Below are 55,516 nucleotides of genomic sequence, written 5' to 3'. Positions count from 1 at the left end.
CGACCTGGGACAGGTCGGACGTGGTGGGCGGCGTGGGGGTGGCGGCCGGGCCGATCGGGATCAGGTACTCCCGGGGGCCACGGACCCGCACGAAGTAGATCAACGCGCCAAGGAAGACCAGGGCGGCCGTCCAGACGTTGAGCCGTACGCCGAAGATCTGGTTCGCCTCGTCGCTGCGCATCAGCTCGATCCAGAACCGGCCGGCGGTGTAACCCATCACGTACAGCGCGAACGCCCGGCCCCGCCCGAGCCGCAACCGCCGGTCCAGGATGAGGACCAGCGCGACCACGCCCAGGTTCCACAGCGCCTCGTAGAGGAACGTCGGGTGGTAGAGGCCGGGTTCGAGGATCGGCTGCCCGGCGTCGTCCCGCAGCGCGTGCCCCGGGTTGTCCGGGTCCATCCGGTGGATCTCCAGGCCCCACGGCAGCGTCGTGCGGCCACCGAACAGCTCGTTGTTGAACCAGTTGCCGAGCCGCCCGACGGCCTGGGCCAGCGGCAGCCCGGGCGCGAGCGCGTCGGCCACCACGCTGAACGGGATGCCCAGCTGGCGGGCGGCGATCCACGCGCCGATCGCCCCACCGGCGACGGCGCCCCAGATGCCGAGACCGCCCTCCCAGATGGCGAACGCCTTAAGCGGCTCACCACCGGCGCCGAAGTACTTCTCCGGGGAGGTGATCACGTGGTAGATCCGGGCGCCGATGATGCCGGTCGGCACCGCCCAGACGGCGATGTCGAGCACCGCGCCGGGCGCGACGCCGCGCTGACGCAGACGGCGTTCGGTCACCCAGCAGGCCAGCACGATGCCGGCGATGATGCACAGCGCGTACGCCCGGATCGGGACCGGCCCGAGCTGCCATACCGCGGTGCTGGGACTGGGCAAGGCTGCCTGGGGGGACAGCGAGGCGATGGTCACGGGTGCACACGCTACCGCTGCGCACCCCCGCAGCGGCACCCCGGGCCGCCGTGCGCGGATCCCGATGACTTCTGGTTTGCGCCGCCGTACGCTCTTTGTCCATGAGCGCGCTCACCTGGGCGGTCGCCGCGGTCGTCACCGACGCCGCCGGCCGGGTGCTGCTCTGCCGCCAGGGCCGAGGCCAGCGCCGGTACGCGTTGCCCGGCGGCCGGCTGCGCCCGGCGGAGAGCCCGGTACGGGCGGCGCTGCGCGACATCCGCGCCGAGACCGGCTGGGAGATCGACCTGGTCGACCTGGTGGGCGTCTACCACCTTGACGGCCCGACGACGCACTCGCGAGCCGGGCGGGCCGGCCCGCTGCCGGACATCCTGGTGCACGTGTTCCGCGCGCGTGTCGTCGAGGGCCGGCCGAGCGCCGACCCGCCGCCGGGCTGCCGGCTGTCCTGGCACGCCTCCGGGGCGCTACCCGAGGCCGTCACCCCGCTCACCCGGGCGGCCGTCACCGACGGGCTCGCCGGCCGCTCCGGCGTCCTGCGCCGCGTCTCCTGGGCGCTCGACACCGTCACCCCCACGCCGCCGGGCCGCCCCACCGGGGAGGACCGGCCTGCCGCGCCGGACCGGCCTGCCGCCGCCCAGGACCAGCCCACTGCCGAGAACCAACCCGTGCAGGCCCGGCCGATCGCGGATCGCGATGAGCGGTCGGGGGCCGGTCAGCCGCCGGAGCAACGCGGCGAGCCGGCAGCGGACCCGTCCCTTCTGCCCTGACTCCGCACTCGCGCCGGCCCGGACCAGCGGGGGGTCGCGAATCGTTGATGCCTGCGCCTCGGGGAGCACACCTGCCGAAGAGCCGTATACCTGTGAGTCATAAAAATGACTCACAGGTATACGGCTCTTCAGCGAAAGGCAGGCCCGGCGCTCATGCCGTCCGTTGCACCGGCCAGCCGAACGGGGGCCAGCGGTACAGCGCCGCGCGGTCGAAGGGCCGGCGTTCGGGCCCGGGGCCGAGTTCAGCGGGCGGGGTTGCGGACGCCCTCGGCGAGTTCGGCGCTGAGGGTGCGCAGCGCGGCCAGCCCTTCGGCCTCGGAGGAGGCGTCCAGCACACAACGGACGAGCGCGCTGCCGACGATCACCCCGTCGGCGTACCCGGCGACGGTGCTGGCCTGCGCTCCGGTGCCCACGCCCAGCCCGACACCGACCGGCAGGTCGGTGACCGCGCGAACCCGCGAGACCAACGTGGGGGCGGCGTCGGACGTCCGCGCCCGAGCGCCGGTCACCCCCATCACGGCGGTGGCGTAGACGAAGCCCCGGCAGTTGTCCACGGTCATCGCCACCCGGGCGTCGGTGGACGACGGCGACACCAGGAAGGTGCGGTCCAGGCCGTGCGCGTCCGAGGCGGCCAGCCACTCGGCAGCCTCGTCGGGGATGAGGTCCGGCGTGATCAGGCCGCTGCCCCCGGCGGCGGCGAGGTCGCGGGCGAACACGTCCACGCCGTACCGCTCGATGGGGTTCCAGTAGGTCATCGTGACGACTGGCGCGCCGGTCGCCGCGACCGCCTCGATGATGCGCAGCGTGTCGGACGTCCGGACGCCGCCGGCCAGCGCGATGTCGCTGGCCTTCTGGATGACCGGGCCGTCCATCACCGGATCCGAGTACGGGATCTCCACCTCGATGACGTCGACGCCGGCCTCGACCATCGCCGTCATGGCCGCGATGCTGCCCTCGACGGTCGGGAACCCGGCCGGCATGCAGCCGACCAGCACGGCCCGCCCGTCGGCCCGGGCCTTGTCGAAGGCCACCCCGATGCGGCTCATCTCAGTGCTCCTTGTCGAGGATGCCGAAGTAGTCCCCGGCGGTGTGCACGTCCTTGTCGCCCCGGCCGGAGAGGTTGACCACGATGGTGGGCTCCCGGCCCAGCTCGGCGGCCAGCTTCGGAGCCAGCGTGACGGTGCCGGCGAGGGCGTGCGCGCTCTCGATCGCCGGGATGATCCCCTCGGTGCGGCAGAGCAGCTCGAACGCGGCCATCGCCTCGGCGTCGGTGACCGGCAGGTAGCTGGCGCGGCCGGTGTCGTGCAGCCAGGCGTGCTCGGGCCCGACGCCCGGGTAGTCCAGGCCCGCGGAGATCGAGTGCGACTCCAGCGTCTGCCCGTCGGCATCCTGGAGCACGTACGTGCGGGCGCCGTGCAGCACGCCCGCCGACCCACCGGTGATGCTGGCGGCGTGCCGACTGGTGGTCACCCCGTCGCCGCCGGCCTCGAAGCCGTAGAGCCGCACGTCCTCGTCGGGGACGAAGGCGTGGAAGATGCCCAGCGCGTTGGAGCCGCCGCCGACGCAGGCGGTGACGGCGTCCGGCAGCGCGCCGGTCAGGTCGAGGCACTGCTGGCGGGCCTCGTCACCGATGCCCCGGACGAAGTCACGGACCATCGCCGGGAAGGGGTGCGGCCCGGCGGCGGTGCCGATCAGGTAATGGGTCTCGTCGACGTTCGCCACCCAGTCCCGCATCGCCTCGTTCATCGCGTCCTTGAGCGTGCGCGAGCCGGTGGTGACCGGGACGACAGTGGCGCCGAGCATCCGCATCCGGGCCACGTTGAGCGCCTGCCGCTCGGTGTCGACCTCGCCCATGTAGACCACGCACTCGAGGTCGAACAGGGCGGCGGCGGTCGCGGTGGCGACGCCGTGCTGGCCCGCCCCGGTCTCGGCGATCACCCGGGTCTTGCCCATCCGCTTGGTGAGCAGTGCCTGGCCGAGCACGTTGCGGACCTTGTGGGCGCCGGTGTGGTTGAGGTCCTCACGCTTGAGCAGCACCCGCGCGCCGACCTTCGCGGAGAACCGCCGGGCCTCGTAGAGCAGCGACGGCGTGCCCGCGTAGTCGCGCAGCAGCGCCCCGAACTCGGCCCGGAACGACTCGTCCGCGATCGCCGTACGCCACGCCCCGTCGAGCTCGTCGAGCGCGGCCACCAGGGCCTCGGGCACGAACCGACCGCCGAAGCGGCCGAAGTGGCCGGCGGAGTCGGGCTGCGAGCCGGCCACCGGGGCCAGCGCATCGGCGCTCATCGGAAATCCTCTCGGTGGGGCGTCACACCGGCGCGGGTCAGCGCACCGGCCGGGGCGTCGCCGGGTGGTTGCCGGCGTTGACCAGTTCGGCCACCGCCTCGCGTGGGCTCTTCTGCGTGACCAGGCCCTCGCCGACGAGAACCGCGTCCGCACCCGCGGAGGCGTACCGGATCAGGTCGTGCGGTCCGCGGACGCCGGACTCGGCGATCTTGACGACGCTGCTCGGCAGGCCCGGCGCGATCCGCTCGAACACCGACCGATCCACCTGAAGGGTACGCAGGTCACGGGCGTTGACCCCGATCACCTGGGCACCGGCCTCCAGGGCGCGGTCGGCCTCCTCCTCGTCGTGGACCTCGACGAGCGCGGTCATGCCGAGCGACTCGATCCGCTCCAGCAGGCCCATCAGCACGTTCTGCTCAAGGGCGGCCACGATCAACAGGACCAGGTCGGCGCCGTGCGCGCGCGCCTCGTGCACCTGGTAGCTGGAGACCACGAAGTCCTTGCGCAGCACGGGCACGGTGACCGCGGCCCGGACGGCGGCCAGGTCGTCCAGCGACCCGCCGAACCAGCGCCCCTCGGTCAGCACGCTGATGGCCCGCGCCCCGCCCGCCGCGTAGTCGACGGCGAGATCGGCCGGATCGGCGATCTCGGCCAGCCGGCCCTTCGACGGCGAGGAGCGCTTGACCTCGGCGATGACCGCCACGCCGGGCTTACGCAACGCCGCGTACGCGTCCAGCGGCGGCGGCGCCGCCGCGGCCAGCTCACGGATCCGTTCCAACGGAACCTGCTCCTGGCGACGGGCGACGTCCTCGCGCACGCCAGCCAGGATCTCGTCGAGCACGCTTACGGACGCTGCCTGACCGGCCTCGTCCCCCTCCGCGTGCGCATGCTCAGCAGTCACCAACGGACTCCCCTCTCCGGGTGTCATGGGCCGATGCTAGGGGCAGCCGACCGACGCCGGGAGCCGGGGGTATGGCGCTGCTCACGAAAAGGGCTGCGGCATAATGGCCGACTTGCCGTGAACGGGATGTCACGCAGCGCCACCTCCCGGTATCGACCGCCGTCGTACGACGGGGCCCGGCGGCCCCGGTCGAACCGGGCCGACCCATCGATCATGCCACCGCTTCCGGTCCACCGCCCGACGACAACGACACCGGTCGATGCTGTGAGCAAGCTCAAGGCCGAACGGCCGGTGCCAGATCGCGGGCCTGGCGGGACAGTTGACCGGGCGGTCACCCCGGCGAAACGTCAGCCGGCCAGCATCGTCCTCGGGCAGACTCGATGACGCGCCTGCCCGACCGTCGCCAACTCCTCGTGCGGGGTGACCAATGAGCATTGCCGAGTCGAACCCGAGCATCGGACTGACCACCATCTCCCGGACCGTGGCGTCCCTCGCCGTCGGCGTGGTGCACACCCTGGAGCGAGCCGTCGTCGGCGAGAGCCGGATGCGCACCGCACGCGGCAACGCCTGGGAGGCGGTCTGCGCCGACCGGGCCCGCGCCGACCGACGCGCCGAACTGGACCGCCTGGTGGCCGAACTGACCGCCGCCCGCGCCGCCGCCGCCCGAACGCAGCGGGAGCGTCAGCCGGTCGGCTGATCAGCCGGCCGTCGGGTCCTCGCCCCGGTCCAACGCGTCCCAGGCCTCGGTGGTCCGCCGCCCGGCCATCCGGCCCGGTGGGGCGACCGTCGTGGGCGCACTCTCCGTTACGGTCCGCGTCGGCCGCTCATACCGGGCGCCCATCGCCGGCCACACGCCGCCCCGCAGCGCCGTCCACCCGCCGCCCACGGCGGCGAGCAGACCGCCGAGCAGGCAGAGCGCCGGCCACTGCCGGCTCACCACGCCGTCGAGATCGGCGACCAACCCGTAACCACCACCGGCCGCCACCGCCAGGCCCAGAACGCCCAGCAGCACACCCAGCAGCCGCCGCACCCGGCCCCGGGTGGCCAGCACCGCGCCACCGCCGGCCAGCGTGACCAGCGCCAGCGCCGGCAGCCACGGCAGCAGGGCGGCCCCGCTGCGGGCCTCGCGCACCGGCGGCAGCGGCGCCGGCCGCTCGGTCACCTCGACCGACCAGCCCCGGGTCGCCGCCCACAGCGCCAGGGCCGCGCCCGCCAGGCAGAGCAGCATGGCGTACGTCAACTGACGCCGACCCCCCACGCTCACCGGACCGACCTTTCGTTCGCGACTGCGGGGCTCCGCTGCGCTGCACTCCTCGCGCTCACCGGGCCGCCCTCAGCGTTTCCGCCGCGGCGATCGCGGCCAGCACGGCGGCGGCCTTGTCGCGGGTCTCCTGCTCCTCGGCGGCCGGATCCGAGTCGGCGACCACCCCCGCGCCGGCCTGCACGTAGGCGCGGCCGGCACGGATCAGCGCGGTCCGGATGGCGATCGCCATGTCCAGGTCGCCGCCGAACCCGAAGTAGCCGACCGTGCCGCCGTAGAGACCGCGGCGTACCGGCTCCAACTCCTCGATGATCTCCATGGCCCGCACCTTGGGCGCCCCGGAGAGCGTCCCGGCCGGGAAGGTCGCGGCGAGCGCGTCGAACGCGGAACAGTCGTCACGCAGCGTGCCGGTCACGGTGGAGACGATGTGCATCACGTGGCTGTACCGCTCGATGGTCGCGAACTCGGGCACCTGGACGCTGCCCGGCTCGCAGACCCGGCCCAGGTCGTTGCGGCCCAGGTCGACGAGCATCACGTGCTCGGCGCGCTCCTTGGGGTCGGCGAGCAGCTCGGCGGCGAGCCCCGCGTCCGCCGTCGAGGTGGCACCGCGTGGCCGGGTGCCCGCGATCGGATGCAGCAGCGCCCGACGCCGCCCGTCCGCACCGGCGGTGACCTTCAGGTGCGCCTCCGGCGACGAGCCGACGATGTCGAACCCGTCGAAGCGCAGCAGGTACATGTAAGGGCTGGGGTTACTGGTGCGCAGCACCCGGTAGACGTCCAGCGGATCGGCGTGCGTCACCCGCTCGAAGCGCTGGGACAGCACGATCTGGAAGCACTCGCCCGCCCGGATCGCCTCCTTGGCGGCCTCCACCGCCTTGACGTAGCCACCCTCGGGCGTACGACAGAGGACCTCGTCGGCCGGCGGACGCTCGACCGTGGAGATCATCGGTGGGATGGGTCGGGACAGCGCCGTGGTCATCGCGTCGAGGCGGCCCACCGCGTGGTGGTACGCGGCGGTGACCTGCGCGTCGCGGCCCGGGGTGTCCAGCGGCGGCAGCACCGCGTTGGCGACCAGGATCGCCGAGCCGTCGTAGTGGTCGAGGACCACCAGGTCGGTGGCGAGCATCATGCCCAGCTCCGGCACGCCCAGGTCGTTCTCGGTCAGCTCGGGCAGCCGCTCGAAGCGGCGGACGAGGTCGTAGCCGAGGTAGCCGACCATGCCCCCGGTCAGCGGGGGCAGACCGTCGGACGGGTCCCCGAGTGGGCCGGCGAGCGCCGCGACGGTGTCCCGCAGCACCCGCACCGGGTCGCCGTCGGTGGGCAGCCCGGCCGGCGGCTGGCCGAGCCAGGTCGCCACCCCGTCCCGCTCGATGAGGGTGGCGCTGCTGCGCACGCCGATGAACGAGTACCGCGACCAGGCCATGCCCGCCGAGCCGACGCCCTGTTCGGCCGACTCGAGCAGGAACGTGCCGGGGCCGCCGGCGAGCTTGCGGTAGACACCCACCGGGGTCTCGGCGTCGGCCAGCAGGCGTCGGGTGACCGGCACGACGCGCCAGCGGGCAGCCACGTCGGTGAAGGTGGCCAGGTCGGGGCTCACCGCGCCGTCGGTCATGTGCCGGCCCCTGTCACCGGCAGCTCGGTGAAGAAGCAGGTCCGGTGCCCGGTGTGGCAGGCCACGCCGACCTGGTCGACGCTGACCAGCAGCGCGTCGCCGTCGCAGTCCAGCGCGACCGAACGCACGTACTGGTGGTGGCCGGAGGTGGCGCCCTTGACCCAGTACTCGCGGCGGCTGCGCGACCAGTAGGTGGCCCGGCCGGTGGTGAGGGTGCGGTGCAGCGCCTCGTCGTCCATCCAGGCGACCATCAGCACCTCGCCGGAGTCGTGGGCGCGGACCACGGCGGCGACCAGACCGTCGGCGGTGCGGCGCAGCCGGGCCGCGATGGCCGGATCGAGCTGGGACGGACGGACCGGCGCCGACGCCGCCGGGCCGCTCGGATCGCTGGGGACGCCGGTCACCGGCGCGTCAGGTACGGGCACAGTTACCCATTGTCCTGCACGCGGCGCGGGCACCGGCGACGACTCCCGCCGAGCGTGCGGCGGGTGACCCACGGGCCGGGCGAGCTGGGCCACGTAGCGGTCCAGCCGGCCGTCGACCAGGGCGTCGGCCAGGTCGGCGCCGGCCGCGTCGGCGATCTCCCCGGCGTACGGGCGGATCAACGGCAGGATCCCGGCGACCAGCCGTACGGCGGCGGCCCAGAGCTGCCCGGTGCCGCCCGGACGCAGCCCGAGGCAGAGCAGCATGTCGTCCCGGTAGCCGGCGGGGGCGACCGGCAGTTCCAGGGCCGCCGCGAACGCCGCCCGCCGGGAGGACACCCGTACCGACGGGTTCGCCGGGCGCAGCACCGACGGGCAGAGCCGGGCGAGGTCCGCCACGGCCAGCCGGACCCCGAGGCGGTCGGCAGCGGCCCGGGCGGCGGCGGCCTTGCCGAGCATGGCGATCAGCTCCTCCAGCCGGGGTGGCTCGGCGGGCTGGCAGAGCACCGGCAGGTCGATCCGGGGCCGCCAGTGCGGGTCGGCCCAGAGCAGCCGGGCCGGCGCGGTGACCGGCAGCCCGAACGCCCAGTCGGCCGGTTCACCGAGCCGGTGCACCCAGGAGCGGACGTCGCGGGCGGCCACCGAGACGTGGGTGACCCGGCCGGCGGTCTCGGCCAGGTACGCGCGGCGGGCGGCGTACGGGGAGCCGCCGACCAGCACGTCGAGGTCGACGTCGCTGTGCGCGGTGGCGGCCCGTCGGGCGTGACTGCCGCGCAGCAGGATGCCGACGACCGGCCGCTCAGCGGCGTCCCGCAACCGCGCGGCCCAGTCCTCAAGAAATCCGCTGTGCGGTAACGGAGCGTGACCCACGGCGTCATCGTGCCGTACGCCCGATCGGTACGCAATGCCCGTTGCCGGACCTGCTGTCCGGTCCGAAGCCTACTGCCCGTTGTGATGCTGGGCGCGACGGCGGGCGGTGTCGGGGAAGCGGGCTGTTGCGCGGACGGAGTTATCTCATCTAGCGTTGAGTTCAACAGACGATGAGTTTTCGGAGGTGCGTGATGGACGACGCGATAACCGTCCGCGACCTGGTGGTCGACCGGGGCGGACGGCGGGTGCTGGACGGCATCAGCTGCGCCGTTCCGCGCGGCGCCGTCACCGGCCTGCTGGGCCCCAGCGGCAGCGGCAAGACCACGTTCATGCGCGCGGTGGTCGGCGTGCAGGTGGTCAGCGCGGGGACGGTCACCGTGCTGGGCCAGCCGGCGGGCACCCCGGCGCTGCGCAACCGGGTGGGCTACCTCACCCAGGCGCCGAGCGTCTACGCCGACCTGACCGTCCGGGAGAACGCCCGGTACTTCGCGGCCCTCTACGGCCGTGGTCGTGCCGAGGCCGACGAGGCGGTCAGCGCGGTCGGGCTGGCCGAGGCGGCCGGCCAACTGGTCGCCACCCTCTCCGGTGGTCAGCGCAGCCGCGCCTCGCTGGCCTGCGCCCTGGTCGGCGACCCGGAGCTGGTCATCCTCGACGAGCCGACCGTCGGTCAGGACCCGGTGCTGCGCGCCGACCTGTGGGCCCGGTTCCACGCCATGGCCGCCGCCGGCACCACCCTGCTGGTGTCCAGTCACGTCATGGACGAGGCGGCCCGCTGCGACCGGCTGCTGCTGATCCGCCAGGGGCGGCTGATCGCCGACGACAGCCCGGCCGCGATCCGCGCCGCCGCCGGCGTGGACGACCTCGACGAGGCGTTCCTGCGACTGATCAAGGCCGGCGCGGCGGACGCGCCGGCCGGACGGGAGGCATCGTGAACCCGCGGATCCTGGCGGCCACCACCGGCCGCATCCTGCGTCAGCTCCGGCACGACCGGCGCACCATCGCGCTGCTCGTGCTGGTGCCGGCCGTCCTGCTCACCCTGGTCTACTTCATGTACGTCGACCAGCCGACCCCGCCGGGGCAACCGTCGACGTTCGACCGCGTCGCGCTGGTGATGCTGGGCATCTTCCCCTTCGTGATCATGTTCCTCGTCACCAGCATCGCGATGCTGCGGGAACGCACCTCCGGCACCCTGGAACGGCTGCTCACCACCCCGCTGGGCAAGCTCGACCTGCTCTTCGGGTACGGCATCGCGTTCGGGCTGGCCGCCGCCGTGCAGGCCGCGGTGGCCGCCGGTGTGGCGTACTGGATCTTCGATCTCCGCACCGTCGGAAGCAGCGGTCTGGTGATCGGGATCGCGGTGCTCGACGCGGTGCTCGGCGTCGCCCTCGGCCTGCTGTGCAGCGCCTTCGCCCGCACCGAGTTCCAGGCAGTACAGTTTCTGCCGGTCGTGGTGGTCCCTCAGCTGCTGCTCTGTGGACTGTTCGTGGCCCGCGACCAGATGGCCGGCTGGCTCCAGGCGCTCAGTGACGCCTTCCCCCTGTCGTACGCCATCGAGGCGTTGCAGGAGGTCGGCGCCAACGCCGAGCCGACCGGCACGATGTGGCGGGACGTGGGCGTGGTGCTCGGCGCGGTGGTGCTGGCGCTGGTGCTCGCGGCGGCGACCCTGCGCCGGCGCACCGGCTGACCGACCGGCGGCGACCCGCGCCCCGCGGGTTGCCGCCAGCCGTCGGGCGACCGGCGGCGTCAGCGGACGAAACGAAGGGCGGCGATGACGCGGCGGACCGGCCGGCGACCCGGCAATCCGGACACCCGGGAGGCGATCCTCGACGCGGCGCGGGCGGCGTTCGCCGAGCGCGGCTTCGACGCCGCCTCGATCCGCGGCATCGCCGCCACCGCCGGGGTGGACCCGGCGCTGGTGCACCACTACTTCGGCAGCAAGGACCAGCTCTTCCTGGCCGCGATGCAGTTTCCGGTCGATCCCGGCGAGGTGCTACCGACGGTGCTCGCCGGCGACCGGAACGCCATCGGCGAGCGACTGGTGCGGGCGTTCCTCGGCATCTGGGACTCCCCGGCCGGCAGTGCGGGTGTGGCGCTGATGCGTTCCGCCGTGAGCAACGAGTGGACGGCCCGCCTGCTGCGCGAGTTCATCACCACGCAGGTGCTGCGTCGGGTCCTCGACCAGCTCGACGTCGATCCGGCCGAGCTGCCGTTGCGCGGTTCGCTGGTCGCCACCCAGCTGATCGGGCTGGCCATGATGCGGCACGTGGTACGGCTGGAGCCGGTCACCTCGGCGGACCGGGAGACGCTGGTCGCCATGATCGGCCCGACCATTCAGCGCTACCTCACCGGGCAGTTGCCGACCTAGAGCGTCCTTCAGCGGGGCGGGTGGGCGTCGGCCGGGCGACGCAGCGGCGGCAGGAGGCGGCTCAGCTCGTCGGGCTCGGCCAGCGGGCACGGGAACGCCAGCCGGACGCGCCGCCGCGCGCCGGGCCGCCCGAGGGCGACCACCAGGCCGTAACGGTCGATGCGGACCACGCGCGGCGGCCCGTCCGGGGTCTGCTCGGTCAACCCGAGTTGCCGGCGCAGGTAGTTGGTCACCTGGTCGGCGTCGCGCTCGGCGAGGTCGGCCAGCAGCAGCGCCTCGAACGGGTGCACCGGGTCCGGCTCGGCCTCGGCGTACTCCCCCGGGTCGATCCGGTGCACGACGCCGGCCCGCTCCCAGCGCACCTCGGCCACCTCGAAGCGGAACAGCCGGAACCGGACGCCCACGTCGAGCAGGTCGCCGGTCGGCTCGACCGCGGCGAAGTCGAGCGCCGCGCGGCGTGCCTCCTCGTCGTGCAGTTCGGCGGCCCAGCCGGAGACCCAGGCCCGCCCCAGCCCGGGAGCGCCGGCCGCGGGCGGCAGGTCGAGGACGTCCAGAACCACGGCGACGTCGGCGCCCCCGGCCACCGGCCGCAGCGCGGCGCCCAGGTGGCTGGCCACCGGCACCAGCAGCAGCACCCGGCCGTCAGGATCGGTCACGTGCCGGGCGTGGTGCGGGCCAGGCCGGCGGGCCAGGTGGACGAGACCGGGCAGCCGACCGGCGACGAGGGTACGAACGATCTCGGCGGGGCTGGGCCGCATGGCGCGACCTCCTTAAGAGGTTAGGCTTACCTAACCCGGAGCGTAGAGCACCCGTTCCACGGCGTCCAGCAGCCTGGCACTTCGTTACCGGGTCTGCTCCAACCAGGAGGCGTACAGCAGGCCGTAGACCGAGTCGGCGTCGTGCACCAGCTCGTCGTGCGGGCCGCGCTGCACGATGCGACCCCGGTCCACCACGATCACCTCGTCGGCAGCCTGCGCGGTGGAGAGCCGGTGCGCGATGGCGAGCGTCGTGCGACCCCGCGTAACGGCGTCCAGGGTGCGTTGCAGCCGCACCTCGGTAGCCGGGTCCACCGCGCTGGTCGCCTCGTCCAGCACCAGCAGGTCCGGATCGGCCACGTACGCGCGAGCCAGCGCGACAAGCTGCCGCTCCCCGACGCTCAACGCCTCGCCACGCTCCCCGACGGGCGTGTCCAGGCCGGCGGGCAGACCGTCCAACCAGTCCGCCAGGCCCAACTCCGTGAACGCGGCGCCGAGCTGCTCGTCGGTCAGCTCCGGCCGGGCGAACCGGACGTTGTCCCCCACCGTCGCGTCGAAGAGGAACCCGTCCTGCGGCACCATCACCACCCGGGAGCGCAGCGAGTCGAACCGCACCTGCGCCAACGGCACCCCGGACAGCAGCACCGCCCCCGCGGACGGGTCCATCAGGCGGGTGAGCAGCTTCGCGAAGGTCGTCTTGCCGCTGCCCGTCTCGCCGACCACCGCCACCCGGCTCTTCGCCGGGATCTCCAGGTCGATGTCGTGCAGCACCGGCGGGCCACCCGGATAGGCGAACCGCACCCCGGCGAACCGGATGTCCAACGGACCGGCCGGCAGGTCCCGTCCCTGCTCCCCCGGGTCCGCCACATCCGGGGCCACGTCGAGTACGTCCAGCACCCGCCGCCAGCCCGCGATCGCGTTCTGCGCCTCGTTGAGCACCTCGGTGGCGATCTGCACCGGCTGGATGAACAGCGTCACCAGGAAGAGGAAGGCGGTCAGCTGGCCGATCGACAGCGTGCCGTCCACCCCCAACGTCACCCCGAGCACCACCACGCCCGCCAGCGCCAACCCGGCCGCGAGCTCGCCGACCGAACTGCCCACGATGCTGATCCGGATCGCCCGCTGCTGCGCCAGGCGCTGATTGTCGATGGCGTCGTCCAACCGCCGGGCGGTGCGCCCCGCGATGCCGTAAGCCCGGATCACCGGCGCGCCCACCACGCTCTCGCCGATCGCGCCCAGCAGCGTGCCGGTGCGCTGACGCACCGTCGCGTACGCCGCGCCGAGGCGACGCTGCAACTGGCGGATGACGAGCACCGCCGGCAGGAACGCCACAAGCACCACCAGGGTCAGCTGCCAGGAGTACGCCAGCATGACTGCCGTCGTCACCACCAGCTGACCCAGGTTGACCAGCAGGATCACCCCACCCCACTGAAGGAACTGGGTGATCTGGTCGACGTCGCTGGTCACCCGCGAGACCAGCGACCCACGCCGCTCCGACTGCTGGTGCAACATCGACAGGTCGTGCACGTGCCGGAACGCCCGCGTCCGCACATTCGCCAACGCCGTCTCGCTGACCGTGAACAACCGGCGCATCATCAGATAGCCGCAGGCCGTGGTGACCACGAGGATCGCCGCGGTGACCGCCACCACCGACCAGACCACGTCGAGGTCCAGACCACCGACGATGCCGCGGTCGATGCCCTGCTGCACCGCGACCGGAACGGCCACCCGGCCCACCATGTAGACCAGGGCCAGGCCCAGCGTGGCGGCCAGGCCGGTCCGCAGCTCCGGGGAGAGCGCCAACCCCCGCCGCAGGGTCTGCCAGGTCGTCTCCGTCCGCGCGTCCCGCTCGTCGTTCGTCACCGTCGTACTCAATGGTCCACCTCGATCTCCAGGCCCGACGGCAGCTGCGCCACCTCGTCGTCGTACGCGCGCTCCTGCGCGCGGTCGACCTCCGCCTGCTCGTACGCGGTGACCAGGTCCACGTAACCGGGAACGGTGGCCAGCAGCTCGGTGTGCGTGCCCCGGGCGATCACCCGGCCCTGCTCCACGTAGACGACCTCGTCGGCGAGGGCGATGGTCGCCCGGCGATACGCCACCACCAGGATCGACGCGGCCGGCACTCCCGGCTCACCCGCCGACGCCCGCAGACCGGCGAGGATGGCCGCCTCCACGCGGGGATCCACGGCGCTCGTCGCGTCGTCGAGCACCAGCAGGCGTGGCCGCCCGGCCAGCGCGCGGGCCAGCGTGAGTCGCTGCCGCTGGCCGCCGGAGAGCGAGGTGCCCCGCTCGCCGACCATCGTGTCCAGTCCCTCCGGCAGCGCGGCGACGAACCCGTCCGCCTCGGCCAGGCGCAGCGCCGCCCAGACGTCCTCGTCGTCGATGCCCGCCCGGTCCAGGGCGACGTTGGCCCGCACGGTGTCGTCGAAGACGAACGGCACCTGCGCGACAAGCGCGACAGTGCCGGCCAGCGACGCGGCGGTCAGGTCGCGCACATTCACGCCGTCCAGCTCGACGACGCCCGAGTCCGGGTCGACCAGGCGTACGGCCAGCGAGGCGATGGTGGACTTCCCGGCGCCGGTCGGCCCGACCAGCGCGACCGTCCGGCCGGCCGGCACGGTGAAGCTGACCTCGCCGAGCACCTGCGCGCCGGGCTCGTGCGCCTCGGCGGGCGGGTAGGAGAAGTGCACGTCGGTGAACGTGAGCGTGGCCGGCCCCGGGGTGGCCGGGTCGAGCACGTGCTGCCCGTACGGCATCTCGCCGGTGGCGTCGAGCACCCGGCGCACCCGGTCCCAGCCGGCGACGCTGCGCGGCAGCTCGGCCAGCACCCAGCCGATGGCCCGCACCGGGAAGGCCAGCACGGTGAAGAGGAAGGCGACGCTGACCAGCTCGGTGACGCTGATCGCGCCCTGGCGCAGGCGGAACGCCCCGACCACCAGCACCGCGAGGGTGCCGAGGCTGGGCAGCGTCTCCAGCAGCGGGTCGAAGACGCCCCGCAGCCGGCCGACCGCGATCAACGCGTCGCGCAGCTCGCCGGCGCGACCGGCGAACCGGGCCGTCTCCTGCGCCTCGCGGCCCATTGTCTTGACCACCAACGCGCCGTCGAAGCTCTCGTGCGCGATGCCACTGACCTCGGCGCGCAACCGCTGCGCCCGGGCCTGCCGGGGCGCCATCCGGCGCGAGTAGACCACGTTGAGCGCGAACAGCGCGGGAAAGACCGCGAGGCCGACCAGGGCGAGGGCCCAGTCGGTGGCGAACAGCGAGACGATCGCGCCGACCAGCATCACCAGCGTGCCCACCGCGAAGGGCAGCGGAGCGATCGGATACCAGGCCGCCTCCACGTCGGAGTTGGCGTTGGAGAGCAGCGTGCCGGTGGCGTTGCGATGGTGCCACGACAGCGGCAGGTCCAGGTAGCGGCGGGTGACCCGGCGGCGGTAGGCGGCCTGGAGCCGGTACTGCATGTAGCCCGCGCCGAGCCGGCGGCCGAAGATGCCCACCACCCGCAGCACGCTGATCCCGAACAGGGCGATCGCCGCCAGCGCCAGGGTGCCGACGCCCACCTCGCCCCGCGCGATGGCCGGCACCACCACGTCACCGACCACCGCGCCCACCACGTACGCGCTGACGATGACCATCGAGCCGAACAGCACACTGCCGATCACGGCAACCGCGAAGATCCGCGGCTGCTCCCGGATGGCCTGCCGCAGAACCCCCAGCCCCCTGCCGAGCACGTCCCGACTTGTCCTGCTCGCCACGCTCTCCCCCGCCGTAAGCCACAATTATCTCCCTCATCCTTACCGCTGCGGGCCGGCACCGCCGACCCGGACGGGATATGTCGACCGTCACGTACCGGACGTACGGGCCCAGGGGCGCGACCGGGCGTTCGCCGGCGCGCGGCGGCGGGTCGGCGGGCCTACGATCGGGCCATGTCGCGGTACGCCCGAGCCGAGCGCGAGGCGCTGGCCGATCTCTTCCTGGCCCTCGGGCCCGACGCGCCGACGATCAACGAGGGCTGGGCGACCCGTGACCTCGCCGCGCACCTGGTGTTGCGCGAGCGCCGTCCGGACGCGGCCGGCGGGATCCTGCTGGCGCCGCTGCGGGGGCACGCCGAACGGGTCCGCCGACGGCTCGCCGCCGGGCCCTACCCCGAGCTGGTGGCGCAGGTGCGCCGGCCGCCGGTGTGGAGCCCGATCAGCAACCCGCTGACCGATGAGCTGGTCAACACGGTGGAGTTCTTCATCCACCACGAGGACGTGCGGCGGGCCGTCCCGGGGTGGCAGCCGCGCGAGCTGTCCCGCGGTTTGCAGGCCACCCTGTGGAAGCGGGTCGCCCCGCTCGCCCGGCTGACGCTGCGCCGCTTCCCGGCGGACCTCTACGTGCAGGCGCCCGGTCACGGCGAGGTCTCCGTCGGCCGTGGTGGCGAGCGGCTGCGACTGGTGGGCGCCCCGGCGGAGTTGACCCTGTTCCTCTCCGGCCGGCAGCGGGTGGCCCGGGTTCAACTGGACGGTTCGGCGACGTCCGCGCGGCAGCTCCGCAACGCCAGCCTGGGCATGTGACTTTCTGCGCTTAATCGGTCACCTAGGGGCTGGACAACTGCCGCAGTCCTAGCGATGCGCGCCGATACCTCCTCCCGTACGCTTCACCGCGCCGTTCCGCGCCGGGGCGGCACGATGTGGGGGCACACGATGCGGAGCTTCGCGATCTCGGCGCTACGGGAACCCTCCTTTACGGCGGGGCGCCACAAGTCCACGGATCGGGTGGCCAGCGAGAGCGTCGAGTGGGCGCGCGCTCTCGGGTTGGTCAATTCCGGTCATCAAGTTCATCGACTACAACGGGCGGACGCCGCCGGCCTGGCCGGCCGGGCCTGCCCGCAAGGGCCGACGCAGGGGCTGCGGCTCCTCACCGACCTGATCTCCTGGCTCTTCGTCATGGACGACACCTGCGACGAGGACGGCCTCGGGGCCGACCCGGGCCGGCTGGCGCCGGTCATCGCCGCGCTGCTCGACGTGCTGGACCGGTGCGGCGACCCGCTCGCGGAACTGCCGCCGGACGCCGGCCCGCTGGGCGCCGCGCTGCACGACCTGTGCCGCCGGATCCGGGCCGAGGGTCGGGCGCCGATGCTGCTGCGGTTCGTCAGTCAGGTGCGCCAGTATCTGCTGGCGCTGCTCTGGGAGGCCGCCAACCGGGAACGCCGGCGGGTGCCGGGGTTGACGGAGTACGTCCAACTGCGTCGGCACATCGGCGGCGTGCACCCCTGTCTCACCCTGACCGACCTGGCGTCGGAGCAGCCACCCGAGCCGGTCCGGCGTGCCGATCCGGCGCTGGCCGCCCTGGACCTGCTGGCGGTGGACCTGGTCTGCTGGTGCAACGACCTCTTCTCGTACGGCAAGGAGAGCCGGACCGACCCGGACGCGCACAACCTGGTGACGGTCATCGCCCAGGAGGGCGGTCTGGCCGAGGCGGACGCGTTACGGGCGGCCGCCGACCGTTTCAACCGGGGGTTGGCGGCGTACCTGGCGGCGGAGGAGAGGTTGCTGGCCAGCGGTGTCGAGGCGTTGCACTCGCCGCTGGCCACGCGGCGCAACTGGGTCCGGGCGACCTACGACTGGTCACTCGTGGCGGCCCGCTACGCCTGATCCGAGGTGTCGGCCGGCGGGCCAGGGCAGCCAGCCGATCACTGGCACTAGCCGACGCCCGGTGCCAGGCAATACTCTTCGGTAACCACTATGACGTGACGACCGTCACGCCACCACCCCCGAAGGCGGCTACAGCGATGGCTCTCGATGTACCGTACCGTTCCATCCCGGACATGTTCCTCAAGCGCGTGGCGGCCACCCCCGACCGGCATGCGTTCGCGTCCCCGACCCCCGACGACTCGGGCCCCGACTGGCTGACCTGGGAGCAGGTCGGCCAGCGCGCCAAGGCCGTCGCCGCCGGCCTGCACGCGCTCGGCGTCGGCCAGGAGAATCCCGTCGCCATCCTCGCCAACACCCGGCTCGACTGGGTGGTCGCCGACCTCGGCATCATGTGCGCCGGCGGGGCGACCACCACCGTCTACCCGACCACCGAGCCGGCGGACGCGACATTCATCATCGCTGACTCCGCCTCGCGGGTGCTCTTCGCGGAGAACCCGGCGCAGGCCACCAAGATCGCCGGAGCGGCCCTGCCGGCGCTGACCCACGTGGTGCTCTTCGACGGCACCCCGGACCCGAACGCCGCGGTTCCCCAGCTCACCCTGGCCGACCTGGAGGAGCAGGGCACCCGCGCGCTGGCCGCCGAGCCCGATCTGATCGACATGCTGGTGGCCGGCATCGGCCCGGACCACCTGGCCACGCTGATCTACACCTCCGGCACCACGGGCCAGCCCAAGGGTGTCGAGCTGCTGCACGGCGGCTGGTGCTGGGAGGCCGTGGCGCAGGCCGAGGTCGGGCTGCTGCGCGACGACGACCTGCAGTACCTGTGGCTGCCGCTGGCCCACTCGTTCGGCAAGACGTTGCTGTGCGGCGCGATCCACGTCGGTCTGCCCACCTACGTCGACGGGCGGGTGGACAAGCTGGTCGACCTGCTCGCGGTGATCCGGCCGACCCTGATGTGCGGCGCTCCCCGGGTCTTCGAGAAGGTCTACAACCGGGCGGTGACCACCGCGCAGGGCGCCGGCGGCGCGAAGGCGAAGATCTTCGCCTGGGGTGTCCAGGTCGGCAAGGAGAAGGTCGCTCTGGAGCAGGCCGGCAAGCCGGTGCCGGCCGGGTTGAAGCTGCGCTACGGGCTGGCCGAGAAGCTGGTGTTCAGCAAGCTCCAGGCCCGCCTGGGCGGCCGGATGCGGGTGCTGGTCTCCGGCGCCGCTCCGCTGAGCCCCGAGATCGCCACCTTCTTCGCCGCCGCCAACCTGCCGATCTCCGAGGGCTACGGCCTCACCGAGACCAGCGCCGGCAACTTCGTGAACCCGCCCTCCGGGCTGCGGATCGGCACGGTCGGGCAGGCGATGGGCGACCTGGAGTGCCGGATCGACACCGATGGCGAGATCCTGGTCCGTGGCCGGCCCGTGATGCGCGGCTACCACAACCTGCCGGAGGAGACCGCCGCCGCGTTCACCGAGGACGGCTTCTTCCGCACCGGTGACATCGGCAGCCTGGACGAGCAGGGCTACCTGCGGATCACCGACCGCAAGAAGGACCTGGTCAAGACCTCGGGCGGCAAGTACATCGCGCCGTCGCACATCGAGGGGATGTTCAAGGCGATCTGCCCGTACACCTCGCAGGCGGTCGTGGTCGGTCAGGCCCGCAACTTCTGCACGATGCTCGTCACGCTGGACCCGGACGCGATCCGGGGCTGGGTGGCCGGCGGCCCGCTGGAGGGCCGCGACTATGCCGAGATCGTCGCCTCGCCGGAGGCGCTGGCGATGGTCGAGGAGTACGTCGCCCAGCTCAACGCCAAGCTCAACCGCTGGGAGACGATCAAGAAGGTGGCGATCCTGCCGCGCGACCTGACGATCGAGGACGGCGAGATCACCCCGTCGTTGAAGATCAAGCGACGGGGCGTGGAGAGCAACTTCGCCGCCGAGATCGACAAGATGTACGCGGGCACCCTCGCCGAGCTGTAGAAACGGTCCGCCGGTGGCCCCGCACCCGCTCGGGTGTGGGGCCACCGGCGCGTCGACCGGGGGTCGGCCGGGCTCAGGCGATGACGGACGGCTCCCGCCACCGCTGCCGGCCGGTCCGGTCCAGGTCGTAGCGGACCGTGGCGATCCGCTCCACGGCCTCCACCAGGTCGGCGGCCGGCAGGGTGAACGGCAGCCGCAGGAAGCGTTCCAGGGTCCCGTCCAGACCGAACCGGGGGCCGGGCGCGAGCCGGACGCCGACCTCCTCGGCGGCGCGGGCGAGCGCGCTGGAGACCGGGCCGTCCAGTTCGGCCCAGAGGGTCACGCCGCCGCGCGGCACGGTCACCCGCCAGTCCGGAAGTCGGTGCGCCAGCGCGGCCAGCAACGCGTCGCGCTGGGCGGTGAGCTGGGCCCGGCGGGCGGCGACGATGGCCGCCGCGTCGTTGAGCAGGTGCACCGCGACCAACTGGTCCAGCACCGGGCTGGACATGTCCACACCGACCCGGACGGCGGCCAGCCGCTGCACCTGCGGGGCGGAGGCGCGTACCCAGCCGATGCGCAGGCCACCCCAGTACGGCTTGCTCATTCCCCCGATGCTCACCACCCGGGAGTGCCTGTCGAACGTGGCCGTGGGCGGGGGCAGCTCGGTGTCGTCCAGCGGCAGGTCCACGAAGGACTCGTCGATGATCAGGTCGGTGCCGACGGCGTGGGCGGCGGCGACCACCTGCTCGCGCAACGCGGACGGCATCAGGTGCCCGGTCGGGTTCTGGAACTCCGGAATCAGGTACGCCAGCTTGGGCCGGGTCTGCCGCAGGCTGCCCAGCAGCAGGTCGGGTTCCCAGCCACCGGCGTCGGAGGACAGCCCGTGTGTCGTGATCCGGGCCCGCCGGCTGGCCAGCGCGGCGAGCGCGTTGGGGTAGGTCGGGGATTCGACGAGCACGCTCCCGCCGGGCGCCAGGGCGAGGCGCAGCACCAGGTCCAGGGCGTGCTGGGTGCCACTGGTGACCATGATCTGGTCGGCCGAGGTGGGCAACCCCCGCGCGGTGTAGCCGGCGGCCACCGCCGCGCGCAGCTCGCCGATCCCGGTCGGGTGGTAGCCGGCCCCGCCCAGGTAGCGGGGCAGATCCTCGGCGGCGGCCCGCGCGGCGGCGAGCAGCTGCGGCGGGGCCGCCAGCGCGGCGACGCCGAGGTCGATCATCTCCCGGTCGTCCAGCGGGGTCCACAGCCCGGTGCTGGCGACCCGGTGGTTGCCGGGCAGCATCGTCCAGCTGCCGGCGCCCCGGCGGCTGGCCAGATGCCCGGTCTCGCGCAGCTCCCGGTACGCGGCGGTGACCGTGGTGCGGCTGATCCGCAGGGCCTCGGCCAGCTCGCGTTCCGCCGGAAGGCGCACGCCCAGCGGGAGCCGGGCGTCGGCGAGCAGGCCGCGCACCGCGCCGGCCAGGGCGGCGTAGTCGGGACTGCGACGACGGCCCGGCAGGGCGTGCCACTGCCCCAGCAACCGGGCCAATTGGACGCCTCGCACCTGAGCTGTCATGGCCACTCCTCGGATATTGGCCTCTTCCTCCGGGAGGATTGGCACCTAGGGTGGCATGCATGGCACTGATTGGCAATCTGCGGCAGCGGCCGGTGCGACGGCTCACCCAGCTCTACGCCGGGCTCGTCCTCTACGGGGTCAGCATGGCCCTGATGATCCGCTCCGACCTGGGCCTCGACCCGTGGGACGTCTTCCACCAGGGGTTGTCCAAGCTGACCGGGCTCTCCTTCGGCACGGTCACCATCGGCGTCGGCGCCCTGGTGCTGCTGCTGTGGATCCCGCTGCGCCAGCGGCCCGGCCTCGGCACCGTCAGCAACGTGGTGGTGATCGGCCTGGTGGTGGACGCCACCCTGGCCCTGCTGCCCACCGGCGGCCCCCTCGGCGTCCGCATCGCTCTGCTGATCACCGGGATCGTCGCCAACGGCGCGGCCACCGCGCTCTATCTCGGCGCCCAGCTGGGTCCGGGTCCACGCGACGGGCTGATGACCGGCTTCGTCGCCCGCCGACCCGGGCGCTCGATCCGCCTGGTGCGCACGGTCATCGAGGTCACCGTGCTCGCGCTGGGCTGGCTGCTCGGCGGCACGGTCGGCCTCGGCACCATCGCGTACGCGCTGACCATCGGCCCACTGGCGCAGTTCTTCATCCCGCTTGTCGCGGTGCCCGCGCTGGACGCGACCCCTGGCCACCCGTCGGGCGCCACCGCGGGCGACCCACCGGGCGCCGCTCCCGCCCCGGCCGCCTGAGCGCTCACCGACCGTCCACGGGCCGGCACGCACGATGGTGGAAACGGGCTCGTTGGAGGGTGGGTGTTCCCTTCCGCGACGCTCGCCGTCATCATCACTGCATGGGGGAGAACGGTTGGCGCTGGAGCGACGCCTGGATCTTCGTGTCGTTGGTGATCGCGAGCGGGGCCGGGCGGCACCGACGGTCCGCGACGAGTCGTCGGCCGGAGGGCGTACGCCTGACCGACGTGCTGTCCACCGCCGATCACCTCAACCAGGCGATTCCGCAGCGGCACGAGGTGGAGGCCGCGGTGCAGCGGCTGGTCGGCGCGGGTCTGGTCACCGTCGCCGACGGCTGGTTCCGCATCACCACCGAGGGTGAGCAGCTCTGGCGCACCCGGCCGCGCGCCGGGGTGGCGACGATGGTGGACACCGTGCAGGGCGTGCTGAGCCGCCGGCACGCGCCGGGCCGCGCCGACTGGATCCTGGACGAGGCCGAGCACGCGGCGGCCGTGCAGGAGTACGCGGTCCGGTCGATCCCCACCCCCCGCCGGTCACCCGAGGGCCACTCCGGCAGCCACTGACGCACAACGAGATCTTGGACAGTTTCCGTTGTCCGCTAACGGAAACTGTCCAAGATTGCCAAGGTGAACGCCGCGCCGACGGGCACGGCCGGGGGTCAGCGACGCCGGACCGGCGCGACGGGTAGCCGTAGGACGAGCAGGTGCATGGGCGTGCCGTCGGGCATCGCCGATCCGCCGACCCACTGCCACCCTGCCCGCTGGTAGATGGCGCGGGCGGGTGCGGCCGGGTTGGCCGCGAGGGTCGCCCACGGCTCGGACCGCCCGTCAAGGAGCCGGCGCATAAGTTCCGCGCCGATACCCGTGCCGCGCCGATCGGGATGCACCACCCACTCCATCACCGCGAACTTGTCGGCGGCCCGCAGGTCGTCGGGAGGCTCGACGTCGGCGCGCGTCCACCACCGTCCGGCGGGCATCGTCCACCCGTACGCCGCCCCCACCAGCACGCCCGCGTCTTCGGCGGCCACGAGGGTGAATCCTGGGCGTCGCGTCTCGCCGGGCAGAGCCGCGGCGAAGCCGGCCACCTGCTCCGGTCCCTCCGTGTAAGGCGGCTCCGCGTAGACGACCGCGTACAGGCGGACCAGCGCCGGGAACACGGCCGCGGCCGATTCGGCGGTGTGCACGGTGTACGTCACCGGCATAGCGGATGAGCCTAAGCCCGAACCCGGTCGGCGAGATCAACGAACGCGGGCCGCGACCGCTCAATTGTGGGTACGACATCCGTGACCTGCGCGGCCACTGACCGCAGCACGTGGTTGTGCAGATGGACTGGCAACGCATCGAGGGTGTCGGCGGCGTACCGCAACCCGTCGGGGATGTGCCCGCCCCGAATCAGCCGGGCAGCCTGATGCAGTTGCACCTGCGCGCGTAGCCGCGCCTGCGACGCCGGATACAGGTCGAGGGCCCGCTTCTGCGTTGCCTCAGCGTCGACCAACCGGCCGGCGTACGTGAACACCCACGATTCGGTGTGGTGAATCCGATGCTCCGGCCACCCCCAGAGCGACTCCACGTCGCCCACGATCGAGGCCGGCAACCGCTCGGTGAGGTCGGCGAGCTGCCGCACCGTCGCCACCGCCTCCGCATGCCGCCCGGCCAACGACAGGGCTTGGGCCCGGCCGGCGAGCAGCCCACACGCCGCCGACGTGGCCTGTCGGCCTAGCAGGGGCAGCATCTCGTCCGACAGGGCAACGACAGCCGACGGGGGGCGTCCGTCGTAGCAGCCGTTCACCACATCCCACGCCCGCACCAAGACCCGGGTCTCGGTGTCCCCGGATTCGTCGGCGACCCGTTGGGCGGTCTGCCACCAGCGGCGACCCAGCACGGTCTGCCCCGAGGCGACAAGGCTCAACGCGACGATGACGGACAGGCGCGCGGCAGCCCGAAGGAGCCCCGGGCGGCGCGCACCGGTCTCAGCGGCGATTTGGTGTTGCAGCACGGTCAGGTCAGCAGCCAGTTGGGCCATCAGCGCGGGATGGGCTTGCCGGTAGTAGCCGTGGCCGTAGTCGGCCGCGATCTGCTCCCACTCATCGTGGTCGGGGGTCACCGCGTCGCCGAGGCCGTGGCGCAGGGCTTCCAACCCGGCCAGGGGCGCGACGGCGGGGGCGGCGGCCAAGGCGGTCATGGCACGCAGCATGGTGCGTCTGTGCATGTCGGTGGCACCTGCGCGCTCGTTTCGGTACGCCTCGATGAGCGCGCCGTCAGCGCCCAAGTCCCGATCGCAGGCCGTGGCCAGCGCCTGGGTGGGGCGGCGTTCACCGCGCTCTACCTGAGAGATGTGGCTGTACTGGAAATGGACGAGCGAACCGAGCTGCCGCAGGGACAGCCCGGCGCTCTCGCGATGCCGTCTGAGTAGCTGCCCGAAGGTGTCCATTCCCGACCCCCAGCGTGTGCAGGAGCGTGTGCACACCGCGCACGCCTGCCGTAGGCCCAGCTTAAAGGCCACGCTCGACATGTCAGTCCATCTGGCACAGCAGCTTCCGGCGGAACTGACGGGAGCTGTCGCTGCTGTTTCCGATGATGCCTACCCCTTGCCCTCGGAGCCGAGCATGACCGACATCCTTCATGTGCCTGCGGGCACCCTGCTGCACCTGCTGGCATGGGAGATCAGCCCGAATCCCACCAACCGCGACGAACTGGTGTGGGCGGTGATTGTGGACCAGCAGCCGGTCGCCGGGATGGTGCGAATGCGAGGGCACACGTGTGCCGGACCCGTACCGGATTGTGCCGGCGGGTGGTGCTTCGAGGCGCAGGTGTCGGTCGCGGCGATCCGCGCGAACATGGATGGAGCCCGGTGAGTGCGCCCAGCCCGAAGCAACTGGCCCGGTGGTGGCGGGTTCTGGCCGAGCATGAGCCGCGACACGGGCGATGCCCGGTTTGCGGCACGTGCGCTCGGTGCTGGGCATGGGCGGGAGCGTTCGCGGATCTGATCGCGCACGACGCGTACCACCTGGGGCCCGGCGCGGACGGCGGCCCGGCGCGGCTAGCGCACCGGGTGACCGCTGCGGCGCAGGGCGTCCTTGACCTCGCCCACCGTCAGCTCGCCGAAGTGAAAGACGCTGGCGGCGAGGACCGCGTCGGCGCCGGCCCCGATCGCCGGCGGGAAGTGCGCCACCTCGCCGGCCCCACCGCTGGCCACGACCGGCACGTCCACCACGGCCCGGACCGCGCCGATCAGCTCCAGATCGAAGCCCGCCTTGGTGCCGTCGGCGTCCATCGAGTTGAGCAGGATCTCCCCCGCGCCCAGCTCGGCCACCTGCCGCGCCCAGCGCACCGCGTCGAGGCCGGTGCCGCGCCGGCCACCGTGGGTGGTGACCTCGAACCCGCTGGGCGTCACCCCGGCCGGGGCACGGCGTACGTCGAGGGAGAGCACGAGCACCTGCCGGCCGAACCGGTCGGCGATCTCGGCGATCAGCTCCGGCCGCGCGATGGCGGCGGTGTTCACACCGACCTTGTCCGCGCCCGCGCGTAGCAGCGTGTCGACGTCGCCGACCTGCCGGACCCCACCCCCGACCGTCAGCGGGATGAAGACCGACTCGGCGGTGCGGCGCACCACGTCGAGCATGGTGCCCCGGTCGTTGGAGGACGCGGTGACGTCGAGGAAGGTCAGCTCGTCAGCGCCGGCCCGGTCGTACGCGGCGGCCAGCTCCACCGGGTCGCCGGCGTCCCGCAGGTCGAGGAAGTTGACCCCCTTGACCACGCGCCCGGCGTCCACGTCGAGACAGGGGATCACGCGCACCGCCACCGTCATGCCGCCAGCCTATCCTCCGCGCATGGCACGACGGCCGACCCGACCGGGCCGACCGCCGTGCGCCACGTGCGGGTGCTCACACCTGGACGAGCATCTTGCCCAAGTTCTCGCCGCGCAGCAGGCCGAGGAACGCCGCCGGGGCGTTCTCGATGCCGTCGACGACCGTCTCGTCGTAGGAGAGCTTGCCCTCGCGCAGCCAGCCCGCGACGTCGCGGACGAACGCGTCCCGCAGGTGGTTGTGGTCGCGGACCAGGAAGCCGCGCAGCGTCAGCCGCTTGCCGATGACCAGCGACAGGTTGCGCGGCGCAGCCGGCGGCTCGGTGTCGTTGTACTGGGCGATCATGCCGCAGATGGCGGCCCGGCCGTGCAGGTTCATGGCCGAGATCGCCGCCTCCAGGTGGTCTCCGCCGACGTTGTCGAAGTAGACGTCGACGCCGTCCGGGGCGGCGGCCCGCAGCGATTCGCGGACCGGCCCGTCGTGGTAGTCGAACGCGGCGTCGAAGCCCAGCGCCCGCAGCCGCTCGACCTTGGCGGCCGAGCCGGCGCTGCCGATGACCCGGCCGGCGCCCTTGAGCTTGGCGATCTGGCCGACCAGGCTGCCGACCGAGCCGGCCGCGGCCGAGACGAAGACCGTCTCGCCGGGCTTCATCGCGGCGACCTCCAGCAGACCGGCGTACGCCGTCAAGCCGGTCATGCCGAGCACGCTCAGGTACGCGCTGGCCGGGGCGACGCTCGGGTCGACCGGGCGGGCGGCGGTGGCGTCGAGCAGCGCGTACTCCCGCCAGCCGAGCCCGTGCAGGACGGTCGCCCCGACGGCGATGTCCGCCGACTCGCTGGCCACCACCTCGCCGATCGCGGCCCCGTCGAGCGGCGCGTCGAGCGCGAACGGCGGCACGTACGACTTGACGTCGTTCATCCGTCCCCGCATGTACGGGTCGACGGACATGAACTGGTTGCGGACCACGATCTGGCCCGGTCCGGGCGTCGGGACGTCGGTCTCGACGAGCCGGAAGGTGTCCTCGGTGGGCCAGCCCTCGGGGCGGCTGGCCAGGTGGATCTCACGGTTGCTGGTCATCGGGTGGTCGTCCTCTCGTCGGCGGGTGGGGTCTGGGTCCGCGACGTCAGGCGGCCAGGGTCTCGCGGACGGTCAGCGCGACGTCGATGTTGCCGCGGGTCGCGTTCGAGTACGGGCAGACCTGGTGGGCCTGCTCGACGAGCTGCTCGGCGGCGTCGCGGGCGACGGCGGGCAGGTCGACGACGAGCCGCACGGTGAGCCCGAAGCCACCGCTGCCGTTCGGGCCGATGCCGACCTCGGCGGCGACCACGGAGCCGGTCACGTCGGCCTTGGCACGCCGGGCCACCACGCGCAGGGCGCTGTGGAAGCAGGCCGCGTAGCCGGCGGCGAAGAGCTGCTCGGGGTTGGCGGCGCCACCCGCGCCACCCATCTCCTTCGGCACCGCCAGGTCGAACGCGAGGGTGCCGTCGGAGGTCTCGACGTGGCCGTCCCGGCCATCGCCGGTGGCGGTCGCGGACGCGGTGTAGAGAACCTGCATGAGAGTCACTGCTCCTTCTGTCGGTGGATGGTCTCGGTGACCCGGGTGAGGGTGTCGCGCAGCGCGACGAGCTCGGCGATGCCCAGCCCGGTGGCCTGCGCGATCCGCAGCGGGACGTCGCAGAGCTGCTCACGCAGCGCCCGGCCCTGCTCGGTGAGGCCCACCTCGACCCGCCGCTCGTCGCGCGACGACCGCCGCCGCACCACCAGGCCCGCCCCCTCCAGCCGCTTGAGCAGCGGGGAGAGCGTGCCGGAGTCCAACCGCAGCTCGGCGCCCAGCTCGGACACCGTCGGCGCGTCGTCGGGGCGTTCCCAGAGCACCAGCAGCACCAGGTACTGCGGATAGGTCAGCCCGAACTCGTCGAGGATCGGCCGGTACACGTCGGTGAGGGCGCGCGACGCGGCGTAGAGCGCGAAGCACACCTGCCGGCGCAGCACCAGGTCATCGGTCACCCGTGAACCGTAGCCCGCAATTAAGTTGCGCACAACCGATCAGGCCGGACCGCGGCCGTGACGAGGGCCACCGGCACCTCAGCGGTCGCCGACGTACGCCTCCAACTCCACCTCGACCAGATGCTCCGGGTCGAGCAGACCCGCCACCACCACAAGCGTCGCCACCGGGCGGACCGCCCCGAAGACCGCGTTGTGCGCCCGGCCCACCTCGTCGGCGTGCAGCCGGTCGGTCACGTACATCCGGGTCCGGACGACGTCACCCGGCTGCACGCCCACCTCGGCGAGCGCCGCCAACCCGATCCGCAACGCCTGCGCGGTCTGCGCGGCGGCGTCCCCGACGTGCGCCACCCGACCGTCGACGGTGGCCGTACAGCCAGCCGTCCAGGCCAGGTCACCGGCCCGGACCACCCGGGAGTAGCCGTAGCTCTGCTCCCACGGCCCTCCCGAGCCCAGCCGGGTGACCGTCACGCCTCGGCCAGGGTGCGCAGCGCCTCGGCCACCGTGAACGCGCCCGCGTACAGCGCCTTGCCGGCGATCACGCCCTCCACGCCCAGCGGCTCCAGCGTGGCCAGCGCCCGCAGGTCGTCCAGGGTGGACACGCCACCCGAGGCGATCACCGGCCGGTCGGTACGCGCGCACACCTCGCGCAGCAGATCCAGGTTCGGGCCGCGCATCGTGCCGTCCTTGGTGATGTCGGTGACCACGTACCGCGTGGCGCCCGCCTTGTCCAGGCGCTCCAGCACCTCGTACAGGTCACCGCCGTCACGAGTCCACCCCCGCGCGGACAGGGTCTGACCGCGTACGTCCAGCCCGATGGCGACCCGGTCGCCGTACTCCCCGACGACCCGGTCGCACCACACCGGGTCCTCCAGCGCGGCGGTGCCGATGTTCACCCGGCTCGCCCCGGTGCCCAGCGCCGCGCGCAGCGACTCGTCGTCACGGATGCCGCCGGACAACTCCACCTGCACGTCCAACTGGCGCACCACCTCGGCGAGCAGGTGCGCGTTGGTGCCCCGGCCGAACGCCGCGTCCAGGTCGACCAGGTGGATCCACTCCGCGCCGTCGCGCTGCCAGGCCAACGCGGCGTCCAACGGGTCGCCGTAGACGCTCTCGCTGCCGGCGGCGCCCTGCACGAGCCGGACAGCCCGGCCGTCGGCGACATCCACGGCGGGTAACAGGGTGAGACTCAACGTCTTCTCCTCGATCAGGTACGACGGTCCAGAGCGATCACCACGATCGCCGGGAGTACGAGCAGCAACAGCACGATCAGCGCGACACGCAACGCCAGATCGTCGACGAACGTCCAGATCAGAATCATCGCCGCTGCGGTGAGCAGCACGATCGCCGCCCGCTCACCCCGCGTGTGCCGAGCCAGCCGGCCCGTGCGGCCCCGGCGCAGCTGCGGCGTCAACCGGCGGACGACCGCGCGACGGCGCTGCCGACGCGCCACCCGGCGCTGCCGGGCCGCGCGCTCCCGCGCCAGGTCGGCCTCACGTTCGGCCCGTCGACGGGCCCGCTCCCGGCTCACCGCGACGCCCGCCCGCCGGACGCCGGGCGGTGCCGGCGCTCAGTCACCGGCGGGCAGGGTGGCGAGCCAGTTGCGCAGCAACGCGGCTCCGGTGTCGGCGGACTTCTCCGGGTGGAACTGCGCCGCCGACAGCGGCCCACGCTCCACCGCGGCCACGAAGTCGGTGTCGTGGTGGGCCGTGGTCACCACGGCCCCCGCGGCCGCCAACGCCGCCGGGTCACCCATCGCGTACGAGTGCACGAAGTAGAACCGGCTCTGCGTCGGCAACCCGGCGAACAGCACCGACCCCCGGGGCGCGCGAACCGTGTTCCAGCCCATGTGCGGCAGGCGGTGCGCCGCCAAGCGGGTCACCCCGCCGGGCAGCAGCCCGAGGCCCTTCGTCACCACCCCGTGCTCCTCGCCGTGCTCGAAGAGCACCTGCATGCCCACGCAGATGCCGAGCACCGGGCGGCCCGCAGCCACCCGCTCCGCGATCACCGGCCCGGCGCCGAGCGCCTCGATACCCGCCATGCACGCCGCGTAGGCGCCCACACCCGGCACCACCAGACCGTCCGCGTCGGCCGCCGCGGCGAGGTCGTCGGTCACCCGGACGGTCGCGCCCGCCGCGGCCAGCGCCCGCTCCGCCGAGCGCAGGTTGCCCGATCCGTAGTCGAGCACCACCACGTCGGCGGTCACGACCCCGACTCCGGAATCAGCCGGAGCACCCCGGCGGCCGTGGCGAGCAGCGCGAGCAGCGCGGTGATCACCACGGCGCCCCTCGGCGCGCCCTGGCGGTGCAGCGACCACGCGCCGCCCACCAGCACCCCGGCCAGGATCAGCAGCAACGTCGGCAAGGCGGCACCCATCAGAGCGCCCCCTTCGTGCTCGGGATCGCGCCCGCCGTCCGCGGGTCGATCGCGGTGGCCTCGCGCAGCGCCCGGGACACCGCCTTGAACTGGGCCTCCACCACGTGGTGCGCGTCCGGGTGCCCACCCGGACGAGCCGCCCGCAGCACGTCGACGTGCAGGGTGATCCGGGCCGCCTGGCCGAACGACTCCCAGATGTGCCGGGTCATGCTGGTCGGATACACCGGCCCGATGTACGGGGCCAGCACCGGCTCGTCGTGCACCACGTACGGCCGGCCGGACAGGTCCACCGCGGCCCGGACCAGCACCTCGTCCATCGGGACGGTCGCCGAGCCGTACCGCCGGATGCCGGCCTTGTCGCCCAGCGCCTCGTCGAACGCGGCGCCCAGCGCGAGCGCGGTGTCCTCCATCGTGTGGTGGGCGTCGATCTCCAGGTCGCCCACGGTGCGCACGGTCAGGTCGTAGCCGCCGTGGCGGGCGATCTGGTTCAGCATGTGGTCGTAGAAGCCCACGCCGGTGCTGATCTCGGCGGCGCCGGTGCCGTCGAGGTCGATCTCGACGAGGACCTTGGTCTCCTTGGTGATCCGCTCCACCCGGGCGGTCCGGCTCATTGCATACCTTTCGGTCGCGACTGTGGGGCTCGCAAGCTCACTCCTCGCGCTCCCATCGCACAGTCTCCATTGCAGCTAGGAAGGCGTCGGTCTCGGCGGGAGTGCCGGCGGTCACCCGCAGCCAGCCGGGCAGGCCGACGTCGCGGACCAGCACCCCCTGCGCCAGCAGCGCCTGCCAGGCGGCGGCCTGGTCGCCGCCGGACTCGAACAGCACGAAGTTGGCGTCGCTGTCGGCCACCCGCAGGCCGCGTTCGCGCAGCGTCGCGACGATCCGGTCCCGCTGTGCCATGATCGCGCTCACCGTACCCAGCAGGGCGTCGCGGTGGGCCAGCGCCGCGCGGGCGGCGGCCTGGGTCAGCGCGGACAGGTGGTACGGCAGACGGACCAGCTGCACCGCCCGCACCACCGCCGGGTCGGCGGCCAGGTAGCCCAGCCGGCCACCGGCGAAGCCGAACGCCTTGCTCATCGTGCGGGTGACCACGAGCCGCGGGTGCCCGGGCAGCACCGCGAGGGCGCTGACCGTGCCCGGCCGGGCGAACTCGGCGTACGCCTCGTCGACGACCACCATGCCGGGCGCGACGTCGAGCACCGCGGCGACCACCGCCGGATCCAGCGCGGTGCCGGTGGGGTTGTTCGGCGAGCAGAGGAAGACCACGTCGGGCCGGTGCTCGCGGACCTGGGCCACCGCCTCGTCGGCGGTCAGCCCGAAGTCGACGCCGCGCTCGGCGGGCACCCACCGGGTGCCGGTGCCGAGGGCCAGCAGCGGGTGCATCGAGTACGCCGGCACGAAACCCATCGCGGTGCGCCCCGGCCCACCGAACGCCTGCAACAACTGCTGCTGGATCTCGTTCGAGCCGTTTGCCGCCCAGACGTGCTCGACGGTCAGGCCGTGCCCGAGATATTCGGCCAGGTCGGCGCGCAGCGCCACCGCGTCCCGGTCCGGATAGCGGTTCAGGTCGCGCAACTCGGCCGCGAGCGCCTTGCCGATCGCGTCGACGACCGGCTCCGGCACCGGGTAGGAGTTCTCGTTGGTGTTGAGCCGCACCGCCACGTCGAGCTGCGGCGCCCCGTACGGCGACAGCCCGCGCAGGTCGTCGCGGATCGGCAGATCATCGAGCGAGGTCACGCCACCCCTTTCGGGAAACGGGCCTGCACGGCCTGGCCGTGCGCCGGCAGGTCCTCCACGTTGGCCAGGGCGACCACGTGCGGGGCCACCTCGCGCAGCGCGGCCTCGGTGTACTCGATCAGGTGCACGCCGCGCAGGAACGACTGCACCGACAGCCCGGACGAGTGCCGGGCGCAGCCGCCGGTGGGCAGCACGTGGTTGGAGCCGGCGCAGTAGTCGCCGAGCGACACCGGCGACCAGGCGCCCACGAAGATCGCCCCGGCGTTGCGTACCCGCAGCGCCCACTCCCGGGCGTCGACCGTCTGGATCTCCAGGTGCTCGGCCGCGTACGCGTCGACCACCCGCAACCCCGCCTCGAGGTCGTCGACCAGGACCACGCCGCTCTGCTCGCCGGTCAGCGCCGTGGTCACCCGCTCGGCGTGCTTGGTGGAGGGCACCTGCCGGGCCAGCTCCCGCTCGACCGCCTCGACGAGCGCCACCGACGGGGTGACCAGCACGCTCGCCGCGAGCGGGTCGTGCTCGGCCTGACTGATCAGGTCGGCGGCGACATGCGCCGGGTCGGCGCTGTCGTCGGCCAGGATCGCGATCTCGGTCGGGCCGGCCTCGGCGTCGATGCCGACGACGCCCCGCAGCAGCCGCTTGGCGGCGGTCACCCAGATGTTGCCCGGGCCGGTGACCAGGTCGACGGGCTCGCACCGCAGCGCGCCCGCCGGGTCGACGGCGGACCCGTACGCCAGCATCGCCACCGCCTGGGCGCCGCCCACGGCGTAGACCTCGTCGACGCCGAGCAGCGCGCACGCGGCCAGCACCCGGGGGTCGGGCAGGCCGCCGTTGTCCTTCTGCGGCGGGCTGACCACCACCAGGGAGCGCACCCCGGCCGCCTGGGCCGGCACCACGTTCATCACCACTGTCGACGGGTACATCGCCAGGCCGCCGGGGACGTAGAGGCCCACCCGGTCGACGGGCAGCCACCGCTCGGTGACCGTGCCGCCGGGCACCACGCGGGTCGTGTGGTCGGTGCGCCGCTGGTCGTCGTGCACCCTGCGGGCCCGGGCGATCGACTCCAGCAGCGCGGCACGCACGGCCGGGTCGAGCACACCCTCGGCCTCGGCGATCGCCTCCACCGGCACCCGCAGCACCTCCGGTGAGATGCCGTCGAACCGCTCACTGGCCTCCCGGATCGCCGGGTACCCATGCTCCCGGACCGCCTCGACGAGCGGCTTGATCCGCTCGACGGCCACCGACACGTCGAGCTGGGCACGGGGCAGCAGGCGGCGCGGGTCCACGAGACCGTCGCGCAGGTCGATCCGATTCAGCACCCTTGCGAGTCTAGGCGGCCCGCCCGGAGCTCACCCCAGTCGCCCGCTCGGCGGGACGGTGAGCCGGGCCACGCCGCCGCGGACGCGATTGGTTAGGCTCGACCACGTGACCGCACGGCTGCCGGTGTTCCCGCTCGCAACGGTGCTCTTTCCCGGGTTGGTGCTGCCGCTGCACATCTTCGAGGAGCGCTACCGGGCCCTGGTCCGGCACCTTGTCGACCTGCCCGAGGGCGCGTCCCGCGAGTTCGGGGTGGTGGCCATCCAGGCCGGCTGGGAGGTCGCGCCCGCCGGGCCCGGCGCCCGCGCGAGCGCCGGTGTCGGCGACGTCACCCTGCACGAGGTGGGCTGCACCGCCGAGCTGCGCCAGGTCACCGAGCTGGCCGACGGCGGCTTCGACATCGTCACTGTCGGCCGCCGTCGCTTCCGGATCGCCGACGTCGACGACACGTCCGCGCCCTACCTGACGGCTGCGGTGGAATGGCTGCCCGAGGCCACCGGGCCGGACGAGGTGGCCGACCTGCTGGCCGCCCGGGTGATCGCCGTGTTCCGGCAGTACCTGGGGCTGATCCGCCCCGACCCGGAGGAGATCTCCGAGCAGCTGCCGGAGGATCCGACGGTGCTGTCGCACCTGGTGGCGGCCACCGCCGCGCTGACCGTCGACGACCGGCAACGGCTGCTCGCGATCGACGACACCGCCGCCCGGCTCCGCGCCGAGCTGCGACTGCTCAACCGCGAGGCGGCTCTGCTGCGCCAGGTGCGGGCGGTTCCGGTGCCGCTGTCGGAGCTGGCGTCCCCGCCGACACCCAACTGAGGGCCGCCGGGTCCGGCTCCGGCCGCAGGCCCGGCCAGCGCGACCAACCGGCCAGCAGGGTGTACGTGACGGCGGCGCCGAACGCCGGCAGCAGCAGGTTGCCGTGCGGCACCGGCAGCACGCCGAAAAGCCAGTCGATTCCGCCGGCGCGCAGGTCGGCGGGTTTGGTGAACGCCTGCCCGGCCGGGGCGGTGTCCAGCAGCCGGTCGAAGGTCGCCAGCCCGACCCGGCGCCCCACCTGCCAGGCCACCGGGGCGGCGGCCAGCGTGCCCAGCACCACGGCGAGCAGCCCGACCGGGCCGCGCTGCCGGCGCAGCAGGAACCACAGGGCCAGCGCCGCGAGCACCCCGAAGGCCAGCCCGAGCAGGCTGAACCAGCCGTCCGCGGCGATCGGCTGCTCCGGCTGGGGATCGGCGTAGATCGCGCCCTCGGCGGTCTTGAGCACCGGGGTGTCCGGCGCGAGCACGGCCCAGAGCAGCCCGAGCGGCCCGCCCAGCACGGCCAGGGCGAGCACGACGCCGAGCACCGTCGCCACGGTCCGCAGCGGCCGGCGCGGCTCGTCGAAGGTCAGCTCCAGCTCGCTCTGGTACGCCGTCGAGGCGGGACCCGCACCGAAGTCGAACCCCGGCGGTGGCGCGGCGGGTGGCGGCACGGCCGACTCGCTTTCCGCGGGCGCCGCACCCGACGGTGGGGGTGGGGCGGGCCGGTCGGCGTCGTCGACGTGCCGCTCAGGGTCGGGGTTGTCCGGGCTCACCCGATGATCCTCTCAGGCCCCGAGACGGACCGGGGCGCCGGTGGCGGCGAACCAACTCACCGGGCGAACGGCTCCGCCATGGCCGCGGCGGCGCGCAGCCACGCCTGCCGGGTCTCCGGCTGGAGCTGGTGGTACTCGATCGACGAGCCGGTCTCCAACGCCGGGTCGTACGGCACCACGGCCACCGCGCGGGTACGCGTGGCGAAGTGCCGCTCCAGGTCGTCCTGCAGGGGCGAGCGGCCGGGGGTGGGGCAGGAGATGAGGGTGACCGCGTTGTCGGCCAGCTCGCCCATGCCCTCCTCGTGCAGCAGGTCGAGCATCCAGTCGGCGCTGAACGCCGCGTCCTCCCGGGGCACGGTGGTCACCACCAGTTGGTCGGCGGCCTGCATCACGGTGCGCCAGTTGGCGCTCTCCACGTTGTTGCCGGTGTCCACGCAGACCACGTCATGCGTACGCCGCAGCAGCTCGAGCACCCGCTTGACGGTGAACTGGTCGAGCCGCTGGGCGAAGCGCGGGCTCTCCTCGCCGGCCAGCACGTCGTACGAGCCGTCGGAGGCGTGCCGCAGGTAGTCGTCCAGCCGCTCCAGCAGGGTCGCGCCCTCCAGGATCTCGATCTGGGCCAGGTCACCGATCAGGTGCCGGATGGTGCGCGCGTGGCGGGCGCTGCCGGCGCGCAGCCCCAGGGTGCCGCGCAGCTCGTTGTCGTCCCACGCCAGCACGCCCCGCCCCCGGACGCTGCCGACGGTGGCGGCGGCGAGCACCGTTGCGGTGGTCTTGTGCACCCCGCCCTTGGGGTTGGCGAACGCGAACACACGGGGTGTGCCCAGATCGCGGCGGAGCACGCCGGTGGCGCGTTCCAGCTCCTGGTCGACGCCCTGCGGCCGCCACTCGATCCGGGCGGGGTAGCCGCGCTCGGCGATTGCCGAGCCCGGCGGCGGGGTGACCGGCGCGGCGGGCGGCGGAGTGACCGGCGGGGCGGGCGGCGGAGTGACCGGTGGCGGCGCGACCGCCGGGACCGGCGGGGTCACCGGCGGCGCGGCGCTCGGGTAGCCGGTCTCCGGCTGGTAACCGGTTTCCAGCAGCGCGTAGCGGGACTCCCCCGCCGGGTTGCCCGGCCGGTAGCCGTTGTCCAGGAGGGCGTAGCGCGACTCGGGCTCGGCCCGGCGCGGCGGCGGCTCGGGCTCGGCCTGGTAGCTCGGGTCGGCGCGGTACGTCGGCTCGGCCCGGTAGCCCGGGTCGGCACGGTACGTCGGCTCGGCCCGGTAACCGGGGTCCGCGCGGTACGTCGGCTCGGCGCGATAGTCCGGCTCGGCCCGGTACGCGGGCTCTGCCCGATAGTCCGGCTCCGCCCGGTACGCGGGCTCGGCCCGATAGTCCGGCTCCGCCCGGTACGCGGGCTCGGCCCGATAGTCCGGCTCGGCCCGATACGCGGGCTCCGCCCGGTAGTCCGGCTCGGCCCGGTACCCAGGCTCGGCCCGGTAGGCGGGATCGACCCGGTAGGTCGCCTCGGCCCGGTAACCGGGCTCCTGGCCGTACGACAGATCGGCCGGATGCCCGATGGCCGACGCCCGCCCCGCGTAGCCGTTGGGGGCCGCGCGCCGCGGCAGTGGGTCCGGCGGCGCCTCGTCGGCCCGGCGCTCGGGCTCGGGCTGCTCAGCGGCCCGACCGCCCAGCCGGGCGCGGTCCAGCAATGCCCGCCACCTCGGCGCTGGTTCGGCCGGCCGGCCCCAGCCGGTCTCACTGCCCTCCACGGCCCGCCCTCCCAGCACCATCGATCTCTGTCTGACAGGCTACGAACCAAACCCTATTCGGACCACACCTGAGCACGCACACCACCCGGCGCAGATCACGACGGGGAGGGCGTCAGCAGCCCCTCGTCGATCGCGTCCGGGGAGGTGGCGACACCCGGCGGGGCCGCCTCGGTGGGTTCGGCCGAGGGCGACGCGGGTGACGGAATCGTTACGAGCGGTGCGGGTTCCGACGATTCGCCCATCGGCACCGGCGGCATGGGCGTGCTCGACGTCGGCCCGCCACTCGCCAGCGTCGTCGGCTCCGGGCTCGGCCCGGTGTCGGCCGGCGGGCGGACCACGTCGCGCTGCTCGGGCAGCGGCGGCGTGAAGACCGTACGGTCGAGTCGGTACACCTCGGGCGCCGGATCGACGGCCCGCACGTCAGGGCGGGAGGCCACGCCCCGCAGCACCTCCGGCGCCGCGCGCACCACCGCCGCGTAGACGCAGGCGCAGCCGGTGCGGTACGCCGCCGCCTCGGCGCTCGCCACGTCTGCCCCGATGACGTACCGCTGGCGCAACTCGCGCTCGGCGGCGCCGTCGCCGCGCACCTCGGCGGCCCTGGCCCGGTAGTCGGCGGCCTCGCCGTCCTTGCGGGCGGCCACCTGCGCCATCTGAGCGACCACGTCGTCCGGCATTCGCGACGCGGGGATGCGGACGATCTCGGTCTGCCGCCCGGGCAGCGGCACCCGGCCGAAGACCGTCGACACCGACACGTCACCGAGCACCGCGGCCAGCCGCTGCGGCGGCAGGTACGCGTCGAGCATCACCAGGGCGTACGTCCCGTCCCCGGTGGCCGGGGCCGTCGGGCTCAGCGCGGCCAGATCGGCCGCGGCCGAACGCAGGTAGCCGGGGACCCAGTCGCCGTCGGCCACCCCGACGCGGGTCACCTCGCCGACCGTCCGGTCGCCCACCGGAGCATCGTCGGCGGCCCACACGGCGGTGCCCAGCACTGCCGCCACGGAGAGCACGGCGGCCCAGGTGAGCACCCCGGACCGCCCCGACCGGTCACCGAGACGGGCCACCGCCCGGGTCAGCGGCGGCAGCAGCCGTTGGTCCAGCTGCCGCAGCAGGTCGCCGGCGCGCACAGGCGGGATCCCCTCGTCGGATCGATGTCGGGTGGTCGCCGCTCAGTCACGCAGGATCTCAAGCGCACGTTCCAGGTCGTCAGGGTAGTCGCTGACGAACCGGACCTCGTCCCCCGAACGGGGGTGCAAAAAGCTCAGTTCGCGGGCGTGCAGCCACTGTCGGGCCAGGCCGAGACGGGCCGAGAGGGTGGGATCGGCGCCATAGGTGAGGTCACCGACACAGGGGTGCCGCAGCGTGGAGAAGTGCACCCGGATCTGGTGCGTCCGGCCGGTCTCCAGTCGCACGTCGACCAGGCTGGCCGCCGGGAACGCCTCGAGGGTGTCGTAGTGGGTGATGCTCGGCTTACCGCCGGACACCACCGCCCAGCGGTAGTCGTGGGTGGGGTGCCTGTCGATCGGCGCGTCCACGGTGCCCCGCAGCGGGTCCAGGTGCCCCTGCACCACCGCGTGGTAGCCCTTGTCCACCTCGCGGTACTTGAAGGCCCGCTTCAACGCCGTGTACGCCTGCTCGCTCTTGGCCACCACCATGATCCCGGTGGTGCCCACGTCGAGACGGTGCACCACGCCCTGCCGCTCGGCGGCGCCGCTGGTGGAGATGCGGTGCCCGATCGCGGCGAGGGCACCGATCACCGTCGGGCCGGTCCACCCCGGGCTGGGATGCGCGGCCACGCCCACCGGCTTGTCCACCACCACGATGTCGTCGTCGGCGTACACGACGCGCAGGCCGGGCACCGCCTGCGGCACCACTGTCGGTGGGGCGACCGGGGCGGGCAGCGTGACCTCCAGCCAGGAGCCGGCCTTGACCTTGTGCGAGTTGGGCCGGGCAGCGCCGTCGACGAGGGCGTCGCCCGCGTCGACCAGGGCGGCGGCTGCGGTACGGGAGAGGCCGAACAGCCGGGACACCGCCTGATCCAGGCGCATGCCGTCGAGACCGTCGGGCACGGGCAGCGAACGGTGGTCGCCACCTGCGGCGAACGTGGAGGTCATGCCCGCTCCCTCTGCTCGGCGTCGGCGGTGGCGTCCGCGTCGGCGGGGGCGCCGTCACCGCCGGCCCGCCGGCCGTCACGCTGGCGACCGGTCAGCTCCAGCAGCACGGCCAGCAGCACACCGCAGACCAGCGAGCTGTCGGCCAGGTTGAACACCGGGAAGTACTCGCCGTACGGCCCGAAGACGCTGATCATGTCGACCACGTGGCCGTGGAACGGCGCGGGCGCCCGGAAAATCCGGTCCATGAGGTTTCCCAGCGCGCCACCGAGCACCAGGCCGAGGGAGATCGCCCACGGCAGGGAACGCAGCCGCAGCGCCATCCAGACGATCCAGCCGACCACGCCGATGGTGATCAGCGGGAACACCCAGGTGTAGTTCGCACCGATGCTCCACGCGGCGCCGCTGTTGCGGGTCAGGCTCAGGTAGACCAGCCCGCCCAGCACCCGGACCGGCTCCCGGTCGCTGAGCGCGGCCAGCGCGAGGTGCTTGGTCAGCAGGTCGGCCAGCAGGGCCACCAGGGCCACCCCGGCGAGGATCGCGACAGCCCGGGGCCGGGGCTTGCCGCCGCCCGGGTCGGTACGGCCGGGTTCGGCGGGCGGTGCTGCGGTCATGCGCTCCCCATCGAGGTGTGTCGGCGGTGATCGCTCACCGTCTCATCGCAGACGGGGACCGGGCGTCAGCGCCGCTCCTCCAACTGCTTGCACGTCACACACAGGGTGGCCGACGGGAAGGCGGCGAGGCGCTCGACCGGGATCGGGTTGCCGCACCGCTCGCACCAGCCGTAACCACCCTCGTCGAGGCGCTCCAGGGCGCGCTCGACCTGCGTGATCCGTTCCAGAATGCTGTTGGCGAGAGAGATCTCCTGCTCCCGCTCGAACGTCTTGGTGCCGGTGTCGGCCTGGTCGTCCCCGGCCGAGTCCGTCAACCGATCGCGCTGCAGCTCGGTGATCTCGCTCAGCGTCTGATCGTACTCGGCGCGCAGCTCGTCCCGCCGCGCCGCCAGCGCCGCCCGGATCTTCTCGGTCTCCGCCGCGCTGCGGGTGGCCTTGGCCACCGGCTTGCGGCCGGCGGTCCTGGTGTCGGCTGGCTTCGCCATGGGTCGCTCCTCGGCCGCGGAGCCGCTCGGTCGCGGCACCTGGTCAGGGGCGCCGACGAAGGCGTCCCCCAAGTACGAAAAGGGGCGCACGGCGACGATGGCCGCGCACTCCGGAGGTTGGCAAGAATACGGAACGTACAGGCGTCCGACAACGTGGCGCACCGTCGCACCGCTCAACAGCCCCGAGCCCTGCCTAACCGGGGCAAAGGGAACGCTAGCAGATCAACCGACCGCCTCATCCCCGTACTCGCCAAACCATCGGGCCAGCCGACCGCGTCGGCTGACCGCCCGCAGCCGCCGTTCGGCGGCGTCGCGCACCCCACCGGTGGCGACGATCAGCAGGCTGTCGCCGGTTTCCAGCCGGGTGTCCGGGCCGGGCACGAAGCCCACCCCGTCGCGCAGCACCAGGGTCACCGAGGCGCCCAGCGGCAACCGCAACTCGTCGACGTGCACGCCGGCCAGCCGCGAGCCCGGAGGCACCTCAAGTTGGAGCAGATCGGCCCGCATCCGCTCCAGTGGCGCGGTCTCCACGTGGATCTCGGTGGCCTCGGCCGGCGCGGTGGTCCCCAGCCAGCGGGCGAACGGACCGAGCGTGCTGGTCTGCACCAGCGTGAAGATCACCACCAGCACGAAGACCGCGTCGAAGAGGCGCTCCGCGCCCGGCACCCGCTCCGAGAGCGGAATGGTGGCCAGCACGATCGGCACCGCCCCGCGCAGCCCGGCCCAGGACAGGAACGCCTGCTCCCGCAGGCCGAGCCGGAACGGCAACGCCGAGACGGCCACCGACAGCGGCCGGGCCAGCAGCACCAGCGCCAGACCGGCGACCACCGCCGGCAGCACCGCCGCGTCCAACCGGCCCGGCGAGACCAGCAACCCGAGCAGCACGAACAGCCCGATCTGGGCGACCCACGCCAGCCCGTCGGCGAAGCCGAGGATCGCCTGCCGGTGCGACAGCCGGGCGTTGCCCAGCAGCACCCCGGCCACGTAGACGGCGAGGAAGCCCGAGGCGTGCAGCACGGCGCCGGCGGCGTACGCCAGGACGGTGATCCCCACCGCCGCGATCGGGTACAGCCCGGCGGACGGCAGCGCCGCCCGGCGCAGCGCCCACGTGCCGGCGAGGCCCGCGCCCACGCCCACCGCCGCGCCGACGCCCAGCTCGTAGCAGACCAGGCCGACCTCGTACCACCACGGATGCGACCAGCCCGCGTGCGACAGCAGCACCACCAGCAGCACCACCGGGGCGTCGTTCATGCCCGACTCGGCCTCCAGTGTGGCCACCAGCCGCGGTGGCAGCCGCAGCCGTCGCAGGGTGGCGAACACGGCCGCCGCGTCGGTGGAGGAGAGCACCGCGCCGTAGAGCAACGCCAGCCGCCAGTCCAGACCCAACAACAGGTGTACGACGATGCCGACCACCACGATGCTGACGATCACGCCGACCGTGGAGAGCGCGGAGGCCAACCCGAGGACCGGGCGCAGCGCGCTCCACCGGGCGGTCAGGCCACCCTCGGCGATGATCACGATGAGCGCGCAGAAGCCGAGGGTCCGGGTCAGCTCGACGTCATCGAAGCGGATACCTAGCCCGGCCTCGCCGATGGCCACGCCCAGCGCCAGGTAGAACAGCAGGCTGGGCACCCCCAGGCGGCTGGAGAGCCGGACGGCGCCGACCGCCACCAGCAGCACGGCCGCGCCGAGCAGCAGCGCGATGTCCAGCCCGGGCGTCACGGTTGCCGAGCCCGGGCGGTCCTCACCCTGCGGATCCGTCGCGCAGTCGGTGCAGCACGTCGGTCAGCTCGGGGCCGGGCCGGTCGACGACGAACAGCTTGTCCCGGCTGGTCGCGCCGGTGCGCAGCGACACCGTGGCCGCCCGGACGCCCAACGCGTCGGCGAGGGCGCGGCGGGCCGCCTCGGTCGCCCGGCCGTCCACGGCGCGAGCGTGGACCGCGATCACCAGGGCGGGCCCGTACGTGCCGTCAAAGCGGCCGCCAACGGTGTCGCGGGAGGCGCCAGGCTTCACCCGTACCGCGACGGTGAGCGCGTCCTGCGGGGGCACCGACACGGCTCTCAGATCGGCCGGGCGTCGGTGAGCAGGGCGGTGGCCGGCGCACACGTCGCACACGGCGTGAAGCCCAGCTCGACGGCCTCGGCGACTGCAAGAGTCTCGGGCACGCGGCCGGCCAGGCGTCGGCACCCGGCCAGGTGGTAGCGGGGCCGCCCGTCGACCACCACGACGGGGTCGGACAGCCGGGCGACCCGGGCCGCCTCGGCAGGGGTGATCGGCTGCTCGGCCGGCTCGTCGGCCAGCGCGTCGATCGACGTCGTGTCGGAGGGGTACGCCTCGTCGCCGCGGGCCACGAAGGGCGATGCCGGGCTGACGGGCGAGGAGCGTGACCCGTCGGTCGGGGTCACGAGCGGCGCCTCGGGCTCGAACGGCGGGGCCGCATCATAGGGCGGGGCCGTGTCAAAGGGCGGGGCCGCGTCGGGGTCGGACGGCGGCTCGGGTGGTTGCCGCCACCCGGTGCCGCCGTTGCCGACCGTCGAAGGTACGTGCTGGACCGGCACATCCGGCTCGGCCAGCGGTGGACCGTACGCGAAACCCGGCTGGGCCTGGCTGGCCCTGCGGAATGTCGCGCGGTCCCGCGGACCGGCCCGACCGGGATCCGCCGTCGCGCGGTTGGCGGCTGCCTGGCGGGCGCCCACCACCAACGCGACGGCGGCCAGCAGACTGGCCGCGATGGAAATGGTCAACAGAACGCTGGAGCCACCGGCCAGACCGAACACCAGCAGCACCACAGCGACGAGGATGAGCAGAAGACTCGCGACTATCACGGCTCACCCCCGCCGCGTCGTACCGTCCAGGCAGGGCCGGCGACCGTCACCATCTGCGGACAGCGATCGCCGGCCGGTGCTCAGCGTCCGGCTTCGAGGGCGCCGGAGCGCCCGCCGCCGTACGAACCGGCGAGACCTGCCGCCGCCAGCCCGTTGCCGCCGGCGACCCGGCCTGCCTCGGAGCGGGTCATCTCGGCTTCGAGGCCCTGGCCGCGACCGTCGAGGTCCCGCAGCTGGCTCTCCAGGTACGCCTTGAGCCGGGTGCGGTACTCGCGCTCGAACTGCTTGAGCTCCTCGATGTGCTTCTGCAGGGCCGTGCGCTTGGCGTCCAGGCCGCCCATGGCCTCCTGGTGCCGCTGGCGGGCGTCCCGCTCCAGGGCGTCGGCCTTCGCGCGCGCCTCGCGGGTCACCTCCTCGGCCTTGCTCCGGGCCTCGGACAGGAGCTGGTCGGCCTCGCGGCGCGCGTCGGACACGTGGTCGTCGGCGGTGCGCTGGGCCATCATCAGCACGCGGAGGGCCTGCTGCTCACCGTCACCGGTGACGCCGCCAGCCGGGCCGCCGGTCGCGCGGACCTGCTCCAGCTCGGCCTGCATGGCGCGGGCGGCCTGCTCGGCAGCGGACTTGTCGCGCTGCACCCGGTCCAGCTGGGCCTTGACGTCGTTGAGCTCCGCCGCCAGCCGGGCGTCGCCGCCGGGGCCGGCGGGGGCACCGCCACGGCCGCCGCGCTCCACCTGGGCGCGCAGCTCGTTGTTCTCCTCGATGAGACGGGCGAGCTCGCGCTCCACCTCGTCCAGGAAAGCGTCGACCTCCTCCTCGTCATACCCCCGCTTGCCGATCGGCGGTTTTTTGAAGGCGACGTTGTGGACGTCGGCCGGGGTCAGCGGCATCGAAACTCCTCGGGTCAGTTGCGGCCGCGAAAGCGCGTCGGTCATCAGGCAGATGCCCTGATCGACGGCCCTAACACGAACTCCATCAGCACGAACAGGATAACCAGGAGCACAAGGGAGGCCAGGTCGATGCTCACGGTACCAATTCGCAGCGGAGGGATCACACGCCTCAACGCGTTGAGAGGGGGATCAGTGACGCTCCACACGGATTCCAGTCCTGCCGATGCGCCGCGTCCCGGCTGCCACCGCCGGCCGTACTGCAGAACAGCGCTCAACACGAACCGGGACAGAAGAAGAAGCAGGAAGACATAAAGGACCAGATACAACACTTGCAGTAAGATCGACAACACGGTCAGCGACGTCCCTCGGGTCGGGCGGGGTCAACTCAGGCTGAAAAAACCGCCCTCAGCGATCTTGGCCTTGTCCTCCGCGGTGACCTGGACATTGGCCGGTGAGAGCAGGAACACCCGATTGGTCACGCGCTCGATCGTACCGCGCAGCCCGAACGCCAGACCGGCCGCGAAGTCAACCAGACGGCGGGCGTCGGCCTCATCCATCTCGGTGAGGTTGATGATCACTGGTACGCCGTCGCGGAAGTGCTCACCGATGGTGCGCGCCTCGCGGTAGGTGGTCGGGTGCAGCGTGGTGATCTGGTACCGCTGCTCCTCCTCGGGCACGGCCACGCGCTCCCGCGTCGCGGCCTGCGGCGCGAGGGCCAGATTGTCGCGCGTGTGGTACGTCAGCGCGCCCGACGTGTCGCCGGCCGAGGACCGCGTGATCGACCGTACGCTGGACCGCTCGGCCCGCTCCGGACGCTCACCGTCACCGCGGTCGGACTCGCCGCCGCGCCCGGTGGACCGCTCGGAGAGCCGGCCCCGCTCGCTGGAGCGCGGCCGGGGAGCCGGTGGCTCCTCGGTGTCGTCGTCGTCCTCGTCGGCGAACTCCTCGGCGTACCGGCTCTGCCGGTACCGCGAGTCGCGGTAGCCACCCTTGTCGTAGCCACCGTCGTCGTAGGCCCGCTCGTCGTCTTCCTCGACGAGACCGAGCCAGACCCCCGCCTTGCGCAGTGCACCCATCCCGCGCCCTTCCGTCCGCCGTGCGGCACTCGCCCCCGTGCCATGTCGCCCGTCGCGAGTGGACAACCATGCCCATCGGACCGGAACGGCAATCCCCCTGGCGCGCGATTCGCGTCGCGCGTCACGACCCCCACAAGGATCCGCCGCCCTGAAACAACACTGATGTAATTTGCCTGTCTCGCGGTCAGGCTACCGCAGCGTGGGACGCATTCCGAGCAACGCGCTACCGACGCGGACATGTGTCGCGCCGTATCGGATCGCGATTTCCAGGTCGCCGCTCATTCCCGCCGACAACGCTGTCGCTCCCGGATGGAGGGTCCGAAACGCCTCGGCCACCTCGGCCAGTCGGGCGAAGGCCCGCTCCGGCGACCACCCCAGCGGCGCCACCGCCATCAGACCGGCCAACCGCAGCGCGGGCGCGTCGGCCACCGCCGCGGCGACCGCCTCCAGCCCTGCGCCCTCATCGGCCGAGTCGGGCAACGCGCCGCCGCGCGCCGGGTCGCCGTCGATGCTCACCTGCACCAGGGCGTCCAGCGGCCGTTCCCGCTCCGCCGCCGCGTTACCCAGCGCGCGGGCCAGCCGCACGCTGTCCACCGAGTGCACGACGTCGGCGTAGCGGACGACCGAGCGGGCCTTGTTGCGCTGCAACTGCCCGATGAAGTGCCAGCGGGGGCGTACGCCGGCCGCAGCCACCTCGGCGGCCTTGCCGGCCGCCTCCTGGTCGCGGTTCTCCCCCATGTCGGTCACCCCGAGCCCGGCCAACGCCAGCACGTCCCCGGCCGGGTACGTCTTGGTCACGGCGATCATCGTGACGTCGGTGTGGTCCCGGCCCGCGTCCGCGCAGGCGTCGGCGATCCGGGCTCGCACCTGGGCCAGGCCAGCCGCGAGTTCGGCGCGGCGGTCCGGTCGTACCGTGGCTGAACTGTCGGTCATCGGCGGCGCTCAGGAACCGTTCTTGAGAAAGTCGGGCACGTCCACGTCGTCGAAGAGCACCCGGCGCGGCGACTGGGCCGGAGCCGGCAGGGTGGCCGGCGGCGGCACCGGGGTGCTCTGCGGCGCCGGCTGGTTGGTGTTGGTCTTGCGGGTCGGCTCGGCCGCCTTGTACGCCGGCGTGCCACCGTCGAAGCCCGCCGCGATGACCGTCACCCGCACCTCGTCGCCGAGCGCGTCGTCGATCACCGCGCCGAAGATGATGTTGGCGTCCGGGTGGGCCGCGTCGGTGACCAGCTGGGCCGCGTCGTTGATCTCGAACAGGCCCAGGTCGGAGCCGCCGGCGATGGAGAGCAGCACGCCGCGCGCGCCGTCCATGCTCTGCTCCAGCAGCGGGCTGGAGATGGCCGCCTCGGCCGCCTCGACCGCGCGGTTCTCCCCGCGGGCGCTGCCGATGCCCATCAACGCGCTGCCGGCGCCGCTCATCACGCTCTTGACGTCGGCGAAGTCCAGGTTGATCAGACCCGGGGTGGTGATCAGGTCGGTGATGCCCTGCACACCGGAGAGCAGCACCTGGTCGGCCGTGCGGAAGGCGTCCATCATGCTGATGTTGCGGTCACCGAGCGCCAGCAGCCGGTCGTTCGGGATGACGATCAGCGTGTCGCACTGGTTGCGGAGTTCGTCTATCCCCGTCTCGGCCTGCACCTGGCGGCGCTTGCCCTCGAAGGAGAACGGGCGGGTCACCACGCCGATGGTCAGCGCGCCGAGCTTGCGGGCGATGTTGGCCACCACGGGCGCGCCGCCGGTGCCGGTGCCGCCACCCTCGCCGCACGTCACGAACACCATGTCGGCGCCCTTGAGCACCTCTTCGATCTCGTCGCGGTGGTCCTCCGCGGCGTTCTTGCCGACGTCCGGGTTGGCCCCGGCCCCCAGGCCACGGGTCAGCTCCCGGCCGACGTCGAGCTTGACGTCGGCGTCACTCATCAGCAGCGCCTGGGCATCGGTGTTGATCGCGATGAACTCGACGCCCTTGAGCCCAACCTCGATCATCCGGTTGACGGCGTTGACGCCGCCGCCCCCGATGCCGACGACCTTGATGACCGCCAGGTAGTTGTGCGGAGGTGTCATCTCCGGTCCTTTCCTTCGAGATTGGCTTCGGCCGACCGGGTACGGCGTGGCCAGACCAGCGGCCGACGACAGCTGTCACCAGCGAGAGTCAGGGGTGAACCCTCACCCTCTACTAGAGGCTTACAGTTATGTCAACCACTGAAGCTCTTCGGGGCAACGTAAGCGCCACCACGCGATGAGCCAAGGACCCGACCGGCGTGTCGCCGCCGGAGCGCGACTCGTCACGTCCGGAGCACGCTCGCCGGTCAGCGGAAGGTCACCACGTCCGGCGCGCTCACGTCGATGCGCTTGCTGTCCTCGTCGAGCAGCGCGGTGGCCACCCGGGCCTTGTCCGTACCCCGCGTGGCATCGCCCCAGACCACCGTGCGGTCTCCGCGCAGCCGCAGGCTGATCCGGGCCAGGCCCTCCACCTTCAGCTCCACCAGCTCGGCCCGCAGTTGTGGGGTCAGCGCCCCGAGCACCTCCAGCGCGGCCCGGGTGTCCGGGTCGTCGGCGGCGGGCCGGGTCACCCGCACCAGCGGCAGCCCGGCGGGGCGGCGGGCCACCGTCTGGAACGCCACGCCGCTGCGGTCGACAAGCGCGAACGCGTCCGCCTGCGGCACCACCGCCACCGCCGTCCGCTCGGTCACCCGGACCACAAGCGTGCCCGGCCAGTCCCGCGACACGGTGGCCCGCTCCACCGGCGCCAACGCGCCGACCCGACGCGCGGCGGCCGCCAGATCCACCCGGGCCAGTGGCACCCCGTCGGGCACCCCCACCGCGTCGCGCACCTGCACGTCCGTGACCAGCTTGGCGCCCTCGACCGTCACCGTGCGGACCCCGAACAGCCCGGTACCGAGGACCGTCCAGGCGACCATCCCGAGCAGGGCCAGCACCCCGGCGGCCACCGCCCACGGCAACGCCGCCCGCATCCGACGCTGCCGGGCCCGGGCCATGAAGCGGCGGGTCGACGCCGGCACCGCGTCGCTGCCAGCCCGGACCAACTGCCAACGCCGGACCGGACCGCGCCGTGGGGCGCCGCCGTCGGCGCCGCTGGTCCGCCCTCGGGCGGGGCCCGGGCTCATCCGGCCGTGGGGGCGGCGCCGTCCGGTGCGGCGGCGCCACCGAGCGCCGCCCCGTCGCCACCGGCCGTGGACCCGCCGGGCACCGGCTGGCCGATCGCCGGGGTCGTGGCCACCGGGTCGACAGTCGCCCCCGGCGCGGACTCGGCGGTACGCGCGCCCAGGGCGGCCAGCAGCTCGTCACCCATCAGCGAGATCGGCGGAGCGCCCATGGTCACCACCACGTCCCCCGGGCGGGCCCGACGGACCACCTCGACCGGCGCGGCATCCCAGGAGTCGACGAACACCTTCCGCTCGGCCGGCAGCGCCACCGCCTCGATCAGCGCCGCCGAGCCCTCACCCGGCTGGCGCAGCTCGCCCGGCCCGAAGACCTCCAGCAGCACCACCTCGTCGGCGATGGCCAGCGCCTCGGCGATCTCCGCCTGGTTGTCGCGGGTGCGGTACAGCCGGTACGGCTGGAAGACGACGATCAACCGCCCGTCGCCGGCCACCTCGCGCAGCGTCTGCATCGCCAGCGTCATCGACGTGGGGTGGTAGGCGTACTCGTCGTAGACCAGCACGCCGTCCGCGACGCCCTTGCGCTCGAAGCGTCGCCGCACGCCGGGGAAGACCGCCAGCGCCGCCTCCGCCGCCTCCAGCGGCAGCTTGAGCAGGTACGCGGTCAGCACCGCCGAGGCGCTGTTGAGCCCCATGTGCCGCCCCGGCACCGGCAGCCGGAACTCGCCCAGCGACCGGCCGTCGATCGCGGCCAGGTAGCGCACCCCGCGCGCGGAGGAGACGATCTCGGTCAGCCGCAGGTCGGCGTCCTCGGCCGCGCCGTAGGTGAACACCCGCCGCCCCTCGGCGCGCAGGGTCGCCGCCAGCCGCCGACCGCCCGGGTCGTCGGCGCAGGTGATGATGAACCCGTTCGGGTCGGTGAGCCGGGCGAACTCGACGAACGCCGCCTCCAGCGTCGCGTAGTCGCCGTAGGTGTTCAGGTGGTCCGGCTCGACGTTCGTGATGATCGAGACGTACGGGCGGTAGATGAGGAACGAGCGGTCGCTCTCGTCGGCCTCCACCACGAAGTACTCGCCGGTGCCGTGGTGCGCGCCCGAGCCGACCTCGGAGATCTCCCCGCCGATCACGAAGGACGGGTCGACCCCGGCCTGCTGGAGCACCATGGTCACCATCGACGTGGTGGTGGTCTTGCCATGGGTGCCGGCGACCGCCACCGCCCGGCGACCGGTCATCGCCGCGGCCAGGGCCTCCGAGCGGTGCAGCACCCGCAGGCCGCGTCGACGGGCCTCGACCAGTTCCAGGTGGTCCTTCGGGATGGCCGAGGAGTAGACGACGGTGTCCACCCCGTCGAGGTTGGTCGCCTCGTGGCTGAGGTAGATGGTGCCGCCGAGCGCCCGCAGACCCGCCAGCGAGGGCCACTCGCGCAGGTCGCTGCCGGAAACCCGGATGCCCCGGGTGAGCAGCAGTCGGGCCACGCCGAGCATGCCCACCCCGCCCACGCCGATCAGGTGGACGGCGCCCAGGTCCTCGGCGGTCAGCGTGCCCGCCGGGGTGAACTGAGCGGTCACCGGGCCACCGCCTCGAGGACGAACGACCGCAGCGCCTCGTCACCGTCGCGCCGCCCGTACGCCGACGCCGCGGCGCCCATCGCGTAGAGCCGTTGCGGATCGCGGATCAGCGGGATCACCGCGCGCTCCAGCCAGTCCGGGGTCAGCTCCCCGTCGTCGACGAGCAGCCCGCCGCCGGCCTCCACCACGGGCAGCGCGTTGCGCTTCTGCTCCTGGTTGCTGTGCGGGTACGGCACGAAGATCGTCGGCAGGCCGATCGCGGCCACCTCGGCGACGGTCATCGCACCGCCCCGGGCCAGCATGAGGTCGGCCGCCGCGTAGCCCAGCTCCATCTCGGACAGGTAGGGCAGCGTCACGTACGGCACCGGCAGGTCGGTGGGGATCGGCACCGGCTCGTTGCGGGCCCCCATCACGTGCAGCACCTGCACACCGTTGCGGGCCAGCTCCTTGGCCGCGCCGGAGACCGCCAGGTTGATCGAGCGGGCGCCCGACGAGCCGCCCGCGACGAAGAGCACCGGCAGGTCGGGGCGGAGCCCGAAGTGGGCGCGGGCGGCGTTGCGCAGCGCGTACCGATCCAGCGAGGCGATGCTGCGGCGCAGCGGCACCCCCACCACCGTCGCGTCGCGCAGCGACTCGGCCTGGCTCGGCTGGTGCGGGAAGCCGACCGCGATGTTCTTGGTGAACTTCATGCCCAGCCGGTTGGCCACGCCCGGCGGCACGTTCACCTCGTGGATCACCATGGGCAGCTCGCGGCGCCACGCGGCCAGGTAGGCCGGCACCGAGACGTACCCGCCGAAGCCGACGACCGCGTCGGCGCGGACCTCGTCGATCACCTTGCCCGCGGCGCGGGCCGCGGTCCACATCCGGCCCGGGGTACGCACCAGGTTCATGTTCACCGACCGGGGCAGCTGGTACGCCGGGATCTGCCGCAGGTCGTAACCCTGTGGCGGGATCAGCTCGTTCTCCATGCCCTTGGGTGTGCCGAGGCAGGTGATCCGGACGCCCGGGTCGTGTCGGCGCAGGCAGTCGGCGAAGGCGAGCAGCGGGTAGATATGCCCCCCGGTGCCACCTCCCGCGAGCACCACCGAACGCAGCGGACCCATCAGCGTCTCCTCTCGCTCGCCGTACCCTGGCGGCTCCGGCCCTGCCGGGCGCCGCGCGGTGCGGCCTGGTCGTCCTGGCGCCGCTCGCGGGACCGGGGCACGGACCCTCGGCCAGCCGGCGGCGACGCCGGTCGGCGACGCCGGCCGGGAAGCGGCGGCAACGGGGCCCAGAGTAGTCGGACCCACCGGGCCGGCGGACGGGCATGCAGTGCTCTGGCCGCATCGGGTTCGGCGCGGGCGAAGGACGCCAGCATCCCGATCGCCGCCAACGTCACGACCAGGGCACTTCCACCGTCGGAGATGAACGGCAGCGGCAGGCCGGTGATCGGCAGCAGCCCCACGACCCCACCGACGTTGATCACCGCCTGGCTCACCAGCCAGGTGGTCACCGCGGCGGCCGCGAGCCGCCGGAACGGGTCCTCGACCCGTCGGGCGATGCGCAGACCGGTGTACGCGAGCACCGCGAACAGGCTCAGCACCACCGCGCAGCCGATCACGCCCAGCTCCTCGGCGATGATCGCGAAGATGAAGTCGTTGTGCGCGGCGGGCAGCCAGTCCCACTTGAGGCTGCTCTTGCCCAGCCCGACGCCGAACCAGCCGCCGTGCTCGATGGCCAGCCGGCCCTGGTAGATCTGGTAGCAGGGGTCACCGCACTGCTCCGGGGGCGGCGGGTTGAGAAAGAGCGTGAGCCGCGCCAGCCGGTAGTTCTCCGCGCCGCGTTCGCCGGAGCCGGCGCCCAGCGAGGCCACCGCGACGAGCAGGCCGACGCCGAGCAGCCCGACCACGGTCAGCGCCCCGAAGACCCGCATCCGCACGCCGGCGGCCCAGAGCAGGCCGACGACCAGGGCCAGCAGGCAGAGCATGGTGCCCACGTCGTTGTAGCCGACCAGGACGAACAGCAGGCCGATCACCGGGAAGAGCGGAGTCGCCAGCTCTCGCCACCAGCCCAACGCGGCGCCCTTGCGGGCGATGATGTGCGCGCCCCACAGCACCAGCGCGAACTTGGCCAGCTCGGAGGGCTGGAGCTGGATGCCGCCGACGAACAGCCAGAGCAGCTCGGCGCGCAGCGGGCCGAGCTGGGCCGACTCCTGGCCGGCCAGTCGGGCGTACGCGAGCAGCAGGTTGAGCACCAGCAGCAGCACGACCGAGGTGATCAGCAGCGGCCGGCCCAGGGTGCGGTAGGTGCTGGCGGGCAGGCGCTGACACGCCCAGAACGCCCCGATGCCGATCACCGCGAAGATGGCCTGCTTGGTCACCGAGGCGGACGCGTTGCCGTCCTCGGCGTAGTCCTTCACGCTGGTCGCCGAGAAGACCATGGTCAACCCGATGAGCAGCAGCAGGCCGGCGCTGGACAGCAGCAGGTAGTAGGACGCCAGCGGCCGGTCCAGCAGGCCGCGCAGCGCGGCCAGTCCGCCGGCCGCGTCGAATCCGCGCAGCGGAACAGCGCCGCCCTCCGGCTCACGCCCCGTCGAGCCCGCCGTACGCCCCGCGGCGCCCGGCTCACGCGCTCCCCGGCCCGGCTCACGCGCCGCGCCTTCCGCCGGACGCGCCGCTCCGTCCGCCTCGCGGGCCGCGCGGTCGGGCTCGCGGGCGGCGCGGTCGGGCTCCGCCGCACGCGCCGTGCCCGGTGACCGTCGCGGTCGACCGGCTGTCCTGTCCTCGGTGCCTGGTTCCTCCCCCACCCGGACATCATCACCGTTCGGCACGCCCGACAGGCCCACAACGATGCACCGGGCGTGTCGGGCATTCGGCCCCCAGGGAAGGTGCCCGGCCCCTTTGCTCTGCTTCAACGGACGCAACACCTTTGCCGCGCGAGTGTTGCGTCAGTTGAAGCAGAGCAAAGGAGAGTTCGACCACCCTGCCACCCGACCGGCTACGCGCACACCGCATCGCCGCCCGCCCGGCGGTCGGGCGGGCGGGCGGGCGGGCGGGCAGGCAGGCGGACAGGCGGGTGAACAGGGTGGATCAGGTCATGTTGGCGAGGAACTCGCTGTAGAACAGGCCCAGGGCGATGGCCACACCGATGCCGGCGATGATCCAGAACCGGACCACGATGTTGACCTCGCTCCAGCCGGCCAACTCGAAGTGGTGCTGCAGCGGCGACATCCGGAACACGCGTTTGCCGGTGGTCCGGAAGGAGATGATCTGGATCACCACGGACATCGTGATGATCACGAAGAGCCCGCCGATGATCGGCAGCAGCAGGATGGTCCGGGTGGACATCGCCATGCCGGCGATCAGGCCGCCCAGGCCCAGCGCCCCAGTGTCACCCATGAAGATCCGCGCCGGGGACGTGTTCCACCACAGGAAGCCCACACAGGCCCCGGCCGCGGCCCCGGCTATCAGCGCGATCTCCAACGGGTCACGGACCTCGTAGCAGTACGGCTGGGTGTAGCTCGGGTCGGCGCACCAGTGCCGGTACTGCCAGAACGCGATAAGCGCGTACGCCGCGAGGACCATCACCGAGGCGCCGGTGGCCAGACCGTCCAGACCGTCGGTGAGGTTCACCCCGTTCGTCGCGGCCATCACCACGAAGATGAAGATGATCACGGCGCCGACCTTGCTGACCTCCAGGAAGTCGATGTCCCGGATGAAGCTCAGCGTGGTGCTGCCCACGGTCTGGGTGTTGGTGGCCTTACCCGTCGCGTCGGTCATGGTGCTCGGGAACCACAGCGCGATGACTCCGAAGACCGCGCCGACCAGGATCTGGCCGAGCAACTTGCCACGCTTGTTGAGACCGGCGCTGTTGCGCTTGCGCACCTTGAGGAAGTCGTCGAGGAAGCCCACCGCGCCGGAGAACACCATCAGCCCCAGCAGCACCAGCGCCGTGATGGTCGGCTCCACCTGGGCGATCTGCGCGTCCGGCAGCGTGGTCAGCGCCAGGTGCCCGGCGACGTACGCGATCACCGTGGCCAGGATGAAGACCACGCCGCCCATCGTCGGCGTGCCCTTCTTGCCCTGGTGCATGGCCGGGCCGTCAGACCGGATCGGCTGGCCGGCCTTGAGCCGGGTGAACACCTTGATCGCGATCGGCGTGCAGAACAGCGAGACGACGAAGGCCACCCCGATGGCGACGATGATGGCCCTCATCGACTGGCCTCCTCGGCGGCGTCGGCGCGCAGGGCGTCGGCCACCTCCCAGGTCCGGTACCGGGAACCCTTGACCAGGACGACGTCGCCCGGCCGTAGCTCGCCCCGCAGCACCTCGACGGCCGCCGCCTGATCGGTGAGCAGCACCGACTCTCCTCCCCAGTTCGCTACCGCTGTCGCGCCTTCGTGGATCGGCGCGGCCGGCTCACCCACCACGAGCAGCCGGTCGACACCCAGCTCGGCCGCGAGACCGCCGACCTCGGCGTGGCCGTCGCGCTCGAACGGGCCCAGCTCGGCCATGTAACCGAGCACCGCGACGGTACGCCGCCCCCGACCGAGGCTGGCGAGCGCCCGGAGCGCGACCGCCATCGAGGCCGGGTTGGCGTTGTACGAGTCGTCGATGACCGTCACCCCGTCGGGCCGGTCGAAGACGTCCATCCGCCGGGTGGACTTCAGCCCCAGTTCGCCGAGCGCCGTGGCCAGGTCGGCCAGCGGCATGCCCAGCTCCCGGGCGACCGCGGCGGCGGCGAGGGTGTTGCCGACCTGGTGACGACCGGTCAACGCGAGCCGCACCGGCACCCGCCCCTCCGGCGTGACAAGGGTGTACGACGGGTGCCCCCGCTCGTCGAGCGTGACGTCCTCGGCGCGCAGGTCGGCGTCCGGCGCCTCGCCGTAGCGGACCACCCGGGCCCGGGTGCGAGAGGCCATGGCGTCCACCCGGGGGTCGTCGGCGTTCAGCACGGCGAGGCCGTCGGCCGGCAGCGCCTCGACCAGCTCGCCCTTGGCCAGCGCGATGTTGTCCTGCGAGCCGAACTCGCCGATGTGCGACGTGCCGACGTTGAGCACCACCGAGATGCGGGGCGGCACCAGCTCACACAGGTAGCGCACGTGCCCGATGCCGCGGGCGCCCTTCTCCATCACCAGGTAGCGGGTGTCCGGCCCGGCCAGCAGAGCCGTGTACGGGTGACCCAGCTCGTTGTTGAACGACCCGGGCGGGGCCACCGTGGCGCCGAGGCGGGCGGTGAGCTGGCCGATCAGGTCCTTCGTGGTGGTCTTGCCCGAGGAGCCGGTCACACCGATCACGGTCAGCTCGGGCAGCCGGGCCACCGCCGCGCGGGCCAGCCGGCCCATCGCGGTCAGCGCGTCGTCGACAAGCACCATCGGCACCTCGGGCACCTCGCGGGTGCCGAGCACCGCCACCGCGCCGGCCGCCAGCGCCGTCGCCGCGTAGTCGTGCCCGTCGACCTTCTCCCCCGGGAAGGCCACGAAGAGCGAACCGGGCCCCACCTTGCGCGAGTCGAACTCGACCGAACCGGTGACGGTGGCGGCCGGGTCCGCGTGCACGAGCCGCCCGTCGACCGCCGCGGCCACCTCGGCCAGGGTCAGCGCGATCACCGCTGACCCGCCCGGTCGGAGAAGCGGGCCCGCAACGCGTCGGCCAGCTCGGTGCTGTCGTCGAACGGGAACATCTCGCCCGCCACCTCCTGGCCCCGCTCATGGCCCTTGCCGAGCAGCGCGATCACGTCGCCCGGCTCGGCCAGTCGGACCGCCTCGTCGATCGCGTCCCGGCGACCGGCCACCTCGATGATCCGGGCGGCTGTACCCGCCCGGTACGCCCCGGCGAGCACCTCGGCGCGGATCTCCGCCGGGTCCTCGGTACGCGGGTTGTCGTCGGTCACCAGCACCACGTCGGCCCCCTCGGCCGCGGCGGCGCCCATCACCGGGCGCTTGCCCCGGTCGCGGTCCCCGCCGGCGCCGATCACACAGATCAACCGGCCGGCGCTCAGCTCGCGCAGCGCGGCCAGCGCGGCCACGATCGCGTCGGCCTTGTGCGCGTAGTCGACGACCCCGCGTACCGGCCCGACGACGTCGACCAGTTGCAGACGGCCGGGTACGCCACCGCAGGCGGCCACGCCGGCCGCCGCGGTCGCCGGCTCCACCCCGGCGCCCACCAGGGCGGCGATCGCCAGCAGCGCGTTGGCCACGTTGTGCCGCCCGGGCAGCGCCACCCCGGCGGCCAGCACTACGCCGTCCGGGCCGTGCGCGGTGAACCGCTGCGCGTAC

Annotated in this window: 58 protein-coding genes and 1 pseudogene (2 of these 59 cut by a window edge); 12 read left to right on the top strand and 47 right to left on the bottom strand. The window is 73.3% G+C overall.

Translation table 11 applies throughout. From position 1 onward, the window contains the following. Positions 1-913, bottom strand: partial view of a prolipoprotein diacylglyceryl transferase gene (gene lgt, locus ACGGAQ_RS12295; RefSeq protein WP_393047662.1) — the 5' portion only. The gene continues 278 nt to the left of window position 1, outside the view; only the first 913 of its 1,191 coding nucleotides appear in the window; its start codon is at positions 911-913; its stop codon lies off the left edge, out of view. 101 nt (positions 914-1,014) lie between these two features. Between lgt and ACGGAQ_RS12290 the strand changes: the two genes are divergently transcribed. Then, complete coding sequence (locus ACGGAQ_RS12290) at positions 1,015-1,677, top strand: NUDIX hydrolase (RefSeq protein ID WP_393047660.1); 663 nt, start codon at positions 1,015-1,017, stop codon at positions 1,675-1,677. Between the two features lie 242 nt (positions 1,678-1,919). On the opposite strand, the gene trpA is transcribed toward ACGGAQ_RS12290, so the two are convergent. The 3 genes from trpA to trpC are packed head-to-tail and all read right to left on the bottom strand — an operon-like array spanning position 1,920 to position 4,804. Beyond that, on the bottom strand, positions 1,920-2,723 hold the full coding sequence (gene trpA / locus ACGGAQ_RS12285) for a tryptophan synthase subunit alpha (RefSeq protein WP_393047657.1): 804 nt from the start codon (positions 2,721-2,723) through the stop codon (positions 1,920-1,922). Between the two features lies 1 nt (position 2,724). Beyond that, entirely contained in the window at positions 2,725-3,963 is a 1,239-nt protein-coding gene (gene trpB / locus ACGGAQ_RS12280) for a tryptophan synthase subunit beta (RefSeq protein WP_354856176.1), read from the bottom strand. Positions 3,964-4,000: 37 nt separating this feature from the next. Continuing rightward, the gene (gene trpC / locus ACGGAQ_RS12275) at positions 4,001-4,804 is read right to left on the bottom strand and encodes an indole-3-glycerol phosphate synthase TrpC (RefSeq protein WP_039906616.1); all 804 of its coding nucleotides are present in this window, start codon (positions 4,802-4,804) and stop codon (positions 4,001-4,003) included. 487 nt (positions 4,805-5,291) lie between these two features. On the opposite strand from trpC, the gene ACGGAQ_RS12270 reads away from it, so the two are divergent. Next, on the top strand, positions 5,292-5,561 hold the full coding sequence (locus tag ACGGAQ_RS12270; RefSeq protein ID WP_393047655.1) for a hypothetical protein: 270 nt from the start codon (positions 5,292-5,294) through the stop codon (positions 5,559-5,561). Here the strand turns inward: ACGGAQ_RS12270 and ACGGAQ_RS12265 are convergent, their stop codons facing one another. From ACGGAQ_RS12265 to ACGGAQ_RS12250, 4 genes and pseudogenes are all read right to left on the bottom strand, one after another. Next, entirely contained in the window at positions 5,562-6,128 is a 567-nt protein-coding gene (locus ACGGAQ_RS12265) for a Trp biosynthesis-associated membrane protein (protein ID WP_393047652.1), read from the bottom strand. A 55-nt stretch (positions 6,129-6,183) separates the two neighbouring features. Then, complete coding sequence (locus ACGGAQ_RS12260; protein WP_393047649.1) at positions 6,184-7,737, bottom strand: anthranilate synthase component I; 1,554 nt, start codon at positions 7,735-7,737, stop codon at positions 6,184-6,186. Continuing rightward, positions 7,734-8,162 (bottom strand): phosphoribosyl-AMP cyclohydrolase, encoded by a 429-nt coding sequence (gene hisI / locus ACGGAQ_RS12255; protein WP_393047897.1) that lies wholly within the window; start codon positions 8,160-8,162, stop codon positions 7,734-7,736. The genes ACGGAQ_RS12260 and hisI overlap by 4 nt, the downstream gene beginning before the upstream one ends. A gap of 180 nt (positions 8,163-8,342) precedes the next feature. Next, positions 8,343-8,666: pseudogene (locus ACGGAQ_RS12250) on the bottom strand (phosphoribosyl-AMP cyclohydrolase); the annotation flags it as partial. A gap of 554 nt (positions 8,667-9,220) precedes the next feature. On the opposite strand from ACGGAQ_RS12250, the gene ACGGAQ_RS12245 reads away from it, so the two are divergent. The 3 genes from ACGGAQ_RS12245 to ACGGAQ_RS12235 all read left to right on the top strand — a co-directional run bounded on the left by ACGGAQ_RS12245 (position 9,221) and on the right by ACGGAQ_RS12235 (position 11,394). After that, positions 9,221-9,961 carry an ABC transporter ATP-binding protein gene (locus ACGGAQ_RS12245; RefSeq protein ID WP_393047646.1) on the top strand — a complete coding sequence of 247 codons (741 nt, stop codon included), beginning with the start codon at positions 9,221-9,223 and terminating at the stop codon, positions 9,959-9,961. After that, positions 9,958-10,713, top strand: a complete 756-nt coding sequence (locus ACGGAQ_RS12240; protein ID WP_393047643.1) for an ABC transporter permease — start codon at positions 9,958-9,960, stop codon at positions 10,711-10,713. Before ACGGAQ_RS12245 ends, ACGGAQ_RS12240 begins: the two co-directional genes overlap by 4 nt. Before the next feature lie 84 nt (positions 10,714-10,797). Continuing rightward, positions 10,798-11,394 carry a TetR family transcriptional regulator gene (locus tag ACGGAQ_RS12235; RefSeq protein ID WP_393047640.1) on the top strand — a complete coding sequence of 199 codons (597 nt, stop codon included), beginning with the start codon at positions 10,798-10,800 and terminating at the stop codon, positions 11,392-11,394. Between the two features lie 8 nt (positions 11,395-11,402). Here the strand turns inward: ACGGAQ_RS12235 and ACGGAQ_RS12230 are convergent, their stop codons facing one another. The 3 genes from ACGGAQ_RS12230 to ACGGAQ_RS12220 form a co-directional block, all read right to left on the bottom strand. Continuing rightward, on the bottom strand, positions 11,403-12,152 hold the full coding sequence (locus ACGGAQ_RS12230; protein ID WP_393047637.1) for a DUF2470 domain-containing protein: 750 nt from the start codon (positions 12,150-12,152) through the stop codon (positions 11,403-11,405). A gap of 84 nt (positions 12,153-12,236) precedes the next feature. After that, positions 12,237-14,024: an ABC transporter ATP-binding protein gene (locus tag ACGGAQ_RS12225; RefSeq protein ID WP_393047634.1), complete on the bottom strand. Its 1,788-nt coding sequence runs from the start codon at positions 14,022-14,024 to the stop codon at positions 12,237-12,239. Further along, positions 14,021-15,904: an ABC transporter ATP-binding protein gene (locus ACGGAQ_RS12220; protein ID WP_393047631.1), complete on the bottom strand. Its 1,884-nt coding sequence runs from the start codon at positions 15,902-15,904 to the stop codon at positions 14,021-14,023. Before ACGGAQ_RS12220 ends, ACGGAQ_RS12225 begins: the two co-directional genes overlap by 4 nt. Positions 15,905-16,075: 171 nt before the next feature. Between ACGGAQ_RS12220 and ACGGAQ_RS12215 the strand changes: the two genes are divergently transcribed. The 3 genes from ACGGAQ_RS12215 to ACGGAQ_RS12205 all read left to right on the top strand — a co-directional run bounded on the left by ACGGAQ_RS12215 (position 16,076) and on the right by ACGGAQ_RS12205 (position 19,749). Then, the gene (locus ACGGAQ_RS12215) at positions 16,076-16,705 is read left to right on the top strand and encodes a TIGR03085 family metal-binding protein (RefSeq protein ID WP_393047628.1); all 630 of its coding nucleotides are present in this window, start codon (positions 16,076-16,078) and stop codon (positions 16,703-16,705) included. A gap of 129 nt (positions 16,706-16,834) precedes the next feature. Then, positions 16,835-17,785, top strand: a complete 951-nt coding sequence (locus ACGGAQ_RS12210; protein ID WP_393047625.1) for a terpene synthase — start codon at positions 16,835-16,837, stop codon at positions 17,783-17,785. Positions 17,786-17,922: 137 nt separating this feature from the next. Continuing rightward, positions 17,923-19,749 (top strand): AMP-dependent synthetase/ligase, encoded by a 1,827-nt coding sequence (locus ACGGAQ_RS12205; protein ID WP_393047622.1) that lies wholly within the window; start codon positions 17,923-17,925, stop codon positions 19,747-19,749. A 73-nt stretch (positions 19,750-19,822) separates the two neighbouring features. On the opposite strand, the gene ACGGAQ_RS12200 is transcribed toward ACGGAQ_RS12205, so the two are convergent. Then, the gene (locus ACGGAQ_RS12200; RefSeq protein WP_393047619.1) at positions 19,823-21,280 is read right to left on the bottom strand and encodes a PLP-dependent aminotransferase family protein; all 1,458 of its coding nucleotides are present in this window, start codon (positions 21,278-21,280) and stop codon (positions 19,823-19,825) included. Positions 21,281-21,339: 59 nt separating this feature from the next. On the opposite strand from ACGGAQ_RS12200, the gene ACGGAQ_RS12195 reads away from it, so the two are divergent. Both ACGGAQ_RS12195 and ACGGAQ_RS12190 read left to right on the top strand, forming a co-directional pair. Next, positions 21,340-22,023, top strand: a complete 684-nt coding sequence (locus ACGGAQ_RS12195) for a YitT family protein (RefSeq protein ID WP_393047616.1) — start codon at positions 21,340-21,342, stop codon at positions 22,021-22,023. 101 nt (positions 22,024-22,124) lie between these two features. Beyond that, positions 22,125-22,586 carry a hypothetical protein gene (locus ACGGAQ_RS12190; RefSeq protein WP_393047613.1) on the top strand — a complete coding sequence of 154 codons (462 nt, stop codon included), beginning with the start codon at positions 22,125-22,127 and terminating at the stop codon, positions 22,584-22,586. A 95-nt stretch (positions 22,587-22,681) separates the two neighbouring features. Here ACGGAQ_RS12190 and ACGGAQ_RS12185 read toward each other — a convergent pair whose 3' ends face one another. Both ACGGAQ_RS12185 and ACGGAQ_RS12180 read right to left on the bottom strand, forming a co-directional pair. Beyond that, positions 22,682-23,224 carry a GNAT family N-acetyltransferase gene (locus ACGGAQ_RS12185; RefSeq protein WP_393047610.1) on the bottom strand — a complete coding sequence of 181 codons (543 nt, stop codon included), beginning with the start codon at positions 23,222-23,224 and terminating at the stop codon, positions 22,682-22,684. Positions 23,225-23,235: 11 nt separating this feature from the next. Continuing rightward, positions 23,236-24,453, bottom strand: coding sequence for a helix-turn-helix domain-containing protein (locus ACGGAQ_RS12180; protein WP_393047607.1), 1,218 nt, complete (start codon positions 24,451-24,453; stop codon positions 23,236-23,238). Positions 24,454-24,628: 175 nt separating this feature from the next. Here ACGGAQ_RS12180 and ACGGAQ_RS12175 point away from each other — a divergent pair, with 175 nt between their 5' ends. Beyond that, on the top strand, positions 24,629-24,877 hold the full coding sequence (locus tag ACGGAQ_RS12175) for a hypothetical protein (RefSeq protein WP_393047604.1): 249 nt from the start codon (positions 24,629-24,631) through the stop codon (positions 24,875-24,877). A gap of 185 nt (positions 24,878-25,062) precedes the next feature. Here the strand turns inward: ACGGAQ_RS12175 and hisF are convergent, their stop codons facing one another. From hisF to hisD, 12 genes are all read right to left on the bottom strand, one after another. Next, complete coding sequence (hisF, locus tag ACGGAQ_RS12170; protein ID WP_354856158.1) at positions 25,063-25,830, bottom strand: imidazole glycerol phosphate synthase subunit HisF; 768 nt, start codon at positions 25,828-25,830, stop codon at positions 25,063-25,065. Between the two features lie 76 nt (positions 25,831-25,906). Continuing rightward, the gene (locus ACGGAQ_RS12165; protein ID WP_393047600.1) at positions 25,907-26,905 is read right to left on the bottom strand and encodes an NADP-dependent oxidoreductase; all 999 of its coding nucleotides are present in this window, start codon (positions 26,903-26,905) and stop codon (positions 25,907-25,909) included. A 46-nt stretch (positions 26,906-26,951) separates the two neighbouring features. Continuing rightward, positions 26,952-27,383, bottom strand: a complete 432-nt coding sequence (locus ACGGAQ_RS12160) for an organic hydroperoxide resistance protein (RefSeq protein ID WP_393047597.1) — start codon at positions 27,381-27,383, stop codon at positions 26,952-26,954. A 5-nt stretch (positions 27,384-27,388) separates the two neighbouring features. Beyond that, on the bottom strand, positions 27,389-27,835 hold the full coding sequence (locus ACGGAQ_RS12155) for a MarR family winged helix-turn-helix transcriptional regulator (RefSeq protein ID WP_393047594.1): 447 nt from the start codon (positions 27,833-27,835) through the stop codon (positions 27,389-27,391). A 78-nt stretch (positions 27,836-27,913) separates the two neighbouring features. Beyond that, the gene (locus ACGGAQ_RS12150) at positions 27,914-28,303 is read right to left on the bottom strand and encodes a RidA family protein (protein ID WP_354856154.1); all 390 of its coding nucleotides are present in this window, start codon (positions 28,301-28,303) and stop codon (positions 27,914-27,916) included. Beyond that, entirely contained in the window at positions 28,300-29,025 is a 726-nt protein-coding gene (priA, locus tag ACGGAQ_RS12145) for a bifunctional 1-(5-phosphoribosyl)-5-((5-phosphoribosylamino)methylideneamino)imidazole-4-carboxamide isomerase/phosphoribosylanthranilate isomerase PriA (RefSeq protein WP_234588027.1), read from the bottom strand. Before priA ends, ACGGAQ_RS12150 begins: the two co-directional genes overlap by 4 nt. A 14-nt stretch (positions 29,026-29,039) precedes the next feature. Continuing rightward, complete coding sequence (locus ACGGAQ_RS12140; RefSeq protein WP_393047590.1) at positions 29,040-29,363, bottom strand: hypothetical protein; 324 nt, start codon at positions 29,361-29,363, stop codon at positions 29,040-29,042. Positions 29,364-29,402: 39 nt separating this feature from the next. After that, entirely contained in the window at positions 29,403-30,038 is a 636-nt protein-coding gene (gene hisH / locus ACGGAQ_RS12135) for an imidazole glycerol phosphate synthase subunit HisH (RefSeq protein WP_393047587.1), read from the bottom strand. Beyond that, complete coding sequence (locus ACGGAQ_RS12130) at positions 30,035-30,208, bottom strand: hypothetical protein (protein WP_354856150.1); 174 nt, start codon at positions 30,206-30,208, stop codon at positions 30,035-30,037. The genes hisH and ACGGAQ_RS12130 overlap by 4 nt, the downstream gene beginning before the upstream one ends. Then, positions 30,208-30,819: an imidazoleglycerol-phosphate dehydratase HisB gene (gene hisB / locus ACGGAQ_RS12125; RefSeq protein ID WP_393047583.1), complete on the bottom strand. Its 612-nt coding sequence runs from the start codon at positions 30,817-30,819 to the stop codon at positions 30,208-30,210. Before hisB ends, ACGGAQ_RS12130 begins: the two co-directional genes overlap by 1 nt. A 37-nt stretch (positions 30,820-30,856) precedes the next feature. Further along, positions 30,857-31,945, bottom strand: a complete 1,089-nt coding sequence (locus tag ACGGAQ_RS12120; RefSeq protein ID WP_354856149.1) for a histidinol-phosphate transaminase — start codon at positions 31,943-31,945, stop codon at positions 30,857-30,859. Next, entirely contained in the window at positions 31,942-33,264 is a 1,323-nt protein-coding gene (gene hisD, locus ACGGAQ_RS12115; RefSeq protein ID WP_393047580.1) for a histidinol dehydrogenase, read from the bottom strand. The genes ACGGAQ_RS12120 and hisD overlap by 4 nt, the downstream gene beginning before the upstream one ends. A gap of 106 nt (positions 33,265-33,370) precedes the next feature. On the opposite strand from hisD, the gene ACGGAQ_RS12110 reads away from it, so the two are divergent. Next, on the top strand, positions 33,371-34,075 hold the full coding sequence (locus ACGGAQ_RS12110; protein WP_393047577.1) for an LON peptidase substrate-binding domain-containing protein: 705 nt from the start codon (positions 33,371-33,373) through the stop codon (positions 34,073-34,075). On the opposite strand, the gene ACGGAQ_RS12105 is transcribed toward ACGGAQ_RS12110, so the two are convergent. The 21 genes from ACGGAQ_RS12105 to ACGGAQ_RS12005 form a co-directional block, all read right to left on the bottom strand. Next, a complete protein-coding gene (locus tag ACGGAQ_RS12105) occupies positions 33,990-34,829 on the bottom strand; it encodes a DUF2567 domain-containing protein (RefSeq protein ID WP_393047573.1) in 840 nt (279 codons plus the stop codon). The two genes, ACGGAQ_RS12110 and ACGGAQ_RS12105, sit on opposite strands and share 86 nt — an antisense overlap. 56 nt (positions 34,830-34,885) lie before the next feature. After that, on the bottom strand, positions 34,886-36,580 hold the full coding sequence (locus ACGGAQ_RS12100; RefSeq protein ID WP_393047570.1) for an AAA family ATPase: 1,695 nt from the start codon (positions 36,578-36,580) through the stop codon (positions 34,886-34,888). Between the two features lie 95 nt (positions 36,581-36,675). Further along, the gene (locus ACGGAQ_RS12095; protein ID WP_393047568.1) at positions 36,676-37,704 is read right to left on the bottom strand and encodes a hypothetical protein; all 1,029 of its coding nucleotides are present in this window, start codon (positions 37,702-37,704) and stop codon (positions 36,676-36,678) included. 42 nt (positions 37,705-37,746) lie between these two features. Further along, positions 37,747-38,691: an RluA family pseudouridine synthase gene (locus ACGGAQ_RS12090; protein ID WP_393047565.1), complete on the bottom strand. Its 945-nt coding sequence runs from the start codon at positions 38,689-38,691 to the stop codon at positions 37,747-37,749. Continuing rightward, positions 38,688-39,302: a signal peptidase II gene (lspA, locus tag ACGGAQ_RS12085; protein WP_393047562.1), complete on the bottom strand. Its 615-nt coding sequence runs from the start codon at positions 39,300-39,302 to the stop codon at positions 38,688-38,690. Before lspA ends, ACGGAQ_RS12090 begins: the two co-directional genes overlap by 4 nt. A gap of 65 nt (positions 39,303-39,367) precedes the next feature. Then, positions 39,368-39,787, bottom strand: a complete 420-nt coding sequence (locus ACGGAQ_RS12080) for a TraR/DksA C4-type zinc finger protein (protein ID WP_007463005.1) — start codon at positions 39,785-39,787, stop codon at positions 39,368-39,370. A gap of 222 nt (positions 39,788-40,009) precedes the next feature. Beyond that, complete coding sequence (locus tag ACGGAQ_RS12075; RefSeq protein ID WP_393047558.1) at positions 40,010-41,509, bottom strand: potassium/proton antiporter; 1,500 nt, start codon at positions 41,507-41,509, stop codon at positions 40,010-40,012. A 22-nt stretch (positions 41,510-41,531) separates the two neighbouring features. Further along, the gene (locus ACGGAQ_RS12070; protein ID WP_393047555.1) at positions 41,532-41,843 is read right to left on the bottom strand and encodes a DUF167 domain-containing protein; all 312 of its coding nucleotides are present in this window, start codon (positions 41,841-41,843) and stop codon (positions 41,532-41,534) included. Between the two features lie 5 nt (positions 41,844-41,848). Next, positions 41,849-42,613, bottom strand: coding sequence for a hypothetical protein (locus tag ACGGAQ_RS12065; protein ID WP_393047552.1), 765 nt, complete (start codon positions 42,611-42,613; stop codon positions 41,849-41,851). 80 nt (positions 42,614-42,693) lie between these two features. Further along, positions 42,694-43,500, bottom strand: coding sequence for a DivIVA domain-containing protein (locus tag ACGGAQ_RS12060; RefSeq protein ID WP_007463015.1), 807 nt, complete (start codon positions 43,498-43,500; stop codon positions 42,694-42,696). 44 nt (positions 43,501-43,544) lie between these two features. Further along, the gene (locus ACGGAQ_RS12055; protein ID WP_088949372.1) at positions 43,545-43,850 is read right to left on the bottom strand and encodes a YggT family protein; all 306 of its coding nucleotides are present in this window, start codon (positions 43,848-43,850) and stop codon (positions 43,545-43,547) included. A gap of 30 nt (positions 43,851-43,880) precedes the next feature. Further along, positions 43,881-44,576 (bottom strand): cell division protein SepF, encoded by a 696-nt coding sequence (locus ACGGAQ_RS12050; RefSeq protein WP_354856138.1) that lies wholly within the window; start codon positions 44,574-44,576, stop codon positions 43,881-43,883. A 189-nt stretch (positions 44,577-44,765) separates the two neighbouring features. After that, positions 44,766-45,509: a YggS family pyridoxal phosphate-dependent enzyme gene (locus ACGGAQ_RS12045; protein WP_393047546.1), complete on the bottom strand. Its 744-nt coding sequence runs from the start codon at positions 45,507-45,509 to the stop codon at positions 44,766-44,768. 9 nt (positions 45,510-45,518) lie between these two features. Further along, entirely contained in the window at positions 45,519-46,634 is a 1,116-nt protein-coding gene (gene ftsZ, locus ACGGAQ_RS12040) for a cell division protein FtsZ (protein ID WP_234588050.1), read from the bottom strand. A gap of 245 nt (positions 46,635-46,879) precedes the next feature. Then, a complete protein-coding gene (locus ACGGAQ_RS12035) occupies positions 46,880-47,698 on the bottom strand; it encodes a cell division protein FtsQ/DivIB (protein WP_393047543.1) in 819 nt (272 codons plus the stop codon). After that, positions 47,695-49,260 (bottom strand): UDP-N-acetylmuramate--L-alanine ligase, encoded by a 1,566-nt coding sequence (gene murC, locus ACGGAQ_RS12030; protein WP_387180012.1) that lies wholly within the window; start codon positions 49,258-49,260, stop codon positions 47,695-47,697. The genes ACGGAQ_RS12035 and murC overlap by 4 nt, the downstream gene beginning before the upstream one ends. Further along, positions 49,257-50,363 carry an undecaprenyldiphospho-muramoylpentapeptide beta-N-acetylglucosaminyltransferase gene (gene murG, locus ACGGAQ_RS12025; RefSeq protein ID WP_354856134.1) on the bottom strand — a complete coding sequence of 369 codons (1,107 nt, stop codon included), beginning with the start codon at positions 50,361-50,363 and terminating at the stop codon, positions 49,257-49,259. Before murG ends, murC begins: the two co-directional genes overlap by 4 nt. Further along, positions 50,363-51,772, bottom strand: a complete 1,410-nt coding sequence (locus ACGGAQ_RS12020; protein ID WP_393047894.1) for an FtsW/RodA/SpoVE family cell cycle protein — start codon at positions 51,770-51,772, stop codon at positions 50,363-50,365. The genes murG and ACGGAQ_RS12020 overlap by 1 nt, the downstream gene beginning before the upstream one ends. Before the next feature lie 556 nt (positions 51,773-52,328). After that, on the bottom strand, positions 52,329-53,453 hold the full coding sequence (mraY, locus tag ACGGAQ_RS12015) for a phospho-N-acetylmuramoyl-pentapeptide-transferase (protein WP_354856133.1): 1,125 nt from the start codon (positions 53,451-53,453) through the stop codon (positions 52,329-52,331). Next, entirely contained in the window at positions 53,450-54,847 is a 1,398-nt protein-coding gene (gene murF, locus ACGGAQ_RS12010; protein WP_393047538.1) for a UDP-N-acetylmuramoyl-tripeptide--D-alanyl-D-alanine ligase, read from the bottom strand. The genes mraY and murF overlap by 4 nt, the downstream gene beginning before the upstream one ends. After that, on the bottom strand, positions 54,844-55,516 hold the final stretch of the coding sequence (locus ACGGAQ_RS12005; protein ID WP_393047535.1) for a UDP-N-acetylmuramoyl-L-alanyl-D-glutamate--2,6-diaminopimelate ligase. It continues 890 nt past the right edge of the window; the window shows 673 of its 1,563 coding nt (coding positions 891-1,563); the start codon falls outside the window, past its right edge; it ends in the stop codon at positions 54,844-54,846. The genes murF and ACGGAQ_RS12005 overlap by 4 nt, the downstream gene beginning before the upstream one ends.

It is taken from the genome of Micromonospora sp. NPDC047557 (genome assembly GCF_043205095.1).
Lineage (GTDB): Bacteria > Actinomycetota > Actinomycetes > Mycobacteriales > Micromonosporaceae > Micromonospora.
The sequence above is the reverse complement of the archived record's forward strand: the minus strand, read 5'-3'. Positions and strand labels throughout refer to the sequence as shown.

Excerpts from the sequence above, each read along its gene's own strand:
- ACGGAQ_RS12290 (WP_393047660.1), top strand. The coding sequence starts at position 1,015 with ATGAGCGCGCTCACCTGGGCGGTCGCCGCGGTCGTCACCGACGCCGCC.
- trpA (WP_393047657.1), bottom strand. The coding sequence starts at position 2,723 with ATGAGCCGCATCGGGGTGGCCTTCGACAAGGCCCGGGCCGACGGGCGG.
- trpB (WP_354856176.1), bottom strand. The coding sequence starts at position 3,963 with ATGAGCGCCGATGCGCTGGCCCCGGTGGCCGGCTCGCAGCCCGACTCC.
- ACGGAQ_RS12270 (WP_393047655.1), top strand. The coding sequence starts at position 5,292 with ATGAGCATTGCCGAGTCGAACCCGAGCATCGGACTGACCACCATCTCC.
- ACGGAQ_RS12260 (WP_393047649.1), bottom strand. The coding sequence starts at position 7,737 with ATGACCGACGGCGCGGTGAGCCCCGACCTGGCCACCTTCACCGACGTG.
- ACGGAQ_RS12245 (WP_393047646.1), top strand. The coding sequence starts at position 9,221 with ATGGACGACGCGATAACCGTCCGCGACCTGGTGGTCGACCGGGGCGGA.
- ACGGAQ_RS12235 (WP_393047640.1), top strand. The coding sequence starts at position 10,798 with ATGACGCGGCGGACCGGCCGGCGACCCGGCAATCCGGACACCCGGGAG.
- ACGGAQ_RS12230 (WP_393047637.1), bottom strand. The coding sequence starts at position 12,152 with ATGCGGCCCAGCCCCGCCGAGATCGTTCGTACCCTCGTCGCCGGTCGG.
- ACGGAQ_RS12215 (WP_393047628.1), top strand. The coding sequence starts at position 16,076 with ATGTCGCGGTACGCCCGAGCCGAGCGCGAGGCGCTGGCCGATCTCTTC.
- ACGGAQ_RS12210 (WP_393047625.1), top strand. The coding sequence starts at position 16,835 with ATGCGGAGCTTCGCGATCTCGGCGCTACGGGAACCCTCCTTTACGGCG.
- ACGGAQ_RS12205 (WP_393047622.1), top strand. The coding sequence starts at position 17,923 with ATGGCTCTCGATGTACCGTACCGTTCCATCCCGGACATGTTCCTCAAG.
- ACGGAQ_RS12200 (WP_393047619.1), bottom strand. The coding sequence starts at position 21,280 with ATGACAGCTCAGGTGCGAGGCGTCCAATTGGCCCGGTTGCTGGGGCAG.
- ACGGAQ_RS12195 (WP_393047616.1), top strand. The coding sequence starts at position 21,340 with ATGGCACTGATTGGCAATCTGCGGCAGCGGCCGGTGCGACGGCTCACC.
- ACGGAQ_RS12190 (WP_393047613.1), top strand. The coding sequence starts at position 22,125 with ATGGGGGAGAACGGTTGGCGCTGGAGCGACGCCTGGATCTTCGTGTCG.
- ACGGAQ_RS12185 (WP_393047610.1), bottom strand. The coding sequence starts at position 23,224 with ATGCCGGTGACGTACACCGTGCACACCGCCGAATCGGCCGCGGCCGTG.
- ACGGAQ_RS12180 (WP_393047607.1), bottom strand. The coding sequence starts at position 24,453 with ATGGACACCTTCGGGCAGCTACTCAGACGGCATCGCGAGAGCGCCGGG.
- ACGGAQ_RS12175 (WP_393047604.1), top strand. The coding sequence starts at position 24,629 with ATGACCGACATCCTTCATGTGCCTGCGGGCACCCTGCTGCACCTGCTG.
- hisF (WP_354856158.1), bottom strand. The coding sequence starts at position 25,830 with ATGACGGTGGCGGTGCGCGTGATCCCCTGTCTCGACGTGGACGCCGGG.
- ACGGAQ_RS12165 (WP_393047600.1), bottom strand. The coding sequence starts at position 26,905 with ATGACCAGCAACCGTGAGATCCACCTGGCCAGCCGCCCCGAGGGCTGG.
- ACGGAQ_RS12160 (WP_393047597.1), bottom strand. The coding sequence starts at position 27,383 with ATGCAGGTTCTCTACACCGCGTCCGCGACCGCCACCGGCGATGGCCGG.
- ACGGAQ_RS12130 (WP_354856150.1), bottom strand. The coding sequence starts at position 30,208 with ATGGGTGCCGCCTTGCCGACGTTGCTGCTGATCCTGGCCGGGGTGCTG.
- hisB (WP_393047583.1), bottom strand. The coding sequence starts at position 30,819 with ATGAGCCGGACCGCCCGGGTGGAGCGGATCACCAAGGAGACCAAGGTC.
- ACGGAQ_RS12090 (WP_393047565.1), bottom strand. The coding sequence starts at position 38,691 with ATGACCTCCACGTTCGCCGCAGGTGGCGACCACCGTTCGCTGCCCGTG.
- lspA (WP_393047562.1), bottom strand. The coding sequence starts at position 39,302 with ATGACCGCAGCACCGCCCGCCGAACCCGGCCGTACCGACCCGGGCGGC.
- ACGGAQ_RS12080 (WP_007463005.1), bottom strand. The coding sequence starts at position 39,787 with ATGGCGAAGCCAGCCGACACCAGGACCGCCGGCCGCAAGCCGGTGGCC.
- ACGGAQ_RS12060 (WP_007463015.1), bottom strand. The coding sequence starts at position 43,500 with ATGCCGCTGACCCCGGCCGACGTCCACAACGTCGCCTTCAAAAAACCG.
- ACGGAQ_RS12050 (WP_354856138.1), bottom strand. The coding sequence starts at position 44,576 with ATGGGTGCACTGCGCAAGGCGGGGGTCTGGCTCGGTCTCGTCGAGGAA.
- ACGGAQ_RS12045 (WP_393047546.1), bottom strand. The coding sequence starts at position 45,509 with ATGACCGACAGTTCAGCCACGGTACGACCGGACCGCCGCGCCGAACTC.
- ftsZ (WP_234588050.1), bottom strand. The coding sequence starts at position 46,634 with ATGACACCTCCGCACAACTACCTGGCGGTCATCAAGGTCGTCGGCATC.
- ACGGAQ_RS12035 (WP_393047543.1), bottom strand. The coding sequence starts at position 47,698 with ATGAGCCCGGGCCCCGCCCGAGGGCGGACCAGCGGCGCCGACGGCGGC.
- murG (WP_354856134.1), bottom strand. The coding sequence starts at position 50,363 with ATGGGTCCGCTGCGTTCGGTGGTGCTCGCGGGAGGTGGCACCGGGGGG.
- mraY (WP_354856133.1), bottom strand. The coding sequence starts at position 53,453 with ATGAGGGCCATCATCGTCGCCATCGGGGTGGCCTTCGTCGTCTCGCTG.